At 36.4% G+C, this 48,642-nt stretch carries 38 protein-coding genes, 1 tRNA gene and 3 pseudogenes; 29 read left to right on the top strand and 13 right to left on the bottom strand.

Going from position 1 to position 48,642, the window contains the following annotated elements; all coding sequences use genetic code 11:
- Nucleotides 1–182: 182 nt before the first annotated feature.
- The 4 genes from DW938_RS10515 to DW938_RS10530 form a co-directional block, all read right to left on the bottom strand.
- Nucleotides 183–635: a hypothetical protein gene (locus DW938_RS10515; RefSeq protein ID WP_118124755.1), complete on the bottom strand. Its 453-nt coding sequence runs from the start codon at nt 633–635 to the stop codon at nt 183–185.
- Nucleotides 636–704: 69 nt separating this feature from the next.
- Nucleotides 705–2,420, bottom strand: coding sequence for a DUF2079 domain-containing protein (locus DW938_RS10520; protein ID WP_118124757.1), 1,716 nt, complete (start codon nt 2,418–2,420; stop codon nt 705–707).
- Nucleotides 2,410–3,633 carry a M56 family metallopeptidase gene (locus tag DW938_RS10525; RefSeq protein ID WP_038670868.1) on the bottom strand — a complete coding sequence of 408 codons (1,224 nt, stop codon included), beginning with the start codon at nt 3,631–3,633 and terminating at the stop codon, nt 2,410–2,412. Before DW938_RS10525 ends, DW938_RS10520 begins: the two co-directional genes overlap by 11 nt.
- Nucleotides 3,623–4,015 carry a BlaI/MecI/CopY family transcriptional regulator gene (locus DW938_RS10530; RefSeq protein ID WP_242843668.1) on the bottom strand — a complete coding sequence of 131 codons (393 nt, stop codon included), beginning with the start codon at nt 4,013–4,015 and terminating at the stop codon, nt 3,623–3,625. The genes DW938_RS10525 and DW938_RS10530 overlap by 11 nt, the downstream gene beginning before the upstream one ends.
- A gap of 320 nt (nt 4,016–4,335) precedes the next feature.
- Between DW938_RS10530 and DW938_RS10535 the strand changes: the two genes are divergently transcribed.
- Nucleotides 4,336–5,208 (top strand): Abi family protein, encoded by an 873-nt coding sequence (locus tag DW938_RS10535; protein ID WP_117905885.1) that lies wholly within the window; start codon nt 4,336–4,338, stop codon nt 5,206–5,208.
- A 162-nt stretch (nt 5,209–5,370) separates the two neighbouring features.
- On the opposite strand, the pseudogene DW938_RS15350 reads toward DW938_RS10535, so the two are convergent.
- The 4 genes and pseudogenes from DW938_RS15350 to DW938_RS10555 all read right to left on the bottom strand — a co-directional run.
- A pseudogene (locus tag DW938_RS15350) lies at nt 5,371–5,526 on the bottom strand (alpha/beta-type small acid-soluble spore protein); the annotation flags it as partial.
- Between the two features lie 157 nt (nt 5,527–5,683).
- The gene (locus DW938_RS10545) at nt 5,684–5,977 is read right to left on the bottom strand and encodes a pectate lyase-like adhesive domain-containing protein (RefSeq protein ID WP_147342372.1); all 294 of its coding nucleotides are present in this window, start codon (nt 5,975–5,977) and stop codon (nt 5,684–5,686) included.
- A 116-nt stretch (nt 5,978–6,093) separates the two neighbouring features.
- Entirely contained in the window at nt 6,094–7,488 is a 1,395-nt protein-coding gene (locus tag DW938_RS10550) for a hypothetical protein (protein WP_118124761.1), read from the bottom strand.
- 83 nt (nt 7,489–7,571) lie between these two features.
- The gene (locus DW938_RS10555) at nt 7,572–8,156 is read right to left on the bottom strand and encodes a TetR/AcrR family transcriptional regulator (protein WP_046440066.1); all 585 of its coding nucleotides are present in this window, start codon (nt 8,154–8,156) and stop codon (nt 7,572–7,574) included.
- Nucleotides 8,157–8,452: 296 nt separating this feature from the next.
- Here DW938_RS10555 and DW938_RS10560 point away from each other — a divergent pair, with 296 nt between their 5' ends.
- Entirely contained in the window at nt 8,453–8,917 is a 465-nt protein-coding gene (locus DW938_RS10560; RefSeq protein WP_022287567.1) for a DUF3592 domain-containing protein, read from the top strand.
- Nucleotides 8,918–8,992: 75 nt separating this feature from the next.
- Entirely contained in the window at nt 8,993–13,150 is a 4,158-nt protein-coding gene (locus DW938_RS10565) for a C1 family peptidase (protein ID WP_118124763.1), read from the top strand.
- Nucleotides 13,151–13,208: 58 nt separating this feature from the next.
- On the opposite strand, the gene DW938_RS10570 is transcribed toward DW938_RS10565, so the two are convergent.
- Together DW938_RS10570 and DW938_RS10575 are read right to left on the bottom strand one after the other, a co-directional pair.
- Nucleotides 13,209–13,823 carry a sugar O-acetyltransferase gene (locus tag DW938_RS10570; protein ID WP_118124765.1) on the bottom strand — a complete coding sequence of 205 codons (615 nt, stop codon included), beginning with the start codon at nt 13,821–13,823 and terminating at the stop codon, nt 13,209–13,211.
- A gap of 193 nt (nt 13,824–14,016) precedes the next feature.
- Nucleotides 14,017–14,199 (bottom strand): hypothetical protein, encoded by a 183-nt coding sequence (locus DW938_RS10575; RefSeq protein WP_118124768.1) that lies wholly within the window; start codon nt 14,197–14,199, stop codon nt 14,017–14,019.
- Between the two features lie 410 nt (nt 14,200–14,609).
- On the opposite strand from DW938_RS10575, the gene DW938_RS10580 reads away from it, so the two are divergent.
- The 21 genes and pseudogenes from DW938_RS10580 (at nt 14,610) to DW938_RS15355 (ending at nt 35,235) form a co-directional block, all read left to right on the top strand.
- A complete protein-coding gene (locus DW938_RS10580; RefSeq protein WP_181984423.1) occupies nt 14,610–15,878 on the top strand; it encodes a DegT/DnrJ/EryC1/StrS family aminotransferase in 1,269 nt (422 codons plus the stop codon).
- Nucleotides 15,879–16,281: 403 nt separating this feature from the next.
- A complete protein-coding gene (locus tag DW938_RS10585; RefSeq protein ID WP_242992504.1) occupies nt 16,282–18,225 on the top strand; it encodes a nucleoside-diphosphate sugar epimerase/dehydratase in 1,944 nt (647 codons plus the stop codon).
- A 470-nt stretch (nt 18,226–18,695) separates the two neighbouring features.
- Nucleotides 18,696–19,334, top strand: coding sequence for a sugar transferase (locus DW938_RS10590; protein WP_117878316.1), 639 nt, complete (start codon nt 18,696–18,698; stop codon nt 19,332–19,334).
- Nucleotides 19,331–19,948, top strand: coding sequence for an acetyltransferase (locus DW938_RS10595; protein ID WP_117878318.1), 618 nt, complete (start codon nt 19,331–19,333; stop codon nt 19,946–19,948). The genes DW938_RS10590 and DW938_RS10595 overlap by 4 nt, the downstream gene beginning before the upstream one ends.
- Before the next feature lie 4 nt (nt 19,949–19,952).
- Nucleotides 19,953–21,101, top strand: coding sequence for a glycosyltransferase (locus DW938_RS10600; RefSeq protein ID WP_117878320.1), 1,149 nt, complete (start codon nt 19,953–19,955; stop codon nt 21,099–21,101).
- Nucleotides 21,102–21,917 (top strand): glycosyltransferase, encoded by an 816-nt coding sequence (locus DW938_RS10605; protein ID WP_117878321.1) that lies wholly within the window; start codon nt 21,102–21,104, stop codon nt 21,915–21,917.
- Nucleotides 21,918–21,930: 13 nt separating this feature from the next.
- The gene (locus tag DW938_RS10610; RefSeq protein ID WP_118124770.1) at nt 21,931–23,037 is read left to right on the top strand and encodes a hypothetical protein; all 1,107 of its coding nucleotides are present in this window, start codon (nt 21,931–21,933) and stop codon (nt 23,035–23,037) included.
- A 16-nt stretch (nt 23,038–23,053) separates the two neighbouring features.
- Nucleotides 23,054–24,139: a glycosyltransferase gene (locus DW938_RS10615; RefSeq protein WP_118124772.1), complete on the top strand. Its 1,086-nt coding sequence runs from the start codon at nt 23,054–23,056 to the stop codon at nt 24,137–24,139.
- Complete coding sequence (gene wzy, locus DW938_RS10620; protein ID WP_117878327.1) at nt 24,132–25,562, top strand: O-antigen polysaccharide polymerase Wzy; 1,431 nt, start codon at nt 24,132–24,134, stop codon at nt 25,560–25,562. The genes DW938_RS10615 and wzy overlap by 8 nt, the downstream gene beginning before the upstream one ends.
- Nucleotides 25,563–25,898: 336 nt before the next feature.
- Nucleotides 25,899–27,437 (top strand): hypothetical protein, encoded by a 1,539-nt coding sequence (locus DW938_RS10625; RefSeq protein ID WP_117878329.1) that lies wholly within the window; start codon nt 25,899–25,901, stop codon nt 27,435–27,437.
- A 22-nt stretch (nt 27,438–27,459) separates the two neighbouring features.
- Nucleotides 27,460–27,858: a glycerol-3-phosphate cytidylyltransferase gene (tagD, locus tag DW938_RS10630; RefSeq protein ID WP_117878331.1), complete on the top strand. Its 399-nt coding sequence runs from the start codon at nt 27,460–27,462 to the stop codon at nt 27,856–27,858.
- 30 nt (nt 27,859–27,888) lie between these two features.
- A complete protein-coding gene (locus DW938_RS10635) occupies nt 27,889–28,593 on the top strand; it encodes a DUF1919 domain-containing protein (RefSeq protein ID WP_118124774.1) in 705 nt (234 codons plus the stop codon).
- Nucleotides 28,594–28,628: 35 nt separating this feature from the next.
- Entirely contained in the window at nt 28,629–29,702 is a 1,074-nt protein-coding gene (locus tag DW938_RS10640) for an NAD-dependent epimerase/dehydratase family protein (protein ID WP_118124776.1), read from the top strand.
- Nucleotides 29,703–29,718: 16 nt separating this feature from the next.
- A complete protein-coding gene (locus tag DW938_RS10645; RefSeq protein WP_118124778.1) occupies nt 29,719–30,951 on the top strand; it encodes a nucleotide sugar dehydrogenase in 1,233 nt (410 codons plus the stop codon).
- 14 nt (nt 30,952–30,965) lie between these two features.
- Nucleotides 30,966–32,804 (top strand): glutamine--fructose-6-phosphate transaminase (isomerizing), encoded by a 1,839-nt coding sequence (gene glmS / locus DW938_RS10650; protein WP_118124780.1) that lies wholly within the window; start codon nt 30,966–30,968, stop codon nt 32,802–32,804.
- Nucleotides 32,755–33,240, top strand: a complete 486-nt coding sequence (locus DW938_RS10655) for a VanZ family protein (protein ID WP_118124782.1) — start codon at nt 32,755–32,757, stop codon at nt 33,238–33,240. The genes glmS and DW938_RS10655 overlap by 50 nt, the downstream gene beginning before the upstream one ends.
- Nucleotides 33,241–33,282: 42 nt before the next feature.
- Nucleotides 33,283–33,357, top strand: a tRNA-Gly gene (locus tag DW938_RS10660).
- 123 nt (nt 33,358–33,480) lie between these two features.
- Nucleotides 33,481–33,990: pseudogene (locus tag DW938_RS10665) on the top strand (polymorphic toxin-type HINT domain-containing protein); the annotation flags it as partial.
- 5 nt (nt 33,991–33,995) lie between these two features.
- Nucleotides 33,996–34,367 (top strand): hypothetical protein, encoded by a 372-nt coding sequence (locus tag DW938_RS10670; protein WP_117896328.1) that lies wholly within the window; start codon nt 33,996–33,998, stop codon nt 34,365–34,367.
- Between the two features lie 49 nt (nt 34,368–34,416).
- Nucleotides 34,417–34,560, top strand: a pseudogene (locus tag DW938_RS15280) (RHS repeat-associated core domain-containing protein); the annotation flags it as partial.
- Between the two features lie 72 nt (nt 34,561–34,632).
- Nucleotides 34,633–35,235, top strand: coding sequence for a polymorphic toxin-type HINT domain-containing protein (locus DW938_RS15355; RefSeq protein ID WP_347517419.1), 603 nt, complete (start codon nt 34,633–34,635; stop codon nt 35,233–35,235).
- On the opposite strand, the gene DW938_RS10680 is transcribed toward DW938_RS15355, so the two are convergent.
- A complete protein-coding gene (locus DW938_RS10680) occupies nt 35,220–36,311 on the bottom strand; it encodes a site-specific integrase (protein WP_118124788.1) in 1,092 nt (363 codons plus the stop codon). The genes DW938_RS15355 and DW938_RS10680 overlap by 16 nt on opposite strands.
- Before the next feature lie 2,205 nt (nt 36,312–38,516).
- Here DW938_RS10680 and DW938_RS10695 point away from each other — a divergent pair.
- The 3 genes from DW938_RS10695 to DW938_RS10705 all read left to right on the top strand — a co-directional run bounded on the left by DW938_RS10695 (nt 38,517) and on the right by DW938_RS10705 (nt 40,979).
- The gene (locus DW938_RS10695) at nt 38,517–39,569 is read left to right on the top strand and encodes a leucine-rich repeat domain-containing protein (protein ID WP_118124794.1); all 1,053 of its coding nucleotides are present in this window, start codon (nt 38,517–38,519) and stop codon (nt 39,567–39,569) included.
- Between the two features lie 103 nt (nt 39,570–39,672).
- Complete coding sequence (locus tag DW938_RS10700) at nt 39,673–39,855, top strand: hypothetical protein (protein WP_117876724.1); 183 nt, start codon at nt 39,673–39,675, stop codon at nt 39,853–39,855.
- Nucleotides 39,856–39,896: 41 nt separating this feature from the next.
- Nucleotides 39,897–40,979: a hypothetical protein gene (locus DW938_RS10705; RefSeq protein ID WP_117876726.1), complete on the top strand. Its 1,083-nt coding sequence runs from the start codon at nt 39,897–39,899 to the stop codon at nt 40,977–40,979.
- Nucleotides 40,980–41,501: 522 nt separating this feature from the next.
- On the opposite strand, the gene DW938_RS10715 is transcribed toward DW938_RS10705, so the two are convergent.
- Nucleotides 41,502–42,596: a tyrosine-type recombinase/integrase gene (locus tag DW938_RS10715; RefSeq protein WP_117876730.1), complete on the bottom strand. Its 1,095-nt coding sequence runs from the start codon at nt 42,594–42,596 to the stop codon at nt 41,502–41,504.
- Nucleotides 42,597–45,973: 3,377 nt separating this feature from the next.
- On the opposite strand from DW938_RS10715, the gene DW938_RS10725 reads away from it, so the two are divergent.
- Nucleotides 45,974–46,867, top strand: a complete 894-nt coding sequence (locus tag DW938_RS10725) for a hypothetical protein (RefSeq protein ID WP_118124796.1) — start codon at nt 45,974–45,976, stop codon at nt 46,865–46,867.
- Nucleotides 46,868–46,923: 56 nt separating this feature from the next.
- On the opposite strand, the gene DW938_RS10730 is transcribed toward DW938_RS10725, so the two are convergent.
- Complete coding sequence (locus DW938_RS10730) at nt 46,924–47,787, bottom strand: transglutaminase-like domain-containing protein (protein WP_118124798.1); 864 nt, start codon at nt 47,785–47,787, stop codon at nt 46,924–46,926.
- A 528-nt stretch (nt 47,788–48,315) separates the two neighbouring features.
- Here DW938_RS10730 and DW938_RS10735 point away from each other — a divergent pair.
- A complete protein-coding gene (locus DW938_RS10735) occupies nt 48,316–48,600 on the top strand; it encodes a hypothetical protein (protein ID WP_118124800.1) in 285 nt (94 codons plus the stop codon).
- Nucleotides 48,601–48,642: the final 42 nt, after the last annotated feature.

Here is a 48,642-nt window from a genome sequence, read left to right on the forward strand (position 1 = left end):
GCCGTCGCACTGTGAGATACCCCCTATGTCAAAACGTTATTAATTTAACAGAAGTGAATTTTTAGAGAACTTTTGCCTTAATAAAAGTTCAGTCGCAAGTTACCCTTTGGGGCTTCTTGCGACTGATGTTATGTGTCATAGTTGCAACTCAAATTTTATTTGAGCTTTTAAATGGTCAACCTTTAAAATGAAACGGTTGTTTTTGTAACCGTTATGGTTTTGGCAGTCATATTTGAAATGAAGAATTTGTAATTTCCGCCTTTGGTTATTTTCATTGTGCAAGTATAAACATACCCATCACCGCTTGAATTCGCTTTAACGGTATGTGATTTTTGAACATATGTTGAACCCTGATAATAACCACAGTTTACATTAGATTCTTTAGTTTTCATATAAAATTTAAGTGTAACTGTAGTATTAGCGGCAATTGCCCATCCATTATCACCAGAAGCAAAGCCCATTGTGACTCCTTGGTCAATTTTACAAGAACCAAATGTTGCAGTACTTCTTAAGTATGGATTGATAATCATTTCATTGCTGACAGGTGGAATAACTGTTTCATCATCTGCGTAACAAATTGTAGCAAAGCTAAAAATCATACACAGAGAAAGCAATAGGGAAACAATTTTTTTCATTGCAAAACAACCTCCTTTCTAAAAAAATTATATATTATTAGGCCTTAATAATATTCTTAATTTAATAATTTAATAATTTAATAATACAGTAACCATCCCGTGAACTTCACAAATGGAAAAAGTCTTTTTGTATTTCTCAAGCTTTCCTTGATAATCATTTTTGCGGTTGTCAAGAAGTATTATTTCAGCTTTTGAAACATCAGCATTATCCAAAAGATATACATTATCAAATTTGTAAAGCGACGGTATTATATATGTGTCTGCATATATGCAGACGGTTTTGTCTATGGTGTCGATAAATTCGTTAGTCTGCGTTATAAGTGCGGTGTTTTCATATCGTTCGGTGTATAACTGTATTTTATCACTAACTGTAACCGAGAAAAGTATGACCGCTGACATTGCAGATATAAGTAATACCTTTCGTTTCTGCTTTAATGTTGATACCTCTTTAACAAAAGCACAGAAAAGCATTGCTCCGCTTCCGAAAACGTATTGGTAATCTACATTATATTGATATGTGTAGTCTGTGCTGAGGTTAACGATTATCAGCGGAACGAGCAAAAACAGATCTGACGCTTTGTTTATTTTAAAGCAAACAAAAATAAAAGGCACTGTCATCAACAGCAGGAAAAGCAGTTTATCTACTGTTATCAGATTTGACACAAAATATGCCGGGTTCTTTATGACGTTTAAGATCACCGCAATAAGTCCGCTGTCGTTTTCGGCCAAGTAAATGTCATATCGGTTTACTTTTACACCCTCGCCAAAAATGTTTATGTATAAATTTGTGCCAATAAAGCCAAGTATGCCGATTATAGTGATAAGTAAACCGCTGGTCTTTTTCTTTTTGGAAAACAAGGAATACAGACCTAGGCAAATGATGTATACCCCTGCGTCCTCTTTGACTGAGAGTATAAGCAGACACGCTGCAACTTCGCCAATGTGATTTTTCTTGCACATAAAATAATACAGCCACAATATAAATGCAGGCAAAAACATATTCTCGTGGATATCAAAAAACTGAGAACTGCAAAATGCAGGGTAGAAAAGATATATTATGCTGCACAAAACGGTGTCAGTTCTGCCGAGCTTGTAAAGCCTGCATATTTTTATCAGCGGCAATACTCCGCTTGCAATGATAAGCACTTGCAATATGACTAAAACAACCGAGTTTCTAAATATCATATATATTGGCAGCAGCAAATACCAGCAGGGTGAGAAATGCACATTGAAATGTGACATAAGCACATTTCGTTCGACCGTGGTGTATTGCTTGCCCGTTTTACTCATATATTCAAACATTTGCAGAAAAATTCCCATATCAAAGCACGATGATTCATAGCTTTTTAGTCTGCATACGGTGCCGATCATCAATATTGTTACTGATATCACCGTGAACAACAGAACTGAAATTATCTCCGTTTTTCGGCATTTTAATATTTCAGTTTCCTTTATATCAGCAAACCTAAATATTATTATAGCCAAAACAGCAATGCAGGCAAAGCCGAAATATGCTGTGGTATTGGTCATTTTCCATATTGATATCAACGAATAAGCAAATATCAATCCTGTCAAAAGCAAATTTAAATTAACTCTTTTGAAAACAGTTATAAGGCAAAGTGTTGCTGAAAATGCGATGGTGGGAATGACTAATTGCAGCAGCGAAATGTTCGATACATAATACTTTGAGATAGGATCGGCGTCGCTGATAAGCATGGTATACAAACAGCCAAGAATATATCCGCATAAAATACACGAGAGGAGGTTTTGTTTGTTACTGAACATTGACGTCAAACTCCGAAAGGGTTATTTTATATGCAGAGTAATTTTTTAAATAAAAAGTGTGGTCGCCGTCTTTATTAGCGGTAAAATTTATCTCGTTGCCTGCAGTCTTGTCACAGAAAATTCTGTGTTCTGTTCCGTCCTGATAGTAGCCTAGTTCAATATACTCTCCGTCTTTGTCTGAATAATCAGAGGACAGGTCAAGTTCGATCTTTATAGTTATTTTTTGACCTTCATTCACGAAAACAGGCTCTTTTGTTACCATTTCACCATTGTTAAAGGTGTGGGTCGAACTTAGCTCGTCATCAATATTAATGTCAACAAAAGAGCAGAGGATAAGCGTGCTCAAAGTTATAGCAACAAGTATTATAATATTTGCATATGACTTCTTTTTCTTGGCAGTTATCTCGTTTATCCTAGTTTTCACCTTTTCTTTTTGTGAATACAAACACGCTGAAAATGCTGTATCTTGTTTACCATTTTCACATTTGTTTATCAGCATACCGCAGTAGTTATATTTCTCGGTATCATTCATCTCCTTGACAACTTTTTCGTCGCAAGCTATCTCAGACAGCAAATTCATACTGCGTGAAAGCTTGTATGCAAGCGGATCAAACCAATTGATTATACAAACGACCTGCATTACTATCCTTATGAATATATCGTGATTAAGATAGTGAAATTTTTCGTGCATACATACCACATCATAATTATCAGCTGCGATATTGTCAGGAAGAATTATTACAGGGGCGAACACGCCCATAAGCATAGGGCTTGAAATGCCTGGGCACTTTTTTACTTTCAGGCTTTTATTGCCGCATTTGTATACACCATTTTTTGTTGCCCAGCGGTCAACAAAGCGCTTTAAGGCAAGGTACCTGTAAATGCAAACAAAGCTGTTGAAAGCTACACCAATACACCAGACCGCAACAAGAAAAGGCATTATCTTCTTGACAGCTGGAATATGCTGCGTTTCTGTAAAAATGTATTTTTGTACGGAAATATTCTGAACTACGTCAGCGGTGACAGCCTGGTGAGGAATAAGAGTGGTCAGGTCTAAGGGAAATATTATCAGCAATGACAACGCTGAACATACCTTGTAGAATGATAATTTTTGACGCTTTTTGCCTACAGCTAAAAATATTTTACAGCAAAGATACAGGCACACTATTAGTACATTGCTCCGTATAAAATATGTAAATAAATTATTTATCATTATTTCTGTCCTTTACTTCTTCAAGAAAACGTATCAGCTCATCGATATCCTGACTGCTTAGCTTATCAGTTTCGTATAGATTTGTAACAAGGCTTGAAAGTGAGTTGTTATGGACCGAGCCAAAGAAATTTTCTGTTTCAAATTTAAGATAATCCGATTGGGATACCAGCGAATAATACTGACGCTCCTTACCTGTTTTCTCCGTTCTTAAAAATCCTTTTTCAATAAGGCGTTTAAGAAATGATATGAGAGTTGGTAATTTCCAATTATGGTCGCTCATTTTTTCTGCTATCTGAGAACTTGTGACAGGTTCGCTCATACTCCAAATAGTTTTCATTATCTCAAATTCCGCATCTGGAAGTTTTTTTATTTGGTTTATCATTACACACCTCCGTATTAGACGTTTGTCTATAACGATATTATACACTTGTCTAAAATGCAAGTCAAGTTATGATGTGATGATTTTACAATTATTTAATATTTTCGACAATGCAACGATTCCTGTACTCTATCTTTAATATAAAAAATAAGAAAGAGTGATAGCACTTAAGAATAACATAATTTCATTTTCATGACATCTATCTAGATATATTTACCATTGACTTTTTAGAAAAAATCGCATATAATAGTATTAACAGAACCCGACACGCCTCTTAGCAATGCGTACCACGTCGGGTCGTTTAATTATTAGGGGACTTTTTTATGCAGCTTAAAGAACAGCAACCATCAATGAATGTTGATCAACAAATCGAGAACTTGAAAATGCTTGGGTTGAGAATTGTCAATGAAGAATATGCACGTCGAATTCTTAATGATATTTCATATTTCCGCTTGATAAAAGCATATGGCCTTGGACTAAAAGGTAAAAATAAAAATTTTGATGGTTCTATATCCTTTGAACAAATCGTTGAGTTATACCTGTTTAACGCCAACTTCAGGCAACTCTTATTTACTTGGATAGAGCAAATCGAAGTTAATCTCAGGTGTAGGGTAGCTAATCATTTCTCACATATTTATGGTGTACTAGGATATGAAGATCCGGATAATTTTAATGATCCTGGCTATCACTATGATTTTCTTTGTGAGATAAAAAAGGAAATATCCAGAAATAGCAAAGCCCCTTTTGTTAAGAATTTCAAAAATAATTATACTGACGGCAAAATTCCGTTTTACGCTTTGGTGGAGCTGTTCAGTTTCGGTACGCTCTCAAAGTTTTATAAAAATATGAAACCTCAGGACAAAAAAGCCGTTGCAACGTTGTATGGCGTGGGATATACTTATCTTGAAAGCTGGGTCGAACACATTGCTTTTGTGCGGAATATTTGTGCACACTATGGACGTTTGTATAATGTTAATCTTGCTAAAACGCCAAAGCTATATAAGCAATATACAGAAAAGGGGATAAGCAGTATCCGTGTATTTGCAACTCTTCTTTGCATAAAACATCTAATAACTAATGATCAACATTGGACAGCGTTTGTGGACAAACTAGATAAACTTTTTCACAAGTACCCTCACGTTGATAAAAAACTTATGGGATTTCCAGATGATTGGGTTAACATATTGAACGAATAAACATTAAAACATCGCATTTGTTTTTACAAATGCGATGTTTTAATAAGAAAATATATCGTTGTGCTGCTCCTATACTGACAGTCTAACGGCATATGTAATCTCAATGCAATGACCTGTGTTTCTTACGCTGTTTCGGGTAAATATCCATTGTTGTTCAGGACTAATTACTTTGACCATCTGACCGCCTACAGAGCCGACCTCACGAGCTGTAAGATCGCCGTTGTAGCCCTGCTTGAGGTTTACACCAACTTCGTTAGCTGCTTCCATCTTGAACTTGTTGAGTGTTTCTCTGCCTTCCTGAGTTGTGATACCTTTCATTTTCGTATCTCCTTTTCATTTGTTTTTCGGGTTTGCAATAATATTATATGTCTGCATGATTTGATTATAAGAGGTAATTTATAGAACGAAATGGGGCGGTTTTTGGAATGAAAAAAATTAAAAGCTAAAATTAGTATGATTTTAAACGGAGCAAAATTCAAAAAAAATCATTTACATATAAATTATACTTCTTTTGGAAATTGTGTGATTTTGTATAGTCACTGTTTTCAATTGTCAAAATACCACTGGACACAGTGATTACATGCCCTGCACTGCTGCTGCTGTATTTCAGCACATAACCGTTGAGATCAAGAGTGACGGTGCGGTTGACCACTAATGTGGTGTAAATGGTAATGTCAGACGTCAGTTTGACTGTTCCGTATGAAGCTTCTCTGATTGCTGAAACCAGTTCCGCCGCTGTGGAAACTTCCGCCGTCCCACTCGCTGCCATATTATCCTCGGCAAATACACTTGTCGACACAAGGCAAAGAACCATACAAAGGGTGAGCATGATACTGAGTATTCGTTTTTTTATTTTCCGTTACCTCTGTTTTCGTATATGTCGGCTCAATCAAGAGCGGTTATTGTAATGGTACCTCTGAAACCACCGAGATAAGTATTGTATGCCGAATTTTCAAACCACAACTGCAATGTAATGTCTTTATTTGACGCATCATACATTCTGTTGAAATTAAAGGAATGTTGATCATTGGTATACGGTATTTTTGCCCCGTCTCTTTTTATTCGTGTAAGTTCCCTGCACAGATCGTCATCATAACCGTCTGTCATCTGAATAGAGTAATTGCCGCTGTTGTTGAATTCGTTTGAACCAACTTCGAGAGAACCGCTTAAGCAGACATTGTAAATATGTCCTTTTTTAAGTGTAATATTATTTATGTAGGATGAAATCAAGCCGCCCTTGTTTATTTTTTCGTAGACAGAAATATTGACACGACTGTTATTCAGTACTGTCCTCGGAGAGTTTGCCTCTCCGTAAAAATATCCCGAACAGCTGCCGTTCTGACCTGCATCTCCCTTGTCACCTTTTTCACCCTTGTCTCCCTTTTCGCCGTCAACACCTGCGGCTTTTACCCCGGTGTCGGTTTCTCCGATCCACCAGTTGCCGTTCTCGCCGATAAACGGGGTGTTGCCGTCCGCGCCATCGGAGCCGTTTTGTCCGTTTGTTCCGTCTTTTCCATCGGCTCCGTCCTTTCCGTTTATACCATCCTTGCCGTCGGCTCCGTCCTTTCCGTTTATACCATCCTTGCCGTCAGCACCATCCTTGCCGTCAAGACCTTTCAAAACCGAAAGATCGTACAGGTTCAGCCATATTTTATCGCCGACATAGCGCCACTGCAGGGTGTTTTCGCTTACACGAAACTCCGGTGTCTTTCCGTTTGCTCCGTCTGCGCCTTTCTGCCCGGTGGGGCCTGTGATGTCGGCTATCGCCACAAGGTTCTGCCACTCATCGCCTTCGTAACGCCACTGTATGTGGGTTTCAGCTCGCTGCACTTCTATGTTTTTGGCATTAATGCCGTCAGTGCCGTTGATACCGTCTTTGCCGTCGGCTCCGTCTTTACCGTTGTCACCGTCAATTCCATCCTTGCCGTTTTTTCCATCGGCTCCGTCTTTACCGTCAACGCCGTTAATGCCGTCTTTTCCGTTTGTACCGTTTATTCCGTTCTTACCGTCGGCACCATTAGAGCCGTCTTTACCGTCTGTGCCGTTCTTTCCGTTTTCTCCGGCAGCGCCCCGCAGCTCGGTAAGCGCCACAAGGTCGTGCCAGTCGGCTTCGTCGCTGTATTTCCACTGAATCGCCGTGCCGTTGTTTCGCACCTCCGGCAGTGCGTCGCCTGTTTTTGTCGCCTTGCTCCATCCTATTGCAAGCACGCTGCAAAGCACCAATAGAGCGGCGCAAATCGCCAAAAGTGTACCTGTGAGTAGTTTTTTTCCTGTTTTCATCTTTTTTCCTCCGTTCGGAATTGTTTATCACGGCGGAGTTTTGCACCGCTGCCCACGCCGTAAATGAGCGGCGGTCGATAGGCTTATGCTTGGTTTGCTTTGTACTTATCCACAAACAGGGCGACCCCCTGTTTTAAGACCTCCATCTGGGTTTTCAGATAATATTCATCCTCAAACATCGCATAATGTACGCAGGCACGGACGAATATAAAGATCAGCGGCGTGATGACCGTATATGGAATGCCGATCTTTGGCTCCAGCCGCTTGGCGTACTCGGTATAGCGTTCGTTCACGCCCTCAAAGAATTTCTTGCCGTGCTCGATATACTTCGGGTGCGTATATATCTGATACATCAGGCGATATTTTTTTCCGTGCTTTTTTGCTGTCCAATACGGGACCTCCTTCACAAAACGGACAACATCCTCGGGGTCGGTGGGTGCCATCTCCATAAAGTCGTCCTCAACCTTTTCCATACAGTATGCCGTTGACTCAATGATCAGTTCATCAAGGTTTTTAAAATACGAATACAAATTTGCTTTCGTGCATCCGCACGCATCGGCCAGTGCTTTAATTCCTGTGCCTGTGAGCCCGTTTTCCGCATAGCACTCGAAGCACTTTTCCATTAGTTCACGTTTCCGCTCATTGTGCTGTTGCTCAGTTGTTTTCATGTTGCTTCGCTCCTTTTATGCGTACCGACCGTTCGTTTATGATTAGTATAACACAGATTTGTAACAAAGTCAAGGATTGTTCAAAGAATGAAGAAAATAAAGTTTCAACGTGATCTTATAAAAAAAGTCCTTACAGCAGAAAGAAAATAGCGGCTTACCTCAACGATCAAAACCGTACTAATAAATATGTCCATAAGACTTATGGACAGATGGGATAGGCTTATTGACTTTCCATGTTCTCATATGATATAATAAATTCATATTAACACAACATTTCTGTTCAGGGGGTATATCAAATGAAAAAGCAAAATGCAGGGCTTATCGCTCTGAGTATCGTTTTTATTCTTATGGGTGGTTTCTCTACTATCTATAATCTCAGCAAGTATGTTTCAAACAGGGTTTTCATGTCAAGTGCTGAGAAAACCACAGGCTATGTGAAGTGGATAGACCATGAGTTGAAAACTTGGGGACATAACAAAAAGGCAAGCAACAAAGCTGAAACATATTACATAACTGTCGCTTTTGATGTTGGCGGCAAGGAGTACACAAGAGAGATCTTCACAGGCACATATTATGTGAGTCAGAACGAAAAAGTGAACGTGTATTACAACACTGATAAAAACGGTGAGCCTGATAAGGTCGTGACCGATATTGATAATGATAAAAGACCGTATCTCACTTGGCCGCTGATACTTTTGCTTGGCATTGTGCTACTTGTGCTTACTAAGAAAAATATTATCTCAGTGGGGAGAAAAAGATAAAAAAGTAATCATTAAAATAGTAACCAAAAGAAACTTTATGCAACTAAATAACAGAAAAGCAGAAAGGAGATCTTTATGAAGGTGATCTATAAATGTGCCGCCATTTTGACGGCGGCGATATTGTCAGTGCAGCTTCCTTGCGCAGCTTTTGCGGATGCGGAGTATGGCGGAGATAATGACAGCCCGAAATTCAAGATGGGCAGGATAATTTTTACTGATAATGGTTATGGCTATGAAAAGGAAGGTCTGGAAAAATCGAAGATCGCTGATGAAGATTTGGCCGATACGGACGACGGGGTTTCACCTTATGCACAAAAGGCAACGGCTTCGCTGCCTGCGAAATATGACCCCAGATCTAAGAATACGCTGACGACTATCAAAAACCAGTTCCAGACAGGCACTTGCTGGGCGTTTGCGGCACTTTCCTGCACAGAGAGCAATCTTATTCAAAAGGGGCTTGAAAATCAAAACGTGCAGTTTTCTGTGCCGAGCCTTGTCCTTTCTACATATGCTAACGGCGGATTTGACGAGTCAATATGGGATTGCGGCGGAACGTGGATGGATTCGTCCCTTGCAATGGCGGCTCATAGAGGACTGTGCTATGATGAATATGAGCCTTTCGTGTCCGACGGAACGGAAGCCACTATCGTATCTGAGGAGAAAAAGGGAGTTTGCGAATATCAGCTTAATTACGCTTCCACTATCACAGGCGGACAAAACGCCATTAAAAACAAGATAAAAGAGCTTGGCGGAGTAATGGTGAGCTATTATGCAGACGACCTGTATATGACCTTTGATAACAAAAGCTATTACAATCCGGAAACTACAAAATATAGTGGAATAAATCATGCCGTAAGCGTAGTGGGCTGGGACGATAATTACAGCAAGTCAAATTTCCTTGCAGGCTATCAGCCAAAGAAAAACGGGGCATGGCTTGTGAAAGGCTCTTGGGGAGTATCCAGTGGCACAGACGGCTATTACTGGATATCCTATGAAGAGGCAGAAATGACCGATTGGGTGGCATTCGACCTCACTGAAAGCTGTGATAATAATTACCATTATCCTGCTAATAAGGATAATTCTATATTTTATGTTAGCAATGAAAATAAAATGAGCGGTGCTGATGTTTTTACAGCAAAAAAAGACGAGCTTCTTGACAAAGTGGGCTTTATGTATCTTGGCTACACTGGAAAGTCTGACTACACCGTGCAGGTCTACACTTCTGTTTCAGACAGCACTCCTGTGGGGATACTTGAATGTGAGGTCAGCGGAAAGGTGCAGAGCGACGGCCTTTATACTGTGGATATCCCTGATGTTGAGCTTGACGAGGGCGAAAGATATTCTGTCGTGATGACATTCAGCGGTGATGACGGCTCAGGCTATGTGACCGTTTATGGCTATTCAGACGGGGTCATGAAGCCTGGTCAGGCGTATATTTCCAATGACGGCGACAGTTGGACGGACGTTACCGACAAGGACGCTTATACTGGTCAGCCTATAATATTTGCCTATACCGATGATATAGATAAGTCTGATAAAAGCGAGCTTGAAACACTTGTGACAAATTATGAAAAGCAGAGCGGTTATGAGCGTGAGGTCAACAACGGCAAGAAAGTTATTGCAGACGAAAACGCTTCAAAGAACGATATCACCAATGCCAAGTTTCTTATAAAGGCAAAGGCAAAAGAGATAAAGGAACAAAGCCTTGTTATAAAGACAGCGACGGATTGGAAAAACTTCGCAAAGCGTGTATCAGGCGGTGAAAGTTTTGCAGGGAAGCGTGTGGTGCTTGAAAAAGACATCGACTTCGGTGGTGCAAAGATATCGGCAGTAGGAACGGCTTCAAAGCCTTTTTGCGGATATTTTGACGGCAACGGACACGTTCTGAAAAACGCTGTTATCCAAAATAATTCTTATGCAGGTCTGTTCGGCTATGCTGAGGACAGAGCGCAGATAAGAGATCTCAGTGCTGAGAAAATAACTGTCAGCGGTAAGTACGCAGGCGGGATCGTTGGTGAATTTGATGCGGTATCTATCCAACGCTGTACGTTCAGCGGAACTGTCAAGGGTACAAGCTCGGCAGGCGGAATCGTAGGCAAAGCAGGTGGTCTGACCCTGACAGAGTGCGCTTCAGACCTTGCAAAGTCAAGCAGTTCAAATGCTAAAGCTATGGTGGGCAGCATCGATAATGACGCTTTTTATTATGGACAGCAATCTGCCGATTGCTGGTATAACGGCAACTTTTCTGACAGCAAGGTAAAGAAAACGGCTTTGTCTAACGTTACAAGTTCTGCAGCTTATTCGCTGAATACCATTGGCGGAAAGCAGACAGACAGCGGCAGGTGGACAATGGCAGGCGGCAAAGCAAGGCTAACTCGTCCTGGGGAGCAGGCTTCGCACAAGATAACATTTGAAGCCCCTGACGGCAAGCATTATGCCTGCACTGATAAGGACGGCAAGGTGAAATATCCTGCTGTCAAAGTGCAAAGCGGTTATGCTCTTAAATGGTACAAGAACGGCATTGCTGTCGATGCGAACACAGTTTATACTGCTGACAGCACAGTAAAGGCAAAGCTTGTTGAAGCAAAATTTGTCACTGTCGACTATGTTTTAAATGGCGGCACGAACAGCACAGGCAATCCGGAATATCTCAGCGAGGGCGAAAGCGTGACGCTTTCCGAGCCGACAAAAGAGGGTGCAGACTTTTCAGGCTGGTATGATAACGCTGCACTTTCAGGTGAAAGAATAGAAAGTATCTCGTATTCAGGCGGTGCAAAGACCCTTTATGCCGCATGGAAGCCTTATACATATAACGTTACGTTTGTGGATAAGGACGGCAAGGTGATAAGTCAGCAGACAGTGGAATATGGTAAGTCTGCAAAAGCTCCGAAAGCCCCTGCTATAAAGGGTCTGCGTTTTACAGGCTGGGACAAGGACTATAAAAACGTCACAGAGGATATGACTGTCACAGCGGAGTATTCTGACAGCAAGCTTATTGCAGACTGCGAGATATCAGGCTTTAAGAACAGCTTCACATACACAGGAAAGAATATTGAACAGCCTGACGTAACGCTCACTTATGAGGGCAAAGAGCTTAAAGAGGGCGTGGATTACACTGTTTATTATAAGACCAATCTTAACGCAGGACCTGCAAAAATGACCTTTGTTGGAAAAGGCGAATACAGAGGCTCTGTTGCAAAAAGCTTTACTATCCAGCCAAAGGACGCTTCCAAGTTCAAGCTTTATTATGCTACACCACTGTCGTTCACCGGCAAGGAGATAACACCTGATGTGCTTATAAAGGACGGCAATAAGACCCTTGAACGTTATGTTGATTATATGGTGATGTATTCCTCTAATGTGAACGTTGGCACGGGCAAGATAACAGTTGAATTTTACGGAAACTATAAGGGCAAGCAGACCGTTTCTTTTGTTATAAATCCTGCAAAACAGCAGATACAGGTGCTTGAAACAAGATACAAGGGCTTTTTTGTGGATTTTGTGCAGAAAGGATCTGCAACAGGCTATGAGGTCCAGTATGGCACAAAATCTGATTTTTCAAATGCTTCCACATACAGATCCACCACCAACAAGACGGATAAGATGACGGTACTTGGATTAGGGGCTTCAAAGACATATTATGTAAGAGTTCGCTCTTATACTGTCAAGGGCGGAAAGACCTATTACGGCAATTGGTCAGACGCTAAAAGCATTGTGACAGCAAAGACTAATTTTGCAAACGCAAAGGTCAGCGGTATTTCTTCAAAAAGCTTTACCGGCAAGGCGATAAAGCAGAAGATCACAGTAAAATACGGCTCAAAGACCCTTAAAAACGGCACAGACTACACTGTGAAATATTCTGCAAACACCAAGGTCGGCACCGCAAAGGTGACTATCACAGGCAAGGGCATTTACGGCGGAGTTATCACCAAAAGCTTTGCTATCTATCCTGCAAAGCAGGTGATACAGAAGCTTTATGGTACATATGCAGGCTTCTTTATAGATTATGCACAGAAAGGTTCTGCCACGGGATATGAAATATCATACTCACAGCGTTCCGACTTTAAGGGAGCAAAAAGTATAAAGGTAACAAACAACCGCACCGATAAAAAGACAGTTTCTGGGCTTGCAAGATATCAAAAATATTACGTCCGTGTAAGAAGCTACACTGTCAAAGGTGGAAAGACTTATAACGGAGCGTGGTCCGATAAAAAATGGGTCTATACTCAATGATATGACAGACGATAAAAATGCCCCTGATCATTTTCTGGTCAGGGGTATTTTTGTGTGCCTAGAAAAGTTCTGCTTTGTACCTGATAGAATCCTCCTCCGTTATCTCACGGATAACTCTGCATGGATTTCCTGCCGCAAGAGAATTTGGCGGTATGTCACGGGTGACAACGCTTCCTGCACCGATAACACAGCCCTCGCCTATGGTAACTCCGCCTGTGATGACAACATTGCTCGCTATCCAGCAGTTGGAGTGTATTGTGATAGGCTTGCCGTATTCATCATCATAAACAGTGCCGTCAGACTTTTTCTTCATGTTACGCTCCTGCCATCTGAATGGGTGAACAGGTGTGGCAATGGTGCAGTTGGGACCGAAAAACACGTTGTCGCCAATGGTCACAGGGCAGGTGTCAAGCACTGTCAGATTGAAGTTAGCATAGCAGCCTGAGCCGAACTTTGTGAAAACGCCATAGTCAAAATACACAGGACCTTGGAGAAAAAATCCCTCGCCATGGTCGGGCAGAAGCTCGTCAAGGATAGCTTTTCTTCTCTCATCATCTTCATACAAACTGCTGTACTGCTGTGAAAGCTTGTGAGCCTTTGTCCTCAATTCTGCAAGCTCCTTGTCGGAGGAGTCATATATCTTGCCCGCAAGCATTTTTTCTTTTTCAGTCATTATAAAACGTCCTTTCTGCGTGTAGTTTCATTTGATTTTGTTGAGAGTATAGCACAAGTTTCGGGCTGTGTCAATAGTTTTTGGAGGTCGAGTGATAGAATAAAAAATGGTATACCAAAAGTGGAGAATGCTTATGGGCAAAGCACTCTCCACTTTATTATACTATTTAAAAAGCTTGGCAGGGTAGAAAAAGTTATAGGTAAAATCCCTGCATATAATTTGTGTACATAAAAGGATCTTCGTCATCAGCGGTATTGTCACCAGCAGGCTTTTTTCTGCCACTAAAACAAGAAGCCAAAATTATCAGACCGCCTAGAACAATTGCAACGCTCACTCCAAGGACTACCAAAACCGCACAGAAAATTTTTACTAACATAAACACCGCTCCAATCATATTTCTCATACTTCGCCATAATTACTATTATGATTATATGCTGGTTTTGCCTGATAATCAATAAAAGCCGTGTAAAATGCAGATAAAAATCAAGTCAGCTTTTGTCTGCATCAAAAATCTTGTAGTAAAAATATTTTTCAAAACGTTTCATGATTTAACAATTTTAAATGAAGAAAATTATAGCTTTCAGCTTAGTATAAAATTGCACAAACTGAGCTTTTTGTAAATGGTTAGCATTGTATATTACACTGAAAATGTACGATTTTTGAAAAAATATACATAAGTATGGGGTAAATACTTGACTAGATTAAAATTTTGTGATAAAATTATTAACGTGAATAAGTGCAATTATAGTTACTTATATGAAGTAAATATGGAAGAGGGAAAAAATAATGGAAAAAATAGAACCCTTTAAACAAAAAGTATGGCTTGCGTCACCTACAATGCATGGTGAGGAGCTTGAATATGTTACTGAGGCTTATAATACCAACTGGATGTCTACAGTCGGTAAGAATATAAATGAGGTCGAGAAGATAGCGGCGGAGAAGTCTGAAGTCAAGTATGCTGTTGGTCTTTCATGCTGCACGGCTGCGCTTCACTTGTGCTGTAAGCTTGCTGGCGAGAGACTTTATGGCAAGCCTGCTATATCTCATGGCGCTCTTGAGGGCAGGAGAGTTTTTTGCAGTGACATGACCTTTGACGCTACTCTCAACCCAGTTGTTTACGAGGGCGGTATCCCTGTGTTTATCGACACTGACAGAGATACTTGGAACATGGATCCTGTGGCGCTTGAAAAGGCTTTTGATATGTATCCTGAAGTCAAGCTGGTAGTAAGCGCTGAGTTATACGGCTTTCCTGGAAGAATGGACGAGATCAAGAAGATATGCGAGAAGCATGGTGCGCTTTTGATCGAGGACGCTGCTGAAGCTATGGGTGCTACAATTGACGGCAGACAGTGCGGAAGCTTTGGTGATTACAGCGCTGTAAGCTACAATGGCAATAAGATAATAACAGGTTCTAGTGGCGGATGCTTGCTGACGAACAGCCTTGAGGATGCAAACAAGGCTCGTAAGTGGTCAACGCAGGCTCGTGAGAATGCTCCATGGTATCAGCATGAAGAGGTTGGGTACAACTATCGTATGTCGAATGTTATTGCAGGAGTCGTTCGTGGTCAGTATCCATATCTTGAGGAGCATATTGCGCAGAAAAAAGCAATATATGAGAGATACAAAGAGGGTCTTAAAGGTCTTCCTGTTAAAATGAATCCTATCGTTGAGGGTACAGAGCCGAATTATTGGCTGTCTGCACTTATCATAGATAAAGACGCAATGTGCAAGCAGGTCAGAAATGACAGCGAGGCTTTGTACATCAAAGAAGCCGGCAAGACTTGTCCTACTGAAATTTTGGAAGCGATTGCAGGCATAAATGCAGAGGGCAGACCTATATGGAAGCCGATGCATATGCAGCCTATGTACAGAATGCACGAGTGCGTTGGACGCAACGGCAGTATCAGATGCCGCACAAATGCTTATATTGCAGGTGGTGCAGAAGATGTAGGCGCTGATATCTTTGACAGAGGCGCTTGCCTGCCTAGCGATAATAAGATGACTGAGGAACAGCAGGAGAGAATTATTCGGGTTATCAGGAGTTGTTTTGAGTAATGTATGCGAAATACATAAAAAGGGTACTTGACTTTGTTTTGAGTTTAAAGCCTTGATTATACAAGAGTTTCGCTTATTTAGTTGAATCTAGCTATGATGTTTTTTTCTACGTGGTTGTGTCGGGTGAGCAGCAAGACTATGAGAATCCAATGGTTTCTTAGATGCTTATTTTAAATCACACTATAAGCTGGAAATTCATGATAAGGGGATTTGAACTAGCCAACGTATGCTTTTTTTAATATGGCTGTACATTAAAATCTAGAATAATTTTGAAGTTAACAAGTTTACTTGAAATAAGAATTGAAACAGAGCAAAAAATTATTTACACCGCTTGAAAAGAAGTAAACCACAAAATAGAAAAAATATGAAAGGATGAACCCATCCGATTTTTGCGGGGAAAACAATGGATAGAGCAAATGAGAATAGTATGAATATGGATCGTACAAAGCAGAGTAGCACATCTAATATCAGGTGGATGCTTATCGGGTATGATTTGATTATGTATGCAGTGGTAGTAGCAATACTGTTATTACTGTATGGAGGAATTGATAAGTTATCAACTATAGGAATACTTCAGCAAGTATGCCTTTCGGTACTGTGTATTTTTGTAGCACGTCTTATTGGTAAAGTATATGGACAGGTATGGAGATATGGTGGAATACAATGTTATATCCGGTTACTATTTACCGATTCTATTGCTTTTGTAGCTTATCTGTGTCTGGAATTATTACTTCCAATTCAAAAAATTACATTTGCTAGAATGCTTTCAATTGTCAGTTTGAACCTTCTAGGAGCATTAGCGCTTCGTATGATGTATCGCTATGCGTATAAGTGCGGAAATCGGGAAACTACAAAAGGAAAAATTCTTTCCGCGTTATTACATATGTTTTCTGGCATAGAAGCGGAAAATGAAAAAGAAGTTCAGAAAATCAAAGTTGCAATTATTGGTGCAGGACGTGTTGGTGTAAGTCTGGCAGAGGAACTAATAAATAATGAGGAAACAGCATATATTCCGAGATGTTTTATAGATATTAGCAAAGAAAAAGTTGGTCGTGAAATTCATGGAATCCCAGTTTGGTCAGAGAATGAGGCAACATTTAACAGATTGGGTGAATTTGAAGTACAGGAGATTATTTTTGCAATACCGTCAATGGATGCTGACAAGAAAAAGGCGCTTTATGAATATTACAAAAATGCAGGATATAAGTTAAAGGTTTATGATTATCCGACTATGTATGCCGCAGGAGGAAAGAGGCATCTTCGAGAATTTGATATTGAGGAACTTTTGTTTAGAAAACAATTAGTGGTTTCTGATGAAAGAACAAATGCTTACTATAAAGACAAAGTTGTACTTATCACTGGTGGTGGTGGTTCCATTGGTTCAGAACTTTGCAGACAACTGGCAAAGATGAATCCAAGGAAGATTATCATTTTGGATATTTATGAAAATGGTGCATATGATGTTCAACAGGAGTTAAAGATCGCGTACGGAGATTGTCTTGATCTGCAGATCGAAATTTGTTCTATCACAAATAGGAAAGCTCTTGAGAAAGTATTTGAGAAATACCATCCTCAGATAATTATTAATGCAGCTGCTCATAAACATGTTCCGTTAATGGAACATAACTGTGTGGAAGCTATTTACAATAATGTATTCGGTACACAGAATCTAGTAGAGCTTTGTGAGAAGTTTGGAACAGAACGCTTTATGATGGTATCTACAGATAAAGCAGTTAACCCTACTAACGTTATGGGTGCTACAAAGAGAATGTGTGAAATGATTGTGCAGAGTGCAAGTACACACGGAAAAGTGAAATACAGTGCTACACGATTTGGAAATGTACTAGGTAGTGCAGGATCAGTTATTCCATTATTTAAGCGTCAGATTGCGAATGGTGGTCCGGTTACTGTTACAGATAAGAGAATTATCAGATATTTTATGACAATTCCAGAGGCCTCACAGCTCGTTCTTCAGAGTGGAGCAATTGCGGATAATGGAGAATTATTTGTTTTGGATATGGGACAGCCAGTTAAGATTATAGATTTAGCAGAAAATATGATTCGTTTATCTGGTGTTCAGGGAATTGAGATTGTTGAAACGGGATTAAGGCCAGGCGAAAAGTTGTATGAGGAACTGTTAGTTAAGACAGAAGAACTTGACAAAACTGATAACAGCATGATTTTCATTGAAAGAGATAGTGCATTGAGTAAGGAAGAAATCTACAAAAAGATTGATATACTTAGAGATGCATGTAATACGGGCGATGATATGATTGCAAAAGAGGCACTCCGAAGTGTTGTTCCAACATTTAAAAGACCAGAAGACGTAAATAAAGAGATTGCTTGATAAAAGTGCTTATTAAATTATGAGAACTAAGGTTTGGCCCCCAAAAGTAAAAGGCTAAACTTAAAGGAAATAATAAATATGAAAAGTTTTAGTTCGAAGTATTGTTGAAGTCTTACCATAGATGGTCTGGTAATTGAATATGTTAATATATTGGTTGCAGATACGCAGATGAATCAGAGAAAAAGCAAGTATTCTGCTTTGATATGACTTTTAATGCAACTGTAAATCTAAAGTGAACAGTAAAGTTTTGCCTACCAGAGCTTTTGAAATCTAACTCATCCATTATTGTAGAATGATGCCCAATTTGGAACTCAATGCATAAGGGGTCAATTTTTCATTTAAACTCATTTGTTGTTAGAACTAAAAATGGACGTGCAAAATTGAATATGTATATTACCAGTGGAGTGAATTATTGAAGTAATAAAGTTTGTTTTGAATGATCAATTATAACAACTATATGGAGAAATAATATGTACGCAAAGTATTTTAAGCGATTGATTGATTTTTCATCAAGTCTAATAGTGTTAATTATCCTTTCACCTCTTTTGGTGCTTCTAATAATATTAGGGGCTGTGTTTATGAAAGGAAATCCTTTTTTTACACAGGATCGTCCGGGAAAAAATGAAAAGATTTTTAAATTAATAAAGTTTCGGACAATGGATAACCGGAAAGACAAAAAAGGAAACTTATTGCCTGATGAAGTTAGATTAAATAAATATGGACGTTTTTTACGAGCATCTTCTCTTGATGAATTGCCTGAATTGGCTAATATCTTAAAGGGTGATATGAGTCTTATAGGACCAAGACCATTGCTTGTTGCGTATTTGCCAAGATATAACGAGTTTCAACATCATAGACATGATGTAAAACCTGGATTAACAGGGTATGCTCAGGCACATGGAAGAAATGCAGTTTCATGGGAAGATAAGTTTGCAATGGATGTATGGTATACAACTCATATTACTTTTAAAGAAGATATTAAGATTATCTTATCGACAATAAAAACTGTCGTGAAGCATGAGGGTATTTGCTCTGAATCATCATCAACTATGGAAGAATTTATGGGTACTCCGAAAGGTGTAGTGGCAAGATGGGAGACTCCCAATTGAAAAAATTAGTAATAATAGGTGCAAGTGGGCATGGAAAGGTCATTGCAGATATAGCTCTAAACAATCAGTATGACGAAATCGTTTTTCTGGATGATGATAAAAGGGTAACAGAGTGTGCTGGATTTGCGGTAAAAGGGACAACTGAAAATATTGAAGAGTATTTATCTTGGGACTTTATTGTCGCAATAGGAGATGCACTTGCTAGACAAAATGTTTTAAAAAAATTAGAGAATATACAATGTAATATAGTTTCGTTAATTCACCCAAAAGCTGTAGTTAGCAGAAGAGTAGAAATTAAAATGGGAACTGTAGTTATGGCAGGTGCTGTAATTAATTCAGATACCAAAATAGGTAAAGGATGTATTGTGAATACGGGAGCGTCTGTTGATCATGATGGGATAATTGATGATTTTGTTCATATATCAGTGGGTGCACATGTTGCAGGCAATGTGCATATTGGTTTGAAAACCTGGATAGGGGCAGGGGCAATTGTTCTGAATAATTTAAGTATTTGCGATAACTGTATAGTAGGAGCAGGAGCGGTTGTAATTAAAGATTTAGAAGAAGAGGGGACATATATTGGTGTACCAGCGAAGCGTTTGATAAAGGAGTAAGAGAATGAAAAAAATATGCTTTGTAACGACTGTTTCTATAACAATAAAGTCATTTTTATTACAGTTTAAAGATTACTTGGTCAATAACGATTATGACGTAACCTTTATTTGCAATACAGATGAGGGTATGTATGAGTTGTGCAATAATCAAGTACATTATATCCCAGTTCCTATGAAAAGAGGAGTGGGATTGGAGGGTTTATCAGTAATTAATAAACTGACAAGAATATTTAGAGATAATAAATTTGATATTATTCAATATTCAACACCAAACGCTGCATTGTATGCATCAATAGCGGCAAAAAGAGCAAAATGTTCAAATCGCTTATATTGCCAGTGGGGAATTAGGTATATGGGATTTGATGGTGGCATTAAGCGTATGATTTTAAAAAAAATTGAAAAAATAGTTTGCAAAAAGTCATCGGTAATCGAGTGTGAAAGTTATTCAATTTATAGATTTAGTATAAGTGAAAAATTGTATCCGTCATCAAAGGCTTCAGTTATATGGAATGGTAGTGCCTGTGGTGTTGATTTGAATAAGTATTGCATAGAAAAAAAAGAAAAATGGAGAGAAGAAATAAGATCAGAGCTAAAAATTACAGAAAGAGCACCAGTATTCGGATATGTTGGTAGAATAACAAGGGACAAAGGTGCTAATGAATTATTGTCAGCTTTTAGAGAAGTTGTTAAGAAAAAGGATGCATATTTATTAATGATTGGTATGTTTGATGATGCTAATACCATAGAGGCTGAGTTGCGTAAATGGGCTGAGGGGTCCAAACATGTAATTTTTGTTGATTGGACAGATAAAGTTGAAAAATATTATAGTGCAATGGATGTATTTTGTTCATTAAGTTATAGAGAGGGATTCGGCTTGGTTGTTATTGAAGCTGCAGCAATGGGACTGCCGGGAATAGTTACAGATGTACCAGGACAGGTAGATACTATAGAACCGAATGTTGATGGGTGGTCTGTACCAGCAAAAAATATTGATAAAGTTATTAGTACGATAGAACATTGTATTGATAATCCAGAAGAAGTAAGAAAATATGGTTGCAATGCAAGGCAGCATGTAGAAGAAAAATATGAGCAAAATGAATTATTTAAAAGACTGACTGAACATAGAAATAGTTTATGTAAAACAGTAAGGTAAATGGGTGAGGTTGGAAGGATGCCGAAGATTTCTGTAATAATGGGTGTACATAATGGAGAAAAGACATTGCCACGAGCAATTGATTCCATATTGAATCAAACTTTTGCAGATTTTGAGTTGATTATATGTGATGATTGTTCAACAGATGCAACTATTAAAGTAATAAAAAGTTATACAGAAAAGGATAACAGAGTTATTTTAACAAGAAATGAGTCAAATTGTGGTTTGGCATCATCTTTGAATAACTGTATAAATATCTCCAAGGGAGAGTATATTGCAAGAATGGATGATGATGATATTTCTCATGCCAACCGATTTGAAAAGCAAAACAATTTTTTGGATAAGCATCAGGAATATGCAATTGTAGGAACGTGCAGAAACACTTTTGATAATGCAGGAATTTGGAATACATATGGACAGGGTGGAGAATTAACTAAGGAAGATATTATCAAATGTAATATTTTTACACACCCAACAGTGATGATGCGTAAAGAAGCGTTGGTTTCAGCAGGAATGTATACTGTTTGTGAACGGACAATGCGAGGCCAAGATTTTGATCTTTGGTGCAAAATGTATGCTTGTGGATATAAGGGGTATATATTGCCAGATGTCTTGTTTGATTATTATGAGGATCGAGACAAAATAAAAGAAATAAAAGCAAAGTATAGGTTAAATAACTATCGAACACACAAGATATGGCGAAAAAAAATGGGATTATCAAGAAAATATGATGTGTATGCTTACAAAGAGCTTTTAGCTATAATTGTTCCGCATAGGTTACTTGTTAAGTATAAGAAAATGCACCAAGGAAAATAGGAAGGATGCATATATGGAATCTAGAATAAATGTTGCAGTCACAGGATATTTTGGAACCGGTTCATCAGCGGTTGTTGATTTATTAAAGGAATATGAAAATGTACGAGTTGTCCCTTTTGAAAATCAATCTTATGAGCATAATGTTCTATATCATCATGGTGGACTGTATGATGTGTGTACACTGTTATCAAGAGGAAATACATTGTACACATCTGATAAAGTGATTAGTACATTCATAACAGAAATGAAACGATTGAATGATTACAATTATGTGTGGTTTGGCTCTTATCAGAAGATGTTTGGTAATAAATTCATGGATTTGGTATATGAATTTGTTGAAAGTATCGCAGAAAAAAGGGAGGATAAAACCACAAATCACATTGTTAAAACACGATTTTCATTATTGAAAGCGACAGCGCAAGTTGCTCTCCATATAGCACAAAAAAGACGATTTTCAAATTATGGAGTTAAATATATATATGATAAAGAAGATGCTTACTGTGCATTACCAAGTGAAAAAGAATTATATGATGCGGCTAAAAAATTTACGTCTGGATATTTTTCGCTTTTTGATAATGGAACAGAAAATGAAGTAAAAATCTTTGATCATATAATTTGGCCAGGTCAAATAGACGATTTTGAAAAATGTTTTGATGATAATTTTAAGATGATAATTGTCGATAGAGATCCGAGAGATTTATATATTTTGGATCAGCATATATGGTCAAATAATGCATTTAGAAAAAGTAGTGTTCATTTTCCAACAGATATGATAGCTTTTTCGGAAGAGTGGAAAAATACTTTAGTAGAGGACTTTAAGAATCCTAATGCAAAGAGAGTTCATTTTGAAGATTTGGTATATGATTATGAAAACGCCGTAAATAGTATTGAAACTTTTTTGGGCTTAAAGAAAGAACAGCATATACATAAAAAAGAACATTTTAACCCAAAAGATTCAATTGAGAATACACAAGTATTTAGAGTACACAAAGAATGGGAAAAAGAAGTGAAAACTATTGCAAATCTGGTGCCGAACTTACTATACAAATTTCCGTATGATAGAAAACCAGAAAGAGAAAAAATGTTTGCAGATGATTCAATTGGAAAAGTAAAGATATAAGTGGTGAGGTAGAAGTATGAAAAAAAAAATATTATTTGTTACTAACCATTTCCGATTTTCAAATGGTGTGGCGACAGTATTACGGAATTTAATTGCTAATCTTGATGAGAATGAATATGACATTTCATTACTTGCAATATATGAATTTAATCAAGAATTTGCAGCACCGATAATGAATAAAATAAAAGTTATACCTGGATACAATTTTTATTTTAGAGGGTTTGATAAACTTATAAATTTAATACCGCCAGAAAAGATATATAAGAAATTTGTCAAAGAAAAGTATGATTTGGAGGTCGCTTTTCAATTTGGAATACCGACTAAATGTATTGCAGTAAGTCCTAATCCTAATAAATTATGTTGGATGCACACATATGATTCAAAAATGATATTAAGAGAATATTACAAAAAGTTTTCAAAAGTAATTAATGTAGCAAAAGCTGGACGAGATAAGATGATTAGTGCGGGATTTGACCGTTCAATGTGTGATTATTGTTATAATATTATTGATGAAATTCCTATTATAGAAGCAGCTAAGGATGCTTGTCCTATTACGAAAAGCCATAAGTATAGCGTTGTAACTGTTGCACGATTGGCTCCGGACAAAGCTTTTATGCGTTATTTGTCATGTATTAAAGAAATTGTAAAAAAAATTAAAGATGTTGAGTTTTGGATTATTGGCGGTGGCAGTGAAGAAGAAAAGATGCGTCAATATATAAAGGCTAACTCTTTAGATGAATTTGTAAAAATGCCAGGAAAACAGAAAAATCCATATAAGTTTGTAAAGGCTGCCGATTTATATTTTTGTTGTTCTTATAGAGAAGGTTTTAGTACTTCATGTCAAGAAGCAGCTTTATTAGGTATTCCAGTTATATCAGTTAACGTTGATGGGGCACAAGAATTGAAAGAATTGTCTAGATGTGGTGAAGTGTTGAAAAATGATGAGGTTGACATATGCGAAGGCTTGACAAAAATTCTCGAAAATGAAAAACAAATAAAAAAATGGAAAGAGCAAGCAGTAAAGTCAAAAGAAGTATTTTATAAAAGTGAAAGGGTAAAACAAGCAAACTCTATATTAGAGGCTGGTATGGATAATGCTTAGAAATGACGAGATTGGAGTGAAAAACATATATAAATCGCCAGTTATGTTTTCGGTTGATGGATTTAAGTATTTTATGTTAACGTTGGCAATTACATTAATAGGTTATTTCTGGATGGGATATTTGAGCTTTAAAGATACGTCATATGATTCAGTTCGAATATGTACATTTATTGCAGTTGCTCTAATGAGTATTGAATATATCAGTTTTGCCAAGTTTTCTGGCAGTTATGTATCAAATTATGCACTATTTTTAATTGCATTTATTATTTTTAATTTTGGGCTTTTTTTAGTGTTTAGCTTTGGGGGGGAATATAATTATTTCTATCTAATGCAATATGAGGTAGGAACGATTTTGAAAACCATACAATATGAATTTGGATGTGTAGGTGCTTTATTTCTTGCAGGAGCTTGGATAAATAGAATAACTCCTTTTAGATTCAATAATGTTAATATTTTTTCTAAACATACAATTTTTAATATTGCCAAAATGTTTATGTATGTAACTGGGGTTGTTGCATTTCTCCTACTTGCTATGAAAATGATGGCATTTGCGACAGGATATTATGAGGGTGCAAGAAGATTTGATGCTAGTGTGCCGTCTATATTGGGATTGATTGAATATTTTTTTGTCCCATTTTCAGTATTAACTCTTATTTATTCAGAAAATCGTCAAATGGACAAAATTATAGAAATGTTAGTTATTATTTGGTCGTTAGCAACAGCAATGTGTGGAGATAGAACAAGTGGTATAGCTGGAATTTTAATAATTATGATAGTTAATTTTCGCTACAAAGGTGAAAATAGAAATTCTATAAAAAAGTATTTGATTGGCATTGTGACTATTGTTTTGACAGTGTTTTTAATTGCTTTTATTAAGGTCTTTCGTGAGGGTATAGCTTTTTCAGCATCGGGGTTGTTTTCCATTTTTTCTGATGTATTGGGTGAATTGGGAAGTAGTTTTTTTCCACTAACATTGATTATGCGTGTGTGTCCGCAAAGATATTCATTTTTATATGGAAAATCGTATCTTTATTCAATATTAGCAGGATTTATTCCTGCAAGTCTTGATCCAACTGGAACAATTAGTATGTGGAATTCCAAAGCTATAGAACCATTAAATTGGATTAGTACAGAGTATGATTATACATTTGGAACAGGTTATTCATTATGTGCAGAAGCATATGCAAACTTTGGAAATTTTGGGTTTCTAGCAATATTTATTATCGGAATTATGGTTATAAAATTATTGGCAGTGACAAAAGAAAATTTTTTTTCAAAATATACGGCTACTATTTTGATGTTTGAATTTTTTACACTTCCAAGAAGGAACTTTTATTATGTAATAAATCATCCATTTTATTGTATCGTTATAGTTTCGATTATAATATTGTCGTTTGCATGCAAATATGAGCGGGGAAGGTAAACTTTATATGTAAAAAAATATATTTTTCGAACAATTTAATATAGCATCTTTTATGTCATTATCTCAAGTGTAAAGAATAAATATGTAATTTTGTGGTGCTTTTCTATTGTATTTTTTTGCTTAGTTGAATAGACAGACGGAGAATGGCTCTTTTTACATCCGTTTGGCATATAGTATTTTGTATGCTGTATGGTTTGGTCTTGGAACAATACTAAATATGACAATTAGTTTAAGTTGGTTATATATTAGAATAATCCCTATGTTTGTTATATTCTGGTTTGTTGAGAGGGTTAGTCTGAAATAAACAGAAGAGAAATAAGAAACCGAGGTTAATTAATGAAAGAAAAATCAAGAACGTATAATTCAATTACAAATAGTATTTGGGGAATGTTGTCAGCACTTGTTACAGTTGCCCTCAATTTTGCTGTGCGTATTTTTATTGTACGCGCTTTAGGAGAAGAAATTAATGGTTTGCATAATCTCTTTCAAAATACAATAAATGTTATGGCTCTTATGGAAACTGGTGTTAGCTCAGCAATGGTCATTCATTTATATGAACCTGTAAAAAATAAAGATGACAATACCATAAAAAAATTAATATCTTTTTATCGGCAACTATATTTAGGAATTGCATTTGCCTTTCTGACTGTAGGCTTAATTGTAGATGTTTTCTTTTTAAGAAGCATTGTATCAACAACGATTGATATGAAAGCAGTACATATTTATTTCTTATTTTTTGCGTTATCTTTTTTTGCAAATTATTTGGCTTATTATAAAAGAAGTATTTTATACGCTGAACAAAATAATCGTATTAGTATAATGTCTACAACTATTAGCCAAGTGATTTTTAGAGGAATGGCAATCGTATCTGCTGTTTTAACGCATGAATATTTGTATTTTTTACTATTTCTTATCGGAGAAAAAATATGCAGCAATGCGATCTGCAATATATATGTAAATAAACGGCATCCATATTTAAGAAAAATGAAGGCGGTGAAACTTGAAAAGGAGAAAAAATGGGCAATATTTAGGACAATAAAGCCACTTTTTATAAATCAAACATCAGTAACAGTACAAAATTCTGCCAATAGTATTCTGATTAGTATGTTACTAGGAAATATATCTATTGTTGGTTATTATGGTAATTATCAACTTGTTATTAGTACAGTTCAGTTATTGTTTAGTCAAATGGGAGGCGCATTTACATCTAGCTTTGGTAATTTGGCGACAGAAAATGATAAAAAAAGAATGTACAGTGTATATAGGAAGAGCTGCTTTGTTATGAATTCCTTAGCGTTTATTTGTTGTGCAGGATTTATCGCATGTATTCAAGATTTTATATACATAGTTTTTGGATCAAATTTTGTTTTAAGTTTTTCTTGTGTGTTGATTTTGGTTTTTAGTATGTTGATATATTTATTGGATATTCCAATTATTTCAGTTCAAAATGCAATGGGACTTCATAGGTGTGACGCAGGAGTGATGATTATACAAGCCGTTTTAGCAATAGCGTGTGGTTATGGTGCTGGAAAGGTTTGGGGAATGGAAGGAATATTATTGGGACTTACTATACCAACAGTTATTTTTACATTTATTCATAAAGGTATTGTTATAAGTAAAGTTGCATTCGAAGTTACTTCATACAAGTATTTAAAAGATATGGGAAGCGACTTAATAAAAGGAATAGTGATTATTGGAGTTATTTCGGCTATCTGTAATTGCATTCCAGCTTGGAATCCAGTGATAGCAATGATTCTGAAAGGAATTCTATCTGTGATAATTTCAGGAATTTTGATAATAGCATTTTCATTTAAAAGTGAATATTTTAAAGAAACATTAGCTATGTTGATGCGTGTATTAAAACTTCAGAAATAAAGTGAAAAGGAGTACATATAGTATGAAAAGAGTAATAACCTATGGAACATTTGATTTATTACATTATGGGCACATTAATTTGTTAAAAAGAGCAAAAGCTTTGGGTGATTATCTTATTGTTTGTCTCTCAACCGATGAATTTAATTGGAATGAAAAACAGAAAAAATGTTATTTTTCGTATGAACAAAGAAAAGCATTATTAGAGGCTATTAGATATGTAGATCTTGTAATACCAGAAGAAAAATGGGAACAAAAGAAAACAGATGTTCATGAATACCACATAAATACATTTGTTATTGGCGATGATTGGAAGGGAAAGTTTGATTTTTTGAAAGATGAAGGATGCGAAGTAGTATATTTACCTAGAACACCAGAAATCAGTACAACACAGATAAAGAAAGATTTGAATAATAAAAAGTAATGGATTATAGGGGGGAAGGAGTGGATCGTAGTGACATATAAGGAATTTAAGGACGCAGTTCGGGTGAAAACTCGAGAAAAAATGAATATATATTTAGGAAAGTATAGAAACCGAAAGTTGTCAAATAAAAACGTGACAATTATTTCAAATAACTGTTGGGGTGGACATGTGTATCGCTATTTAGGAATTGAATATTTATCACCTACAATTGGATTATACTTTTTTGCAGATGATTATGTGAAATTTTGTAAAAACTTGAAATATTATATTGATCAAGAACTACAATTCATTTCTGTTGACGAAAGTAAACACAAAGATAATTTGGTAGAACGAAATACTATTTGCCCTATTGGCGTTTTGGATGATGTTGAGATAGTTTTTTTACATTATAAATCTCAACAAGAAGCACTAGAAAAATGGAAAAGAAGAAGCAAAAGAATTAATTGGAATAATATCGTATTTAAATTTTCCGAACAAAATTATTGCAGTATGAAGGAAATAATAGAGTTTGATAAATTGCCATATGACAGAAAAATTATGTTTACGACAAAGGATTATCATGTGAAATCCCAAATTTTGTGGGGAGGAATATGCATAAAAGGAGATATTCCTAATGATACGGTATTATTTAGAAAATTTATAGATTTAATAAAGTTTATAAACGGAAAAGATTGCAAAAAAAGGCAGAGATATGCTGGGAAAAGGCTAAAAAAGTTGAATAAAGCTGAGGTGTAGAAGGCATATATACTAGTGAATGGAGTTTTTGGATTATGAAACAAGTAAATGTGCAAATAAACAACAAAACAATCTTAGTCACTGGCTCAGCCGGTTTTATCGGAAGCAACCTTGTAAAAGAGCTTCTGAAAACAAATGAAGAAATAAGCATCATAGGCTTTGACAGCGTAAATGATTACTATGATGTCTCCATAAAGGAATATCGTCTTGCTGAAATAGAGAAGCTTGCAGAATCAAAGCCGAAGTGCAAGTATACGTTTATCAAAGGCAATCTTGCTGATAAAGCGTTGATAGAAAAAATATTCACAGAAAACAAGATCGATACTGTGGTAAATCTTGCAGCTCAGGCAGGTGTTCGATACAGCATCACAAATCCTGATGCATATATAGAATCAAACATCATAGGTTTCTATAACATTCTTGAAGCTTGTCGAAATCATCCCGTTGAGCATTTGGTTTATGCAAGCTCGTCAAGCGTATATGGAGGAAACAAAAAAGTTCCATTTAGCACAGATGATAAGGTGGACAATCCTGTAAGCCTTTATGCGGCGACTAAGAAAAGTAACGAACTTATGGCTCATGCCTATTCAAAGCTGTATAATATTCCGTCAACAGGACTCCGCTTTTTTACAGTTTATGGTCCTGCTGGTCGTCCTGATATGGCGTATTTTGGATTCACAAATAAGCTTGTAAATAACGAAACTATCAAGATCTTCAACTATGGAAATTGCAAGCGTGACTTTACATATGTTGATGATATAGTTGAGGGTGTAAAGCGTGTCATGATGAGTCCACCTGAAAAGAAAAATGGTGATGACGGACTTCCTGTGCCTCCTTACAAAATATATAACATAGGAAACAATAACCCTGAAAATCTTCTTGACTTTGTGCAGATCCTCAGTGAAGAACTTATCCGTGCAGGAGTATTGCCGCAGGATTACGATTTTGATGCACATAAGGAGCTGGTTCCAATGCAGCCAGGCGATGTACCTGTAACATATGCCGATACAAGTGCATTGGAAAATGACTTTGGTTTTAAACCGAGTACAAGTCTTAGAGATGGACTTAGAAAATTTGCTGAATGGTATAAAAATTTCTATAAGATTTAAAAGGGAGAGATCTTTTATGAAAATCGCAGTAGCAGGAACAGGATACGTAGGACTGTCAATTGCAACATTGCTTGCACAGCATAATACAGTAACAGCAGTTGACATTATTCCCGATAAGGTAGAACTTATCAACAACAGAAAGTCACCGATCCAAGATGACTATATCGAGAAATACCTTGCAGAAAAAGAACTTGACCTGACAGCAACTCTTGACGCAGAATCAGCATATAAAGACGCCGATTTTGTAGTTATTGCAGCGCCAACTAATTACGATAGTAAGAAGAATTTCTTCGATACAAGTGCAGTTGAGGCTGTTATCGAACTGGTCATGAAATATAACCCAAACGCAATTATGGTCATCAAATCAACGATCCCTGTAGGATATACAAAGAGTATTCGTGAAAAGACGGGCAGTGAGAATATCATATTCAGCCCTGAATTTCTGAGAGAATCAAAGGCTCTTTATGATAATCTTTATCCGTCAAGAATTATCGTTGGCACCGATATGAATGACGAAAGACTTGTGAAAGCTGCTCATACATTTGCAGAGCTTCTCCAGCAGGGTGCGATAAAGGAGAATATCGATACGCTGTTTATGGGCTTTACAGAAGCCGAGGCCGTTAAGCTTTTTGCAAATACTTATCTCGCACTCAGAGTTTCATATTTCAATGAACTTGATACTTATGCTGAAATGAAGGGACTTAATACTCAGCAGATCATTGATGGTGTGTGCCTTGACCCAAGAATCGGTACACACTATAACAATCCAAGCTTTGGATATGGTGGATATTGTCTGCCAAAGGATACAAAACAGTTGCTTGCAAACTATGAAGATGTACCGCAGAATATGATGTCTGCTATAGTTGAATCTAATAAAACAAGAAAAGACTTTATTGCTGACAGAGTTCTTGATAAGGCTGGCTATTATAGTTCAAATAGTGAATGGAATGCAGATTTTGAGAAGAAGATCGTTATTGGAGTATTCCGCTTAACAATGAAATCCAATAGTGATAACTTCCGTCAGTCTTCAATACAGGGTGTTATGAAGCGTGTTAAGGCTAAAGGTGCGGAAGTCATCATATATGAGCCTACACTTAAAGACGGAGAAACTTTCTTCGGAAGCGTTGTGGTGAATGACCTTGCAAAATTCAAGGAAATGTCTGACGCAATCATTGCAAACAGATACGATCCTTGCCTTGATGATGTTGAGGACAAGGTGTATACAAGAGATATATTTAGAAGAGATTAAAAGGAGACACTGTTATGTGTGGAATTGTTGGATTTACTGGAAATAAAGAGGCAGCCCCGATCCTCTTGGACGGCCTGTCAAAGCTTGAGTATAGAGGCTATGACTCTGCCGGTATCGCTGTAAGGAACGGTGACGCAGAGCCTGAGATCGTAAAGGCTAAAGGCAAGCTGAAAGTCCTAAAGGAAATGACTAACGACGGAAAAGCTGTAAAAGGCGCTTGCGGTATAGGCCATACCCGTTGGGCTACCCATGGCGAGCCGTCAACTGTAAACGCCCACCCTCATTGCAGCGACGATGAAAATGTTATCGCTGTACATAACGGTATTATCGAAAACTATCAGGAGCTTCGTGAAAAGCTTATCAAAAAAGGATATACCTTTAAGTCTGAAACTGATACCGAGGTTGCCGTAAAGCTTATCGACTATTATTACAAAAAGTACCTGGGTACTCCTGTTGACGCTCTTAATCACGCCCTTGTCCGTATCCGTGGCTCTTATGCCCTCGCTGTTATGTTCAAGGACTATCCCGGAGAAATATATGCCGCAAGAAAAGACAGCCCTATGATAATAGGAGTAACTGGCGGTGAAAGCTACCTCGCTTCTGACGTCCCTGCAATACTTAAGTATACAAGAAATGTCTACTATATAGGCAATATGGAGCTTGCAAAACTTACAAAGGGCGCAGTTGCTTTCTACAATCTCGATGGCGAAGAAATACAGAAAGAAATGAAAACTATCGAGTGGGACGCAGAAGCTGCAGAAAAAAGCGGATATGAGCATTTTATGCTCAAAGAGATACACGAACAGCCAAAGGTGATAAAGGATACTATCAATTCTGTCCTTACAGACGGAAATATAAGCTTTGAAAGCGTCGGACTCTCTGACGAGGATATGAAAAATATCCAGCAGGTGTATATAGTTGCCTGCGGCTCTGCCTACCATGTGGGTATGGTGGCTCAGTATGTTATCGAAGAGCTGACTTCACTATCTGTCCGTGTGGAGCTTGCTTCTGAGTTCAGATACAGACAAATGAAGCTTGCAAAAAATAGCCTCGCTATCATCATCAGCCAGTCGGGCGAAACTGCCGACAGTCTCGCAGCATTAAGACTTTGTAAGGATAAAGGAGTAAAAACTCTCGGTATCGTAAATGTGGTTGGCTCATCGATCGCAAGAGAAGCCGATAATGTCTTCTATACCCTCGCAGGCCCTGAAATATCCGTCGCAACAACAAAAGCCTATAGCTGTCAGCTCGTTGCCGCATATCTCCTTGCAATGCAGTTTGCAAAAGCAAGAGAGGAGATATCAGACGAAAGATTTGCTCAGCTCGTTGAGGAGATCAATACTATCCCTGAAAAGATAGAGAAAATTCTCGAGGATAAGGAACGCTTGCAGTGGTTCGCTTCAAAGGTAGTGAATATAAAGGACGCATTCTTTATCGGCAGAGGTATCGACTATGCAGTAGGTATGGAGGGAAGCCTCAAGCTCAAAGAAATAAGCTATATTCATTCCGAAGCCTATGCGGCAGGCGAGCTTAAACATGGTCCTATCAGCCTTATCGAGGACGGAACTGTCGTGTTCAGCGTGGTAACACAGTCTGCACTTTATGAAAAGACCATAAGCAATATGGTCGAGGTAAAGAGCCGTGGAGCAAAGCTTTTCGGACTTACTACCTATGGGAATTATGCTATGGAGGACGTTGCTGATTTCACAGTTTATACTCCAAGGATAGATAACCTTTTTGCGGCAAGCCTTTCAGTAGTACCGCTTCAGCTTTTGTCATATTATGTATCAGTAGGAAAGGGCTATGACGTTGATAAGCCGAGAAATCTTGCAAAGAGCGTTACGGTGGAGTAAAAAGAGAAAAATACTTACATCGCTGTTTGCAGTGTACATCTTTGCCGTCCTCTGGCTCACACTTTTAGATCGACAGTGGGGAGAACGTCAGGCGGAACTTGTGCCCTTCTGGGAGGTGCGAAACCTTTTGGAGAACATAAGCATCAAGTATCTGCGGAATTTTTGGCTGGTACAGATCTTCGGTAACATTGCAATGTTTATCCCCTTGGGTGTTCTGCTCCCGTATCTTTGCGGTATCACGAAGTTCAAAAGCGTTTTCCTTATGTCCCTTGCCTTTTCGGCAGGTATCGAGATAACGCAGTATATCACAGGCAGAGGGCTTTGTGAATTTGATGATGTTTTCAACAATACGCTCGGGGCTTGCGTGGGGTTCACATCTTGGCGTTTAAAGATGAGATACAATAAAAAATACAAGAATGAGCAAAGTCCGTGGTAACAGGCTTTGCTCTAAGGCAATATGTTTTAGTATTGCCTTTTTGCAAGCATAGTACAATGGTCAGTATACAAGCTTCCCAAGCTTGGGATGCGGGTTCGATTCCCGTTGCTTGCTCCAAATGGCTGAGCAGACGTTTTGCCACGTCTGCTTTTTCTGTATTCGGTTATTGATTTTTTACAGATTTTATAGTATAATTAGGATTGTAAAAATAATTGCTATCAATAACTTGGTTGGACTTTAGCACGTTCACTTCGTGCAGGCGATGTACTTGTTCTCAGCAATGGTGAACTTGTAACAGTTGAATGGGTTCAGCACGAGATTCTCGAATCACCTATCAAGGTTTATAACTTTGAGGTTGAAGATTTTCATACTTACTTTGTGGGCGAAAATGGGATTTTTGTTCACAATGGGTGTGGAGATGAAATTCCATGGTCTTCAAAAGAAGTAAAATCTGGTGCTGAAGATTTAGAAAAAGGTGCTTTATCAGTAACAGTTACAAATCGCTCTCAGGCAGAAGAGTTATTCTTGGGAATGTATCAAGGTGATGGATATGTCAATACATCTGGTTGGTCATCTAAAGAGGTATCTAATTTTTACGGCAGTAGAGGAGGTACATATCATTGGGATGATACTTTTGACAGCAATGGAGTATTGCAGTTCCATAGTGATAAGAATCCAGATAGTAAAACTCCTCATTTGCAAATACACCCTGAACGTGGAAAAGTTATAAGAATCTTCTTTGGAGCGTGACAGGTATGGATGCAAAAATGTATTTATTTTCTGGTGTTACAATGTCAGCAGAACTTGAAGCAAATGCTAAAACTGAAAGACGATTTATTACGGTTGGTGGGTATATTGATATAGGTGGTAGAACCTTTTCAATATCAAATTACAGAAAGAAATATCCAATTAATAAAGAAGATATAAAATTCTATTTTCATATATATTCTATTCCAAATTATTTTATAGATGATGATTTGGACGTTCATGAAAATGATTGCATTGAATATATTTATGTGGGAGATATTAATGGTTATGAGAATTTAGAGTGTGAAATTAAAAAGCACATTCCACAATTTGATGTTGATAGTTTAATTCCTATGTGGAAAACAGATGCTCCTATATAAGTAGTTTTAATAGTATAACGGCGAACTCGGCGTAGCTACGGACAGCAACGGTCTCTACTACATGAGGGCGAGGTATTACAACCCCGAGATCAAGCGTTTTATCAATCAGGACGTTATGACGGGTTCGATCACCGACACCCCGACTTTGAACAGGTACGCATATGTCAACGGCAATCCGATAAGCCTGAACGACCCGTTCGGACTAAGTCCGTTTCTTAACTGGCTTGACGGAATTACGGGACATGATATTCTTGATCTGCTTGGAATGCTTCCGGGTATTGGATTTGTATTTGATGGAATCAACGCTGCTTGGTATGCCCAAGAGGGAGATTATTACAACGCAGCTTGCAGCCTTGTGTCAGCATTGCCAGGAGCGGGCGACGCATTAGGCGTGTTTGCGAAAACAGGAAAGTCATGTAAACTTGTAACTGCATTCCATAAAACAGGATCAGCAGGAAATCTTATGATCGGCTCATATGAATTGGGAAAAACGGCTGATAAATACATAAGTGGAGATGCAAGTTTCACATGGGAAGAGATAAAGGGCGACTTATTTAAAGTTGCAATGACAGGAACGTCAATGTGGGGTTCTGCAAAGGACTTCGGCACTTCGTATTGCTTTGTTGCCGGTACACTTGTGACTACTGAGGACGGGCAAGAACCGATTGAAGAAATCGAAGTCGGCGATAAGGTTCTTTCGGAGGACGAAACAACAGGTGAAGTAGCTGTTAAAACGGTTACTGAAACTTATATCAATGAAACAGACGAGCTTATTCATATTGGTGTAAACGGCGAAACAATTTCAGCAACACCAAGCCACCCGTTTTATGTTGATAAGCTTGGTTGGATTCGCTATTTCACTAAATAATGTAAAATAGTAGTATTCGTTCGGAAGTGGTGGAGAATGAACAAGCTCACATACATCGCCGCAACACGATCGTAGACAATTGGCTTGCCTATTGATAATGCTGCTTCTCTGTTATAGCCTCTGAGGCGATAAACTTTGTCGAGATTCTCCTTGAGCTTTCTCTCGCAGCGTTTAAACTCATCCTTGATTTCTTGAATATATTTGGCACGCTTTGCAGGATTATTTTCCATTTCCTGCAAAACGGCATTATATGTAATCTGTGCGCACATAGCCCTGCAATAGTGGAGTCCATCTGGGACGTGAGCTTCTGCCTTTGTCAACAAGAAATCATTATTCATTTTCTCTGCACGACTAATATATTCTTTTAGCTTTTCTACTGCGACTATTCCTTTCAATACAGTACGATTATGCTTACCGCCCTTACCCACACTGAATATGTGAACAGTTTCAAAGTCAATGAATTTTATATCATCGACTTTTAAGTGGCCGAGCTCGCGGCGTCTTAAACCTGTGGTCAATCCAACATCACGAGTTGTTTCACCCGTTTCAGTATTGTATTTTGTCGGATCATTCTTTAAATGAGCTCCGTGGCGTGGAGGGTGTCTAAATTCAATTGTCCTTCTTCCGAAAACTTTACAAAGTGCAGAAAGATCAGTGTTGAGAGTATCAGCTGATAACCCCCTTGCTTCTCGTACATCAATGTACTCCTGTATATATTTTTCAGCCTCGAACATTGTTAGGTGACTTGTCTGAAATTTTGCAGCAAGATATTTACAAAATCGTTTTATTACTTTAAGATATCTATTAAAGCTGCTTTCTGTAAATATTCTCCATTTATAGATAACTATTTCATCTAAAAACTTTTCAATTTCTTCATCTGAGAAACCTTTGTGTTTTAAATTCTTAGTATTGGCTCTCCTGATACTATTTTTGATTTTTAGTTTATGTTTCTTTGTACCAAAAAAACGCATTCCTGTTAATCTTTTTGTAAGAACATACTGCAACGTATTATGACCGATTTCTATTTCGATAATTTTACCTTCAATTATTCTCTCTACTCTTTTGAATTTATTCATCGTAATACTCCTTTTTATGGTTCTTGATTTGTGTGTGAGTGGGGGCAAGTGCGGTTGATACTAACAGTATAAAGGTGTTATTTAGCAGCACCAAAGGCCAGTGAATCGGATTATAGACCGACCACCAAATGAAGACGTATGTCTTTCGAAAGACATACTCAGTGGACACCTTTATAGTGTTAGTGGCTCTCTTACGCCGAACCTCGCGCTACTGGTCAGGTAGACTAATTGATCTAAAAAACAATTAGTGGAACCATTTTGGGAGTATTATATTTTTTTATTAATAAATTTGTAAAATGCCAAAAGCTTCTACAAACCGTATGATTTATAATGCAAACTATAACAAAGTGGGTCAGTGCATTTATAATAAAGATCTATGGAATAGACCTTTATTAGATTTTGAATGGAATAGGTTTCATATATGCCAATATTTTAAAAAACGATCATATATGCTATACAAGACGTTATTAGTCTTAACTGTTTATTCAACTACATATTTTTTACAAAACTGTTTTTTTTGCGTTTCCGAAAATCAGGAATGCAATGATGGACTTTTTAAACAAGTATTTCCTGTTGGAATTGCTGAGGTGATTTTTTTTGCCACATTTAGCAAAAACGACAAAAAAGCAAAAAGAGAGCCCACATTCTTTTTTTTAACGAATGTGAGCTCTCTATTTTTTGATACAAAAAAAGAGCATCTAAATGACTTAGATACACTAAACTTATACTTCTTTTAACAACTCAATTTTATCATATTTTTATTCAAAAGTCAATGCATTTTATCAATAAAATAAAAATTTATCTGAAGTTTATGCGTTTTCAACAAGGAATAACAAGCGTATTCGGATATAATGTACAAACTGATTGGCGGAAAATATCAACTATCTAAGTTGAACACTCATTATATAATAAGAATGACATTGAATTTCACTATTGATGGTATCAGCAAACGTGATACAGAAAATAAACAACTATTATTCGCATTAAAACGATATATCATCTTCCTTTGTAATATAAGAAGTAGTGCTTTCTTCTTATATTATAATGAGTAACTTATTCTTCTTTTTATTTATTTGCTTATTTACGTAGCTTTGTTTTAATATATGACTCAAACTTCGCATATAAAAATAACTATGCATCTAGAAAAATCAATAGTATATGCTTCAAAAGTAACTAAATCAAGCTGCTGTTAACTCTGTGCTGACCATTCGGTCAGGCGGAGTTCATTCTTTACTGTTGCGATCGTTGTTTTCATTATCTTTATCTCCACATCTGATTTGGTTTAAGTAACTCTATAGACTTTTTGAGTTCGGATAATTTACTCTATGGAGTTGCTTGAAGTTTATTATACTTGTTTAGACATCGGTGGGGTAGATGCGGAGAATTTGACGGGTACTATAAGGCGACGTTATTTTTATTTAAAAGTCTAAAATCTATTGCAATATATAGCCCCCTTGTGATATAATATAATTATGAAGTACAAATCTAACAATAATGTGGTCTATTCTTGCAAATATAAAGATGTAAAATGGGATTTTATTAGATACAGTACTGATAATGATGTACTCAAAGGAACAGATTACATATCAGATCCACATTTACAAATTAGTTATTACGTTATATCAAGGGGATGATAATTTTGAAAAAGGTATATAATTATTTTAAAATTCTTGCACTTGACATAACGATATACTTGTTAAGTATTTTGTTTGCTCTTATGTATAGATATGTATTTTCAAAGGTGTTAGATACTCTTAGCGGTTCAACGTGGGCAAGTGGAATTGCTTTGTTTTTTATAATCAACACACTTACGTTTCTATGTATCGTTATTTTGCCAACATTGTTTTATATAAAAAAGGATAAATTTGATATTATCAGTTTACTTATGACAGCAGTGATATTATTTTTATTATTCTCTATGTATACGCCACCATTTTTATATCTGTTTGTGTTTACCGACTCGATAACGGGTTTCTTGTTTAATGTTTTACAGATGTCTAAGCTAAAATCTTCGATTTTGATATCATTTCAATATTCGATAATAATTTTTCTTACAGCCAAAATTTATAGAGTAAAAGCAACATAAGCTATATTATTATATGACAGTACATTATACTAATAAATTGACAATTGAAAGTATTGCGATCAAATGGGAAAGCAAAACAGCTAAAAGTAATTAGAATAATAAATTATAGGAGGATAACAATGGATATTACAAAAAGATTTTCAGTTTTATTGATTACTGCAATAACGGCAGTGTCATTGGTTTCTTGTGGACAGGCTACAAGCTCTAACGTTAGTTCGGATTCTGAAGTCAGCTCAGTTACAAATGCCAAAGCTTCGGCATGGGATAGTTTAAACGACGCCCAGCGAGCATATTATAAGGGGTTGGAAGATAAAGGACAGACAATCACAGAGAACGGATATGTTTATGTTGACGCTAAGGGATATGTTGATGAGTGGGGCAAGGAATATGGTGATGAAGGAATCGTTATTACAAGCTATTTTGGTACTGAAACCATTGTTAATGTACCTATAGAAATAGATGATAAGACGGTTGTAGGGCACACCATTGACGCCTTCAGAAAGATCAGTAAAGAAGGTAATAAATTTGATATGACTTTTGATATCAAAGAATTATATTACCCTGAGAATTTTCCTGAAATCACTGCTGGAATATTTTCGCTATGTGAATCACTCGAAAAAATACAAATGCCTAAATCACAAACAACAATACCATTCGCTTGTTTTAAACATTGCACTAGCTTAAAGGAATTTACCTGTCCCGACGGAGTAACTGTCATTAAACAAGATTCTTTTAGCAGCTGTGAGAATATGGCATCAATAACATTTAACGACGGATTGAAAACTATCGAGGATGACGCATTTGTAAGTTGCAAAAGCTTGGAAAAGCTTGATTTCCCCGACTCGCTAGAATCAATAGGAATACAGTCTTTCCAAGGCTGTACAGGTCTTAAAGAAATAAATATCCCGTCAAAGATAGACACTATACCTAAAAGAGCATTTTTCGCCTGCAAGGCTTTGGAGGCTCTTGTTCTTCCGGACAATATAACTACGATAAACAGTGAGGCATTTGCACGTTGTAACAGCCTAAAGGAAATCTACATTCCTGAGTCGGTCAATGAAATAGCGGAAAACGCTTTTGATGAGTGTGATAGCTTGACGATAAAGGGAAAATCAGGCTCGTATGCTGAGGAGTATGCAAAGGAAAACGATATTGATTTTGCGGCGGAGTAATGAACGTATAAATAGGTTTAATTGATAACACCGTGTAGATTATATATTAACTAGTACATTTGATAGTTTTGTATTGTCAGATATACATAGTCGGAGGATAATAATGGATATTACAAAAAAGTTTTCGGTTTTATTGGTGACTGCAATAACGGCGGTGTCGTTGGTTCCTTGTGGAAAGGATACAAGCTCTGAAGTTAGCTCAGTTACCAATGCTAAAGCTTCGGCATGGGATAGTTTAAATGACGCCCAGCAAGCATATTATAAGGGGTTGGAAGATATCTGTTAGACAAGAGCTTTTTTACATGATGGAATTGAGGTGACATAATTATGGCTAACAAGGCATTATTTTGGTATAACTACAAAAGATTTGTTGACGAAGGCACCATTAAGCCGCTGTCTCCAAAGACATTTGCATTGTCAGGATTAATAACGGTTTGTGGTCTTGTGCTTAGTCTAACAATTTATTGTTTGGTATTTCCTGATAGTTTTGTTGGAGAGAATACACCTATTAAACTGTTTTTCTGTACATTGTTTTATATGCTTGGTACGCTTGCCATGATCGGCGGAGTGTACTTTGGTATATCGCTTGTTGTTACAAGGTTTATACCAACCAAAAGTAATAGACTTGTACTTAGATGCTTTATGTATGTAATTCAGATAGTGTTGTTTCTTCTTGTTTTTATAGGAGGTTTTGAAAATTATTTTTCGGTTTACGGTATTAGTTCTTATTCGGACGACATTAAAGCAATAAAAAGTGATTATGTAATGATGGTGAACTCTGCAAAGGATATGTTTTCAGATACTGAAACGCTTAAAGATGTACACTTCGATACTATGTCGTACTTATACTTTGAAAACCAAGGAAGAAATGCTGTGTATATTGATGCCGTTGACGATAACGATCGTTATACAAAACTTATGATTTCTCCCGGTGACAAATCAAAGATTGATTTCTCGGCGTTTTATGACGTAACTTATTATCCTAATACGATGACGATAAGTAGTTTAAATATTGTAGGAGAATATGACGCTACAGAAGAAGCCGAAAAAAAAGAGCAAAATGAAATTACGGAGTTATTAAATGAATTGCTTGACATGGATATAGAAATAACTCTTGAAGTAGATGAAAAAGGAACAGTATTTATTAATCGTCCGCATATACCTTATTATGATGATAAAGAAGATATTGGGGTTGTTCCTCTTGATCGTAGCATCAGTCTGTATGTAAAAAGAGATGGAGAATTTTATGGAAATTGGGACTTCTCAAAGAAAGAGTGGATTAATAAACTGACTTTCTTAAAAAGTAATAGAAAGTATGGAAATTATGAAATAATACTTGCTTTCGGATACAATGAAACAACAGGAGAATATACTCCCATTAGTAACACGATTGAATACACGGTTAAATAATAAGAAGGAAAAACAATGACCCAATTCACAAAATCATTTCTATGGAGATTTATACTAGATATAATTCTACTTGGAATTTTCGTAAGACTTTTGCAGAACATTATCTTGGCGATTCTGTCAAGAAGTATGGAAACTTATTCGACCCCGTTTCTAGTTATTGAAGCAGTTGTCGTATCGGCAATCAGTATGCTATTTATCTGTTTTATTACATACTGGAATATCGGCGTTATTTCAAAGAAAGGTTGTAATGATTATCCGACTGATTCGGATAAATGGTTCAGAATTTTGCGTTCATCAATAACGGGATAAATTTGATCTCAACCATTATCACTTTCATTCAATGGATGGGAAAAGTAGCCGAACAAAACGCCAGACTAGACAGGTACGCTGAGAATACATATCTTACAGAGGCGGTGGAGCGTTCTAGACGGCAGATAAGTAGTATTTGGATTTTGGCACGTTTATGTACAAAAAAAGCAAAGCCCGTGATGAACAGGCTTTGCTTTTTGCACATAAAATATATTATTTTACCAAGTAATGTAGAATGGTGGTATCTGTGCGGAAGTGGTGGAGTATGAATAGACTAACATACATCGCTGCGACACGATCATAAACAATTGGCTTGCCGATAGACAATGCTGCTTCTCGGTTATATCCTCTAAGTCGATAAGGTTTGTTAAGATCCTCCTTGAGCTTTCTCTTGCAACGTTTAAACTCGTTCTTGATTTTCTGAACGTATTCTGCACGCTTCGCAGGATCATTTTCCATTTCTTTTAAAACTGCGTAATAGGTATTCTGTGCACATATTGCTCGACAGTAATGAAGTGCATCTGGAACTCGTGCTTCGGCCTTTGTTAACAAAAAATCACTACCTTTCTCCTCTGCTTCTCTAATGTATTCTTTTAGCTTTTCCACTGCAACAATTCCTTTCAATACAGTACGATTATGCTTGCCACCCTTTCCAATACTAAAAATGTGGACAGTTTCGCAATCAATGAATTTTATATCTTTGATTTTCAACTGAGCAAGCTCGTTGCGCCTTAAACCAGTTAGTAACCCTAAATCACGAGCTTTTTCTCCCAATTTAGTATTATACTTCATTGGCTCGACTTTAAGACAAACCCCGTGGCGAATTGGGTGTTCATAATCACCCATGTATTTTCCGAAAGTTTTACAAACAGAAGCCAAGTAATCATGAATAGTGTTGCTGCTCCTGTTTCTTTCCTTTAAATCATCGACGAATTCTTGAATATGCTTTTCGGCTTCTTTTAAAGTTAGATATGAAGTGTAATATTTTTTCGCAAGAAAGTGACAAAACTGAATATTGCCTTCAATGTAGTCTATTTTGGTCCTTTTTGCGAAAATCTTCCACTTGAAGCAATTGATACGGTTGCAGATGTCATTGATCTCTTCTTTTGATTTTCCCTCCAATGCAAGTTTCTCCCTAACATTTTTTCGTTTTGAAATTGTCCAAATCTTGTACTGATGTTTGCTTTCCTTGAAAGCAGCCATTCCATTGAGTTTCTTGATTATAAGTGTCCTCAACGTGTACGTACCTACTTCTACTTTTATATTTTTTCCCTCTACACAAACTGTGATTTTATTAGTTTTATTCATAGTAATAACTCCTTTATTTTTTAGTAAAATTAAAAGCACTTGTTAAGTGGCTCAAAGTGCCAAAACTAGGATTGTTCCCAGTTCAAATGAAGCAAGATATCAATAACTGACACCTTTTTTAAGTGCCTTTCAGCCTTAGCACAATGGAGGCTGTGTCCAACTCAACGTTTGTAATGTGTTGAACCACCTGACTTCTTTGCAGCGGAAGTCGCGCTTGCGTTTTCCATATGGGAACGCATCCCATTCGATCTTTAAAGTGAACCGATCCACTTGGCTTCGTTGCGGCGGAAGCCCTCGCCCGCATATGCTGGAAGAAATATGCGTTTCTTTTGGCAATATTTTTAAGTTCTACAGATGTTTTTTACCTCATTAAAAAGATCAGTATTCTTATATAATCATTAAATTTACTGATTTTTTATAATGTATTTCAAAACATAAACCACTTTTTAGGAAACAAAAAAGCACACATTTTTTATCGACAAATGTGCGCTCAAATTTTTTTATAAAAAAAGAGTCCCCACTAATTTAGGAACTCTGTACTTATATCTTTTCTTTGGTTTAATAATACCATATTTCAAATTAATTTTCAATCGGCAGAATTAACAAAATATTGTCTGACGAATTGTGCATTATGACGCAAATTAATGTGTGCTTTTAACAAGTACAAATTAGTTGGTATAGAGAGAACATCTTTGATCTAAGATCAACACTCATTTTATATATAATATAATAAGGAAGAACGTAAATTTTCACTATTAATAGCATTATTGATATTGAGATACTATCACTAATTTTATTATTTGGTGATAGTATCTTTTTATCTTACTACTATATAGCATTTTGTTTATATAAATGAAAACGTGATGTTTCCTAATGCGTGCCTTTGTCAATAAAAACTGAGCCACTTCGTTAATAAAAAAGTGAGCCAGTTTTGATAAAAAATAATGAAACACTAGCGCGTCGATCCGCTGATTTTATCTTTAAAACAACATGAGCTATTGCTTTTTTAGTACAAACGTGATATGGAAAAGAAACAACTATTATTTGCATTAAAACGATATATCTTCTTCCTTTATAATATAAGAAGTAATGCTTTCTTCTTATATTATAATGAGTAGCTTATTCTTCTTATTTTATCTTATAACAAGAATAAGTAAACATACTGAGTATATATGCTAAAATAAAACAGAGCCACTTATCCTTATTTCTTATTTTTGCTTACTTATTATAGCTTTACGTTTATATAAATGAAAACTTGTTGCTTTCTAATGCATTATCTTTAAGAATTACAGCAATATTGCCAATCAAGTACTAACGCATTTGTGCGATCCGCTGATTTTATCTTTGAAACAACTTGAGCTATTGCTTTTTTAGGGCGAACGTGATATGGAAAAGAAACAACTATTGTTTTTAATAAAACGATATATCTTCTTCATTTGTAATATAATAAGTGGAGCTTTCTTCTTATATTTATTATAATGAGTAGCTTATTCTTCTTTTTTTTATTTATTTGCTTATTTACTTAGTTTTGTTTTAATATATGAAAAACAGTGTTATCATAATGCTTCGCCTGCAATGCCACTAAGAATAAGCTTATAAGTTTGTATAATCCGCTGATTTTATCTTTAAAACAACTTGAGCTATTGCTTTTTTTAGGGCAAACGTGATATAGAAAAGAAACAACTATTATTTGCATTAAAACGATATATCTTCTTCTTTTGTAATATAAGAAGTAATGCTTTCTTCTTATATTATAATGAGTTGCTTATTCTTCTTTTTTATTTATTTGCTTACTTATTATAGCTTTATGTTTATATAAATGAAAACTTGTTGTTTTCTAATGCGTTATCTTTAAATTACAGCAATATTGCCAATCAAGCACTAACGCATTTGTGCGATCCGCTGATTTTATCTTTAAAACAACTTGAGCTATTGCTTTTTTAGAGCGAACGTGATATAGAAAAGAAACAACTATTATTTGCATTAAAACGATATATCTTCTTCCTTTGTAATATAAGAAGTGGTGCTTTCTTTTTATATTATAATGAGTAGCTTATTCTTCTTATTTTATCTTATAACAATAATAAGTAAACATACTGAGTATATATGCCAAAATAAAACTGAGCCACTTATCCTTATTTCTTATTTTTCTTGCTTACATATTACAGTTTTATGTTTATATAAATGAAAACTTGTTGTTTTATAATGCATTATCTTTTAGAATTACAGCAATATGGTCAATCAAGCACTAACGCATTTGTGCGATCCGCTGATTTTATCTTTAAAACAACTTGAGCTATTGCTTTTTTTAGGCGAATGTGATATGGAAAAGAAACAACTATTATTTGCATTAAAACGATATATCTTCTTCCTTTATAATATAAGAAGTGGAACTTTCTTCTTATATTATAATGAGTAGCTTATTCTTCTTTTTTTATTTATTTGCTTATTTATGTAGCTTTGTTTTAATATATGAAAAATAGTGTTATCATAATGCTTTGCCTGCAATGCCACTAAGAATAAGCTTATAAGTTTGTATAATCCGCTGATTTTATCTTTGAAACAACTTGAGCTATTGCTTTTTTAAGGCAAACGTGATATAGAAAATAAACAACTATTATTTGCGATAAAACGATATATCTTCTTCCTTTGTAATATAAGAAGTGGTGCTTTCTTCTTATATATTATAATGAGTAGCTTATTCTTCTTATTTTATCTTATAACAATAATAAGCAGACATACTGAGTATATATGATCAAATAAAACTGAGCCACTTATCCTTATTTCTTATTTATTGCTTACTTATTATAGCTTTATGTTTATATAAATGAAAATTTGTTGCTTTCTAATGCATTATCTTTAAAACTTCTTGAGCTATTGCTTTTTTAGGGCAAATGTGATAAAGAAAAAAACAACTATTATTTGCGTTAAAACGATATATCTTCTTTATTTTGAATATATAATATGTCATTTATTTTCTTATCTTATAAGTTGAACAAATATATCAAGTAATACAATTTTATTTATAATTATAAACAGTGTTATGGTGATCTGTCGTGGTGCTGCTTGTATCTTTTTCTGGGTACCTTTCGTTGATAAATATATATGCTTTCTTTTTTTTGCTATGTCAAAAAGCATTTGCAAGAATTCTTGGCTATCTTCAAATATCACTTTTTGCGCCTTTTTAATTAATTCTCTTTTTGTTATATTCCAGAAATCTGTATACTTTAAGGAATGTGTATTATACAAAAGTGCAACTGTCCAAATTTGTTCGCTTTTAAATTTGACAGATCGTTTTGATGTGTGATACAATATATTTGGCAAATAAATGTCAAAATGTAATGAAGTAAACATTATATAAAGAAAGGGGTTTTTGAATGAACAATTATTGTTTAACAATGTGGGCAGAAGAACCGATAAGATGCAGTGAATGTGGAAAAGATATTGGGTGGGAAAGAGTAAGTATTGAACAAACACCTGCAAAGATCGTTCCTGAGTTATTGCGGAGAGATATTGGTATAGAAGAGGGCGAAACCACCGAGATAACTTTAAGTAACCAAGAGATAGACGATATCCGAATATATTTTGAGGAACAACGCTCTTGGCATGCTTTTGATATATATAGAATGTATGATTATAAAATGACACACCCTGGCAGCAGGATAAGAGCAAGGGTAACGTCTGTAAAAATGGAACTTGTCGAAAGACCAGACTTTGATAGGATACACAAGAGCATTTTAGTTATATGTTCAATATTAGGTATCTTATTTGTGGCATTGAAAGCAGAACGAATTTATTTTATTTTAGCTTATGGTGTTTTGACCGGCAGTATAGCATTTAAAATGTGTCTTAAATGTATAAGCACAATAAAAGAATCAAAGAATGTTCTTCTTTTTGGCGGTGAACGACTTACGCTGTATGTAGATAAAAAATTAAAATGCGACTACTGCGGCTGTGAAATAAATCATCAATATGATCATAAGCACTCTGTTACTTGGACAAGTGATCCGGAAATGAAGCTTATAAAGCAAAAGATAAATAAGATATCAAAAACAAAGTGTACGTATGGTATGCTGGATAGAAGAAATGATATTAAGCTTTTATCTTGTGAGGATATGGAGGATATAATAAAGCTCCAGCAGGATTTTTCTAAAAAAGAAAGAATAAAAAACGCTGAAGCTTTGAAAGACATAAAAGATATGATAAATAACAATGAGTGTTCGGCTTATCTTGTGTTTGATGAGGATATTAGTGAGTTTGAGGATAAATGATTGGTTGGTACAAAAAGGCTGGATTTTGTACCAACATATTGTTGAAAAAATAAACCCTACCCCATACCCCAAAAATAATCTCTATCCGTTGTAAACTGTATGACCTTTGAATAGCCCTTGGTCGTATAACCTTTAGGCACCAATTCTATCTCCGAGAAAACATAATCCGTGTCATCTTGGTTATAGTTCGTGTTAAAACGAAACACATTCTTCGTCATATATTCGATATAGTCATGATAGTTGAAGTCCACACCATTATATGAAGCCTTTACATTGTGATGAAAAGTCCGTCCTGCAATTATCCCCTCACGCAGTTTTGCCAACGAAATGTATTTTCCATTGTCATTGGTCAGATAAAGCCGATAAGTCGGGTCGAGCATTATTCTTGTACCGGAGGGCATAAGGCAATCCACCACAACATGACAATCCACAAACGGCTCTTCATAGGGCTTGCAAGTCACTATCCTTGCTTTTATGCCATTCATTCTGAGGGCTTCCGCAAGGATAATAGACAAGCCCCTACAGTTGGTTTTTAGCCCATTCTTTTCGCAGCTTTTTATTACACCCGTAATGCTATGATCCGACTGTAACACTGCGTCACCTGTGTGACTAAAGTTATCACATACAAAATCCAGCATTGAAAACACTAGCGCATCTTTGTTTTCCAGGTCAGCTGCACAATATGAGCGGTAATTATACTTGTCTAATATCTCAGGAGCAGGTCTGTTCAGCACCATTTTCATAGAATGTTTTTGTATTTCCTGTTGACTTTCATAGTCGCTGTATCTTCTTAGAATATCAATACGGCTTTCGTCAGGAACAGGTTTTTTAACCCTTTTATTAAGCATTTTGAAGATTAGCCCGCAAATAGAGCCGAAAACAACTCCTACGCTTACTGCAAATATGATTCTTAAAATCATGGCCCTATCCCCTTTAATATTTTTTGTCAGCATTATTATATCATACTCATCCACAATTTTAAACTATTTAGCAATTATCAAAGTTCTTTATACTATCCATGTTAAAATTTTGAAAAGTTCACAGATGCGATTTTTTTTGATCGTATTCTTGGGCTTTTTTATTTAGATTTCAGGAATTTTAGCATTAACTATTGCTCAAATTTTGGCATCTGAGCCGTTTAACTGAAAACTTTGATTATATTCATTATATCATTCTTTTCTCCTTATATCAAGAATGAAACTTACTTATTAATAAAAATCACAACATAAAAAATCTCGCAAAAAAATATAAAAAAAAGAATATATCATAATTGTGCCGAATTGGTTCAGTAAACTGTACTAAGTGGGTGCTATAATATATACAGAAGCTTGAAAAGGGAATAAAATCAAAAAAACACACCGCAGACCATTTTGGAACAGTAAACAGAACCTTAAAGGTGCTATAATAAGCACATAAGGTCAAGACAGAGTTGATACGGAGGTAAGGCTATGAAAAAGAACACAAAGATTTTTAACACAGAGGTCATTGAGAGATTGGCATTGTCAGATAACATTCCACCATTTGACGAGCAAAGAAAGGGTACACAGGTCATCATGATCGAGGAGGGCAAAAAGATGGTCATATATGATGATTATTCTATGTACTGTGACGCTGACGCAAGAAAGTGGAGAGTAGAGGCATACAACAGAAAAGACGGCAGAAAGTATGATAGATTGTGTATGTGCGGGGGCATTTATCCTACAAGAAAAAGGGCTATTATAATGGTATCGTAATTTAAGACACTTCAAGAGACATTTCTTAATGAATCTGATATA

This window comes from Ruminococcus sp. AM43-6 (genome assembly GCF_003461785.1).
Classification (GTDB): domain Bacteria; phylum Bacillota; class Clostridia; order Oscillospirales; family Ruminococcaceae; genus Hominimerdicola; species Hominimerdicola aceti.

Excerpts from the sequence above, each read along its gene's own strand:
- DW938_RS10515 (WP_118124755.1), bottom strand. The coding sequence starts at position 635 with ATGAAAAAAATTGTTTCCCTATTGCTTTCTCTGTGTATGATTTTTAGC.
- DW938_RS10520 (WP_118124757.1), bottom strand. The coding sequence starts at position 2,420 with ATGTTCAGTAACAAACAAAACCTCCTCTCGTGTATTTTATGCGGATAT.
- DW938_RS10525 (WP_038670868.1), bottom strand. The coding sequence starts at position 3,633 with ATGATAAATAATTTATTTACATATTTTATACGGAGCAATGTACTAATA.
- DW938_RS10530 (WP_242843668.1), bottom strand. The coding sequence starts at position 4,015 with ATGATAAACCAAATAAAAAAACTTCCAGATGCGGAATTTGAGATAATG.
- DW938_RS10535 (WP_117905885.1), top strand. The coding sequence starts at position 4,336 with ATGCAGCTTAAAGAACAGCAACCATCAATGAATGTTGATCAACAAATC.
- DW938_RS10545 (WP_147342372.1), bottom strand. The coding sequence starts at position 5,977 with ATGGCAGCGAGTGGGACGGCGGAAGTTTCCACAGCGGCGGAACTGGTT.
- DW938_RS10550 (WP_118124761.1), bottom strand. The coding sequence starts at position 7,488 with ATGAAAACAGGAAAAAAACTACTCACAGGTACACTTTTGGCGATTTGC.
- DW938_RS10555 (WP_046440066.1), bottom strand. The coding sequence starts at position 8,156 with ATGAAAACAACTGAGCAACAGCACAATGAGCGGAAACGTGAACTAATG.
- DW938_RS10560 (WP_022287567.1), top strand. The coding sequence starts at position 8,453 with ATGAAAAAGCAAAATGCAGGGCTTATCGCTCTGAGTATCGTTTTTATT.
- DW938_RS10565 (WP_118124763.1), top strand. The coding sequence starts at position 8,993 with ATGAAGGTGATCTATAAATGTGCCGCCATTTTGACGGCGGCGATATTG.
- DW938_RS10570 (WP_118124765.1), bottom strand. The coding sequence starts at position 13,823 with ATGACTGAAAAAGAAAAAATGCTTGCGGGCAAGATATATGACTCCTCC.
- DW938_RS10575 (WP_118124768.1), bottom strand. The coding sequence starts at position 14,199 with ATGTTAGTAAAAATTTTCTGTGCGGTTTTGGTAGTCCTTGGAGTGAGC.
- DW938_RS10580 (WP_181984423.1), top strand. The coding sequence starts at position 14,610 with ATGGAAAAAATAGAACCCTTTAAACAAAAAGTATGGCTTGCGTCACCT.
- DW938_RS10585 (WP_242992504.1), top strand. The coding sequence starts at position 16,282 with ATGGATAGAGCAAATGAGAATAGTATGAATATGGATCGTACAAAGCAG.
- DW938_RS10590 (WP_117878316.1), top strand. The coding sequence starts at position 18,696 with ATGTACGCAAAGTATTTTAAGCGATTGATTGATTTTTCATCAAGTCTA.
- DW938_RS10600 (WP_117878320.1), top strand. The coding sequence starts at position 19,953 with ATGAAAAAAATATGCTTTGTAACGACTGTTTCTATAACAATAAAGTCA.
- DW938_RS10605 (WP_117878321.1), top strand. The coding sequence starts at position 21,102 with ATGGGTGAGGTTGGAAGGATGCCGAAGATTTCTGTAATAATGGGTGTA.
- DW938_RS10610 (WP_118124770.1), top strand. The coding sequence starts at position 21,931 with ATGGAATCTAGAATAAATGTTGCAGTCACAGGATATTTTGGAACCGGT.
- DW938_RS10615 (WP_118124772.1), top strand. The coding sequence starts at position 23,054 with ATGAAAAAAAAAATATTATTTGTTACTAACCATTTCCGATTTTCAAAT.
- wzy (WP_117878327.1), top strand. The coding sequence starts at position 24,132 with ATGCTTAGAAATGACGAGATTGGAGTGAAAAACATATATAAATCGCCA.
- DW938_RS10625 (WP_117878329.1), top strand. The coding sequence starts at position 25,899 with ATGAAAGAAAAATCAAGAACGTATAATTCAATTACAAATAGTATTTGG.
- tagD (WP_117878331.1), top strand. The coding sequence starts at position 27,460 with ATGAAAAGAGTAATAACCTATGGAACATTTGATTTATTACATTATGGG.
- DW938_RS10640 (WP_118124776.1), top strand. The coding sequence starts at position 28,629 with ATGAAACAAGTAAATGTGCAAATAAACAACAAAACAATCTTAGTCACT.
- DW938_RS10645 (WP_118124778.1), top strand. The coding sequence starts at position 29,719 with ATGAAAATCGCAGTAGCAGGAACAGGATACGTAGGACTGTCAATTGCA.
- glmS (WP_118124780.1), top strand. The coding sequence starts at position 30,966 with ATGTGTGGAATTGTTGGATTTACTGGAAATAAAGAGGCAGCCCCGATC.
- DW938_RS10655 (WP_118124782.1), top strand. The coding sequence starts at position 32,755 with ATGACGTTGATAAGCCGAGAAATCTTGCAAAGAGCGTTACGGTGGAGT.
- DW938_RS10670 (WP_117896328.1), top strand. The coding sequence starts at position 33,996 with ATGGATGCAAAAATGTATTTATTTTCTGGTGTTACAATGTCAGCAGAA.
- DW938_RS15355 (WP_347517419.1), top strand. The coding sequence starts at position 34,633 with ATGCTTCCGGGTATTGGATTTGTATTTGATGGAATCAACGCTGCTTGG.
- DW938_RS10680 (WP_118124788.1), bottom strand. The coding sequence starts at position 36,311 with ATGAATAAATTCAAAAGAGTAGAGAGAATAATTGAAGGTAAAATTATC.
- DW938_RS10695 (WP_118124794.1), top strand. The coding sequence starts at position 38,517 with ATGGATATTACAAAAAGATTTTCAGTTTTATTGATTACTGCAATAACG.
- DW938_RS10700 (WP_117876724.1), top strand. The coding sequence starts at position 39,673 with ATGGATATTACAAAAAAGTTTTCGGTTTTATTGGTGACTGCAATAACG.
- DW938_RS10705 (WP_117876726.1), top strand. The coding sequence starts at position 39,897 with ATGGCTAACAAGGCATTATTTTGGTATAACTACAAAAGATTTGTTGAC.
- DW938_RS10715 (WP_117876730.1), bottom strand. The coding sequence starts at position 42,596 with ATGAATAAAACTAATAAAATCACAGTTTGTGTAGAGGGAAAAAATATA.
- DW938_RS10725 (WP_118124796.1), top strand. The coding sequence starts at position 45,974 with ATGAACAATTATTGTTTAACAATGTGGGCAGAAGAACCGATAAGATGC.
- DW938_RS10730 (WP_118124798.1), bottom strand. The coding sequence starts at position 47,787 with ATGATTTTAAGAATCATATTTGCAGTAAGCGTAGGAGTTGTTTTCGGC.
- DW938_RS10735 (WP_118124800.1), top strand. The coding sequence starts at position 48,316 with ATGAAAAAGAACACAAAGATTTTTAACACAGAGGTCATTGAGAGATTG.